We start from the raw sequence: 57671 nt of genomic DNA, 5'->3' as shown, positions 1-57671 counted from the left end.
AAAAGGTAAATTCGGTTGGGACTTCGTCAACTCTGAAGAACGTATTACAAAACCTTTAATTCGTAAAAATGATGAATTTGTTGAATCATCTTGGGACGAAGCACTTGACTTGATTGCTACTAAACTTGGTGGTATTCAAAAAGAATATGGCTCAGGTTCTGTTGGTTTTATCTCTTCTTCCAAGATTACGAATGAAGAAAGCTACTTAATTCAAAAAATGGCACGTCAATTGTTCGAAACAAACGACATCGATAACTGTTCTCGTTATTGTCAATCTCCAGCTACAGACGGTTTATTACGTACAGTTGGTTTGGGTGGTGATGCAGGAACAATCAAAGATATAGCAAAAGCTGGTCTTGTCATTATTGTTGGTGCAAATCCTACAGAAGGTCACCCTGTTTTAGCTACTCGAGTAAAACGTGCTCATAAATTACATGGTCAAAAATTAATCGTCTCCGATGTACGTAAACATGAAATGGCTGAACGTTCTGATATCTTCATGCATCCAAAACAAGGTACAGACCAAGTATGGTTAATGGCCGTTACAAAATTCTTGATTGATCAAGGTTGGCATGATGAAGCCTTCATCAAAGAGAACGTGCATTTCTTCGATGATTACAAAGCTGTGCTTGAAAAATACACACTTGAATATGCAGAAGAAAAAACGGGTATTTCAAAAGAAACTCTGATTAACGTTGCTGAAATGATTCGTGATGCAGACGGTACTTGTATTCTTTGGGGTATGGGTGTTACACAAAATACAGGTGGTTCAGATACATCAGCTGCTATTTCAAATCTTCTTTTAGCTACTGGTAACTATCGTCGTCCAGGTGCAGGCGCCTACCCTCTTCGTGGTCATAACAACGTGCAAGGCGCTTGTGACATGGGTACACTTCCAAACCTATTACCAGGATACCAAAAAGTAACAAACGATATAGAACGTACAAAATTTGAAGAAGCATATGGTGTGAAAATCCAACTACAGCCAGGTCGTAATAATATGGAAATGTTAGAAGCGATTATGGAAGGTAAAATGAAAGCTATGTATTTAGTTGGAGAAGATATGGCGCTTGTAGACTGTAATGCAAACCATATAGATGAAGTTCTTTCACAATTAGATTTTTTTGTTGTACAAGATTGTTTCCTATCACGTACAGCACAATACGCAGATGTAATTTTACCTGCAGCACCTTCTCTAGAAAAAGAAGGTACATTCACAAATACAGAACGTCGTGTTCAACGTCTATATCAAGTCTTACCAACGCTCGGTGAATCAAAAGCAGATTGGGAAATTCTCCAAGCAGTAGCTCGTCGCTTAGGTGCAGATTGGAATTACAGCCACCCAAGTGAAATCTTTGCTGAAATGGCTAGTCTTTCTCCAATCTTTGCTCAAGCAAACTACGATGTTTTAGAAAATTGGGGTAGCTTCTGTTGGGGTAGCCTTGATGGTAAAGATACACCTTTACTATATGAAGATGGTTTTAACTTCCCTGACAAAAAAGCTCGTTTTGCTTTATATGATTGGGTAAAACCTGTTGAATTCGAAGCACAATATGACTGCCATATTAACAACGGTCGGGTGCTTGAACACTTCCACGAAGGAAACATGACAAATAAATCAAAAGGTATTCAATCGAAAGTACCTGAGGTTTTCGTTGAAGTATCACCAGAATTAGCAAAAGAACGCGGCATTGAAGATGGAGCACTTCTTCGTTTAGTTTCTCCATATGGCGCATTAAAATTAAATGCCCTAGTAACAGATCGCGTTCAAGGTAATGAACTATTTATACCAATGAACTCTGTTAGCAAAGATTCAGCAATCAACTTCTTAACAGGTCCGGCTGCAGACATTCGTACATCTACACCGGCTTATAAACAAACAAAAGTACGTGTTGAAGTGTTGAAACGAAAAGGAAAAAATCCACTTCCTAGAACTAACCCACGTTATAAAAAACGTCATCCACAAAATGGTGTTGAAGTACAACGTAAATGGAATCGCCCTGACTACGTTCACTTAACAACAAATAACGAAGGGGAGTGATAAAATGGCTAAACCAATTACAACTATAAATAAACAACAATTAACAGAAGAACAACTTAAAGAACAAAAGCTAGAGAATTTAAAACAACTACTTTCTGAGAATGAAGAAACTGTTAATCAAGTCTTTACTATCATGGCAGAATTAAATGATATCGGAGCACTTGAAGCAGCTACAAAACTAATTGAAGCAAAAGAAGAAGTAGCTCATATTGCACTTGGTCAAATGACTCGGAAGCCCGTTACGAATATAATCAACAACTTAATGGGAGTTGCTGGAGTATTATCTGAAATGAATCCAGAAACGACAACAAAACTTGTTGAGAGTTTAAATACTGGCTTAGATGAAGCAAACAAAGCGGTAGAGTCTGATGAAAAAGTTAGTGTCTTCAAATTGGTAAAACTGTTAAAAGATCCTGATATCAATCGCGCTCTAAACTTTGGCATTCATTTCTTAAAAGGGCTTGGCAAAGGCTTAGAATAGTAAGGAGATTTCTTATATGCTAACAAACGAGAACATTTTAAATGTACTAAAGAAAATTGATGACCCGGAACTTCATAAAAGCATCGTCGACTTGAATATGGTTCGCAATATTCAAGTTGACGGTACGCATATCTCACTTGACGTTATCTTAACCATTCAAGGTTGTCCACTAAAAGCAAAAATTCAACAAGATATTGAACAAGCTTTAAAAGAAATTGGCGCTTCAAGTGTCTCGATCAAATTTGGTTCAATGACAGATAACGAACGTCGCAGTTTAACAGCTTCTTTAAAATCACAAAGTGTGTCAGAAAAAGGTATGCCTAAGATGCTTCTACCCAATTCGGGTGTTAAATTTATTGCAGTAACCAGTGGTAAAGGCGGTGTCGGAAAGTCAACTGTTACGATTAATTTAGCGGTTGCCCTTGCCCGTCTAGGAAAAAAAGTAGGTATTTTAGATGCAGACATTTATGGATTTAGTATTCCTGCTATGATGAAGACTGATCAAAAACCAACAATGCTTGACCAAACAGCTATTCCTGTTGTGAGTGATGGTGTGAAAATCATGTCGATGGGCTTTTTTACAAATGATAACCAACCCGTCATGTGGCGTGGCCCAATGCTCAACAAATGGATTCGCAATTTCCTTGTCAACACAGTTTGGGGCGAATTAGATTATCTCCTACTAGATTTACCACCTGGTACAGGAGATGTTGCCATTGATGTGGCGGCAATGATTCCACAAGCTCAAGAAATAATTGTGACAACACCTCACAATGCCGCTTCTCATGTAGCTTCTCGTGCAGGTTTAATGGCTCAACATACCAAACATACCATTATTGGTGTTGTTGAAAATATGGCTTACTTTGAAAATTCAACTGGTGAAAAGAACTATCTATTCGGTCAAGGTGGTGCCGAAAAATTAGCAGATGAACTTCAAACAAATATCATTGCTCAAATTCCATTTGCTCAACCTGAGGAAAATACAGGTTCTTCTGTTTATGACGAAGACTCAATTATCGGTGAAGTATTTACCCATCTAGCAGAAGATATTATTTATCAATAACATACAAAAACCCTGACTCGTTCTTAAACAAGCCAGGGTTTTGTATGTTTAGTGTTTCACTAACACAACCCTACTATCTATTTAAATACCCTGCCTTTTTTAAAACCTGCATAAAATAAAAGCGATACGTATTGCTGACAAAAGTGTCTAAAGGCAAGCCAACATTCAATTGATACTTTGTAAAAATAAAATAAAATCTCTTATCCCATTTTAAACGTAATAACTCTCCCGCATCTTCACCATATTTCTCCGTAAATTCCGCGATTAAAGGTTCAATCATATCGTAACAATAGTCTTTTAAACTTGCTAGAGCCTCGATATCTTTCTCCTTTTGAAAACGCGTAATCCAATCTGCTAATTGCTCGTCCATTATTGAAATCCAACCTTCTATCTTTTGAGTTTCTTCCTATTTAATTATAACTCTTTTTAGGTTCTATTAAAATTCGAAAACTATTTCCCCCTTCTCCAACTTCAGTTTTGCAGAAAAACTTGATTCTTTTTTTGATTTAAACCCTTTTATTTTAAGCTATTACGATTCCCTTCAAACTTATGAATTATAGCAAGAGTCTTTAAATTATTTAATAAAAGACATTACTTCTTCAAAAATTGATTCTTTATCTCTTCCTAAAGTCATTAAATGTGTAGAGTTTGGAAAAGACTTTATTTGCTTCTCATTTGAAGTTACATTTTCATATATCAAACTTGCACTTTCTACATACAAAGAATCGTCCTTGTTTCCATAATAGATTGCCATTGGGGCTGTAATTTGCGAGACATTATCTATTGTCTGATGAATAAAATGCTGGAACGTTTCAAATGTATGTAGTGACATTTCCTGAAAAGGCAACAATTCTTTTGCAATCTCTTCAGATGTTTTCCCTTCTAACTGCTTAAATGCTTTTGAATAATCAATTAATCGTTGTTTTAATCGTTTAGGCGTCCGATCTTTTGGGACTGACATTACAATAAGTCGTTCAATTTGCACTTCCTGCGCTAATTTCAATGATAAGATACCACCTACAGATAATCCAATAAGATAAATCTTTTTATAACCTTTTTGTTGTAGAAAATAATATGCCTCTAGTGAATCTTTCCACCAATCATTGATATTAGTAGTTAGCAAGGCTTCTGGTTTTCCACCATGTCCCTTGTATAACGGTACATAACAAGTACAACCAATATGTTCGTTTAGGTATTCAGCTAATTTTTTCATATCTCGTGTATGACTAGTGTAAGAATGCAAGAGTAATATCGCCTTATCATTCCCATCTAGAAAAAGTTCTTTTGCTGGTCGAATAATCATCCCATCACCCCAATATTTGTATTATTATTTATCTTACATTTTTTTTATCATTAAATTTATAAAATAATAACCACCATAAACGGAGGAAATTGTAGCCCCTTTAAGTAATTTGAAAATTCTTACTAAAAACAAAAATTATTTAGTATAATTAATAATATTAGTATGCTATCAGAAATAGGAGGGTTATTATGCCATTATCAAATATTAATTTATACATTTGGAAGCCGTTTTCAACCTCACCGCCACCACCATTTACTCCAACTAATTATTCAGCTATAAACAAGCTTATATTAAAAACAGATTAAGAATCTGCGAAATATAAGCTGTTTCGCAGATTCGAAGGAGTAAACGATGAAATCTAAAATACAGTTTATATTATCAATGATCATTTTCGGTACAATTGGTTTAGTTAACCGACACATTGATCTTTCTTCGAGCGAAAGAGCTTTACTAAGTAGTTTTATAGGATGGTTATTTTTATTATTAATTTTCTTCATGTTGAAGAAGAAAATATCTTGGGATATTGTTAAACTTAATGCTTTATTGTTGTTACTTTCTAGTATTGCATTGGGGGGCAATTGGATTTTTCTTTATCAGTCATATGACCATACGACAATTGCAAATGCAACACTTGGATATTATTTTGCACCTGTATTTGTGATGTTGCTTTCTCCCTTTATACTTAAAGAAAAATTATCGATTCAAAAATGTATTTATGTTATTGTTGCAATCCTTGGTCTAATTTTGATTGTAGGAGAAGGGATAAGTGCATCTAAAATAAATGATATCATTGGACTTTCTTTTGGTTTAATTGCAGCTGCATTTTACGCTACATTATTGCTGATAAATAAATTTATTAAAAATATGGAAAAGTTAGAGTTGACAATTATTCAGCTTGGACTAACCGCACTACTTCTTGTGCCATATGTTTTCTTTACATCTGGCTTCGGCATTTTTGAAGTGCCTAGTTCTTCCATTCCCTTCATTTTCATTTTAGGGGTCATTAACACCGGTATTGGATTTTGGCTTTTCTTCTCGGGTATGGAAAATTTAAAGGGGCAAAGTATTGCAATGCTTAGTTATGTAGATCCATTTGTTGCGATACTAATTTCAGCAGTTATTCTACAAGAGCAAATGACATTTATTCAAATCCTTGGTGGAGTATTGCTTTTAGGCTCAACTTTCATTAGTGAAATAAATTCAATTAAATTTTCAAAACGATTCATAAAAACACCAGTCGATTAACACGAAAACAATGGGAAACATTCGTTTCCCATTGTTTTTTTATAGTTATTAAACTAAATCCCTCCCCTCTTGTTTAATAAGAAGAATGCATATTGATCATTGGATCTTCGTTTCGGAGAATATTTACCGAGTTTGAGAGCAAAATAATAAATAATCATGACAACGTGTCATATATTTTCATTGACATATGACATGTTGTCATTTATTATTATTATCTCATATTCAATTATGACAAAGTGTCATTTATGAGATGGGAGGAAAATAATGCCTAAACAAACCTTTTTTAATTTACCAGAAGATAAAAAAGAAACCTTAATAAATGCAGCTATGAAGGAATTTTCAAGAGTTCCATTATTCGAAGCATCAATTTCCAATATTATTAAGGACGCAGGAATACCTAGGGGTAGTTTTTATCAATACTTTGAGGATAAAGAGGATGTTTTCTTCTATTTATTAAATGAGAACTCCAAAAGGGATAATGAGAAGTTTACCTCGATTTTAAGAGAAAAGAATGGCGATTTATTTGATTCATTTATTGATTTTTTTCATTATATGTTAATTAAATTTCGGAGTATGGAAAATTGCAACTTTTTTAGGAATACCTTTTTGAATATGAATTATAAAGTTGAAAATACATTAACTCAAAATGTGAACGCGGATGAAAATCCATTATCAGAAATTATGGGTCTAATAAATACAGAAAAACTTAACATAACTGATAAAAAAGAATTATTCCATGTTCTGAAGATTTTCATGGCTGTGACATTCCAAAATCTTATTCATAATTTCGCAAAGGACCTACCCTTGAATGAAGCGATAAATAATTATACTTTAGAACTTTCATTCCTTAAAAAAGGTGTTTATAAAGACATGTATAAATAGGCATTTTAGAACTCCAAAAACGAGAAAATTCCTAATGGAAGATATAAAAAATTGGCGTCACATCTTTTTGCCCTATATATTCGCATTAGATGAACTGACAACGAAAATCACTATTATGGCTAAAGAAGTAAAATAATTGATTTCACAAGGATAATATATGAGAAAAAAGTTGATTATGAAAAATAAATATCAAATAACCTCTTTGATAAGGGATTTCTCACCTATTGAGTAGGTGAGAAAAAACTTTAACAACAAGGTGTATATGCAAAGTTTTGTAAGAGATTAAAGGAGTTGGTTTAAATGGATACTCAGAAAGCAGTAGCTTTTGAAGATGAGAGTACTAAACATCGGGGTCTATTGATCGTCGGTTTATTAGTTGCTATGCTTTTCGCTGCACTTGATAATACAATTGTTGGAACTGCTATGCCAAGAATTGTAGGGGAACTTGGAGGATTAGGTGTCATGACATGGCTTACAACAGCCTACATGCTAACATCCACTACCGTTGTACCTGTTACAGGTAAATTGGCAGATTTGATTGGGCGCAAATCCGTGTATGTTACGGGGATTATTATATTCTTGATTGGCTCTGCTCTTTGTGGAATGGCACAATCAATGACCCAATTAATCATTTTCCGTGGAATTCAAGGTTTAGGCGGAGGCGTAATGATGCCAATGGCAATGATTATTATTGGTGATATTTTTACGGGTGCCCAAAGAGCAAAATGGCAAGGTGTTTTCGGTGCTATTTTCGGTCTCTCATCCGTTATAGGTCCCCAGATTGGCGGGTGGATTGTAGATGCGGCCAACTGGAGATGGGTATTTTACATTAATATGCCAGTTGGTATTCTTGCAGCCATTTTAATTAGTTTAGGGCTTAAAAATAAAAAACTAGAAGGACCAATTAAAATAGACTTCGCTGGAATCTTTACGATGATTGTTGGCGTTGTTAGTTTACTTCTTGCTTTGACATTTGGAGGTAAGGATTATCCATGGGGCTCATGGCAGATTGTCTCTCTTTTTGTAATATCTGCTGTGTTTCTCATTAGTTTTGTTATCATTGAATCTAAAACAAGCGATGCGATTTTACCTATGCATTTATTTAAAAATAAGACTTTTTCCATTTTAAACGGTATTGGATTCCTTATGTCTGTGGGAATGTTTGGTGCCATTATGTTTGTTCCTCTATTTATGCAAGGGATAATAGGAATGAGTCCATCACAATCTGGAACGACGATGATTCCAATGATGGTATCCATGATGGTTGCAAGTATTTTTGGAGGTCAGTTAGTTAGAAAGATTGGCGTTAAAACGCAAATTATCATTGGTATGATTATCATGGGAGTAGGTTTTTGGTTATTATCGACAATGCAGATTGACACTACAAAATTAGTGGCAATGAGCTTTATGGCAACACTTGGCTTAGGTATGGGATTAGTAATGCCAATTCTAACCCTTGCCTTACAAGAAAGTTTTCCAAAGTCAGAATTAGGTGTTGTTACATCATCCAGTCAATTTTTCCGTCAAATCGGTGGAACATTTGGAATGACAATTTTGGGAGCTGTTATGAATTACCGTTCAACAAATTTACTCACAGACCAATTAGTTCCTACGCTAGAGAAGCTTCCACCAGAAGCAGGTCCGTTAGTACAACAATTTGAAGGTATGATTAAAGAGTCGCCTCAAGGGGTCTATAATATGTTGCTAAGTCCAGAAACATTAGAAAAAATTCCTACTTCGATTCAAAATATGATGGTTCCTATTCTAAAATCTACATTAGTTGATGCATTGCATAGCGTATTTCTTATTGGCTTAATATTTGTAATATTGGGTGCCATTTTATCATTCTTTATGAAGAAAATTAAGCTGTCTGATCCTAAAAAAGAAGCAAAAGGTGACAATTAAATTCCGATAAATCTACTGACAATAAATAATTAGAAGAACATTCCCCAACGATACGTAAAAAAGCATGGCATTCGCCATGCTTTTTTCTTACTATGTCAGTTCTCGATTTTTTTGTCTTTCAACACAAATTGTTGTATGTTTGCTCGATCCTTCGATTAGGTATGAACAATTTTCCTTGTAATGAGACTAGTTGTTATCCCAACTACTAATAAAGTAATAATTGATAGTAAGAGCGTATGTGCTGATATTAAAACTCCCCCTAATAAAATAACAATGATATCAATCATGAAAATAACAATTCCAACGTTTACACCTGTTTTAACACTTACGAATTGAGCAACTAGATCAGTCCCTCCAGTACTTGTACGGTATCGTAACATTAATCCAATGCCAATACCAACAAAGATTCCTCCTAAAATCGAACTAAAAACTGCACTAATATCAATTAAGGAGCGGAAGGGTTTTAATAAATCAATGGTAAAAGAGGATAAAAGTAAACCATGCAAACTATTGTAAAAATAAGTTCTATATCTAAACCAAGCAACAATAAAAATCGGCATACTCAAAATAATAATCATTAGGCCAACTTTCAAATTGTATAAATAGTTTAAAATTAATGCTAATCCTACAATTCCCCCATCTAGTATTTTATAAGGTGTTAAAAATAAGTTTATTCCAAGTGATAAAAAAACACTTCCAATAATTATAATTGAGGCTTTCTTTAGGAAATACATATAAACCCCCTCTAAGGACAACACATATTCCATGTTATGAAATAATAGAACAGAACATGTTTTAATTGAAATACAAAGTTGAATTGTTAATGTTTTATTTTTTACATTAATGAGTCAATTTCATAAATGCTTTTCTAGTTAAAAAATGCGAATAGTTTCTAAATAAACTACTCAATAATTCGGATATTTTTTCATTTCCAGTATTAACATAGTATGCCGCTCCAGATGGCGCTTTCGTGCTAAGCGATCGTTGAGCCTCCTCGGAAGCCTCCTCTGTTAGTGCAATAATTTCAACAGAAAAAGCGTTAATCCTTTGGATCAACGCCCTCCTTATTATGGTTACAAGAAAATTCAACTTGTTAATTCTCAATTAATGAATTTATCATATGACTTATGGTTAATTTCATTGAATTCAATTACTCTCCTATTTTCTTTTGAGCTTTTATCTGCGTTTAGCTTAATACGTATTAGTTTACCAATCTTAATTACGCCCAGAATAATTAGGGATATTGAAATGATAAATAAAGCATGCCCAATGCCTGGAACAAATAATGTTACCGTTGATAATGGTGCAACTATAGTAAAATCATACAATATTAATAATGGTAGTAAGAAGTTAAAAACAAGCAAAGACACTACATTAACTATTACCCTGAAATGCTTTACTTTACGTTTTTGCTGTTTGAACATTTTATAAATTGAAAAAGTTATAAATACCATTGCCACAACAATAATTAAATCAAATATGATATAAATCAAAAAAGGATTCTCTTCGCTTTTCAGAGGTTCATTATGTTTAACAAAATTGTATAGATTCGTCACCATCTGATCATATCGATTACTATTTAAATAATCGAATGAATTGATTAGTAATGTAATTCCATACTCATTATCTAAAAGAACCCTTGTATATGTATTTTCCGTCCAACCATTATGCGATATCACATCATTATTTACTTCCCATCCCATCGCATAATAAGTATGATTATCAATAAAAGATGATGGTTGATGCATTTCAGCCATACTTTGTTTTGTCAAAACTCTTTCACCTTTAAATTGACCATTATTTAATATAGCAATCATATAATTTGCCATATCTTCAGCACTTGAAATGAGATAACCATGAGGAACGTTTGCTTCATGATTTAATTGTTCTGTTGGTAGTTTAAATCCAAACATCGTTCTATAGCCAGTTGCTATCGTATTGTTTTTATCTTCTTTTGGATCTGTATAACTATTTACCATTTGAAGCGGTTTATAAATATTTCTTCTTATATATTCATCATAGGGAGTCTTTGTGACTTCTTCAATGACTAAACCTAAAATAGCGTAATTCAGATTGGAATATTGGTATGATTCACCGACTTTTTTTTCTAGGCGTAGTCCTTTTAAACTCTCTACAAGTTTTTTTAACGATTGATCACCTTCAGATATAGCACGTTGCCCATCATATTCAGATATTCCACTGGTATGATTTAATAAATGCCGGATGGTAATTTCTTTTGATGCTTCCTCATCTGATACTCTAAACCAAGGTATATATTGTTGAACCGGATTATCCAATTGAATCATTCCTTGGTCTACTAATTGCATGATGGCTAGTGCAGTAAAAGATTTACTTACAGATCCAAGGACAACTGGCGTCTGTGGTGTCATTTTATTTCCATTAGGTTCTGAAATTCCATAACCTTTGATATATTGTACTTTATCACCTTTTACTATCGCTATAGAAGCACCGGGGATTTTTTGTCTCTTAAGTTCATTGTTCATGTATTCATCAATTTTAGAAACGTCTAAATCATTATGATTTTCAGCTGCCAAAGCCTTCTCATTTAATGATGTAATAATAAACATAAGAAGGATTAGTATTAATTTTCCGATTTTTGTTACTGTTAAACTTTTCATGGTGTCCCCCAATTCTATAAAATGAACTTTATTCTAACTTAGTGTATCTTTATTCACGTCTTTTCCATCTTCATTAAAATAAACAGTTTGCAAGTTGTACTGGATTTGAGCATGCACTTTTTTACCTCCTTTTTAAATTTCATTTCATACTTTTACTATACAAATAAAAAGTAATATAATGTAGTGCCGGTAAGTCATTAAAAAGTAATAACTATTTTAAAAAAACGACAACTTATGACCATTGGCTAATTACTTCTTTAAAAAAGTGGCTATTGAAAAGTAATTGATGCTCTCTAAAGACGATCCACGGTCAGACTGTAAATGATGGAATTGCCCATGGTAAACAAATTCAAGATAACGTTCCAGTTCATCACAATTAAAAAAGAATGTAGACAAAGTCGATTTAACTTTGTCTACATTCTTTTACTTCAATGTTTCTTATCTTCTACTAGACTCTCTTCCATTGCTTTAATTATAGCAGCAGACCTGTTTTTTACATTTAACTTCGAATAAATGTTGGAAATATAATTTTTCACAGTTCCAATTGAAAGATACATCTTTTCTGAAATGTCTTTATTGGACAATCCTTGAGTTATACATTTTAAAACTTTTAATTCTTGATTATTTAAATCATATGGATGATTCATAGAGTTATAGTCAAATTGTTCCGTGTGTTCGTTATTATTGGATTGTATCTGACCAAACACCTCTTTTGCTAATTGTTGAGGAATGAGGGAACCTCCGTGAAACACCATTTTAATTCCCTGAACTAAAAATTCAGGATCAACAGCTTTTAATATATAACCTTCCGCACCAGCATTTAAGGCATTCAAAACGTGTGTAACATCTTGAAAAGTAGTAAGGATGATAACTTTTATATTGGGCCAACGTTTTTTAATTTCATCTGTTGCCTGTACACCATCCATCACCGGCATTTGAATATCCATTAAAACAATATCAAGGTTTTCCTTTTCGCATAAAGCAATTGCCTGTTCTCCATTTTCCGCAGTTCCAACTATCTCGATGTCAGAAATACTTTCAATCACAATTTTTAAGCTTTTTCTTAAAATCTCTTGATCTTCAACTATTGCCGCTTTAATCATTATAATTAAACATCCTTTGCCATAGGTATGTTACACGTTATCCTCATACCGTTATTCAATTTAGAATAAAAGTTAACTGTACCCGCTAATGCCGATATTCGATCTTTCATTGAGCGTAAGCCAAACCCTAAAATTAAATCATTACAACCATTTCCATTATCTTCAATAAGAACAATCAATTCTTCTTGGTTAAATGAAATATTTATTTTAATTAAAGTTGCCTGACCATGTTTTTTCGCATTTGTAAGTCCTTCTTGTATACAACGAATAATGGCAAACTTTATTCTTTCACCGACTTCGGTCACATCCCCTTCGACATTCAGTTTTATATCTGTTGATGTATGTTTGGTAAAATCAGCAATCAATTCTTTCATCGATTCAACAAGCGTTTGATGATTCGTTGGCGACATATGGTGAATTGTTTTTCTCACATCATTCAATCCATTTCGCGCTAAATCTGAAATCTCTTTTATACTTTTTTCTGCTTCTTTTTTATCTGCCTGATATAGAAAAGGAAGGGCATCTAAACTTGTTATGACCGATGTGAAAATATGGCCAACTGTATCATGCAAATCTTGTGAAACTCTATTTCGTTCTTCCTTAATCGTCAGTTCCTCAATCTTTTTTGAGTAATATTCCAGATCTTTGTTTTTCTCCTCAATAGAGGAAATTAACTCTTTATTAGCGTTATTGACAATCGTCATTCTCCCTAAACAAAAGCCAATACCATAAAAAATAGTTGTGTCAATAAAGAGTGCAAAGAAATCATAATTAGTAAAGAGAATACTGGCCCATGTACCAGCTAATAAAAAAGGTCCTAACCAAATTAATGGCTTAACTTGACAAGCATAAGCAACAGTCATGATAGGTAAGAGTAGAAAACTGTAAGTCACTGATATTTCATACTGACTCGATAAGTAAATAAACAATGAACCCGTTAACAGCACCTCGGCGATTAAATAATATTGGAATTTAATACGCCCGGGCCGATAAAATTGATAAGGGATTATGTATGAACAACTAGCCCATAATAGTAACATCCACTTTACTGAACCAATCGAACCAACCAATATCGCGTAGCCATTATAAGTAAACCATACCGTACGCATGAGAAATAGAAAATAGTCCAACCAATGCCATTTCCTCTGATCCATTACTGCTCTCATACTTTTATCCCCCCATCCTCACTGTCTATATCATCGTTCCTAAAACTTCTCATTTTCAAATCAAGACGGGAGAAAATAAAATGAACTGCACTGCAGTTTGTGACGGAAACAACCCATTCATTTCATTTTTTGCATTTACAAGGTTATATCTAAACTCTAAGCTACTATCCTCTTTTAAATTTCGATTAGTATCCCTTGTATAATTTCTCCATCACTATATGATTTAGAAATGATATTTCCTTCTTATCTATAATCAAATAAAGTCTGTATAGAAACTTCTTCATTCTCTGTATTTTCAATTAAAATAAATTTACGACCGTTATATTTTATCATATTAAGCTACTACCCTTTTACATTTTTATCAATCTTTATCATAAACAATCAATCTTTTTTACAAAGCTACAGCTACTTGATATGACTAAGAAGTAATGAAGTAATAACTCAATAGGAGATTCTATAGTGGTTGATTCCAACGTTCACTATAATGAACCTACTAACGATAAGATGATGATATATCGAGTATATCATCAAATACTAAACCAACATTATAATGAGCGGATCCAAATCTGAGTAGTAGCGATTAGAACATTATCATTATCTATGAAGCGGAAGATGGCGACTCCTGCGGGAAAGCGAGACAGTTGAGACCCCGCAGTGAAGCACGGTACGGACTTCCGAGGAGGCTCAACGCTCGCCCGCGGAAAGCGCCATCTGGAGCGGCGTACTAGTTAAATACTAGGAATGAAATGTTATCCGAAATATTGAGTTGTTTATTATTTATGAAATTGATTCAAATACATAAAAATAAAAATACTTCTATTTTTTTAATAAAATAGCTATCATTGTGTAACAGAGTTATTTTTAAAGGAGCATGAAGAATGACGACTATATTAATCGTAGACGATGATATGAATATTTTAGAACTAGTGGCAACGCATTTACGTGAAGAAGGATACAATGTTACACAAGCAAAAGATGGTACGATGGCCTTACAAACGCTAAAACAGCAATCCTGTGATTTAGCCATTGTCGATGTCATGATGCCATTTATGGATGGATTTTCACTTACAAAAGAAATTCGTAAAAACTATGATATTCCTATCATTTTATTAACGGCAAAAAGCCAAATATCTGATAAGAAACAAGGGTACGAAGCTGGTACTGATGATTATCTGGTTAAACCGTTTGAACCTGATGAGCTACTATTCAGGGTTCAAGCATTACTTCGCCGTTATGATGTTGTAGAAGATGATAATGTATTAAAAGCTGGCAACATTATTATTCATAAGGATCGTTATGAGGTCCAAGTTGAGGATCGGTCACTATTCCTACCACCAAAGGAATTCGAGTTATTATGCTTCTTAATGACACATCAAAAACAGACATTTAGTCGAGAACAACTCATTGAGCAAGTATGGGGAATGGATTTTATTGGAGATGATCGTACGGTTGATGTTCATATCAAACGATTACGCGAACATTTTAAAGGCATTGCCGAACATGTACATATAAAAACAATACGTGGTGTCGGCTATATGTTGGAGGAATTTTAATGAAATCTCTTTACTCAAAATTTGTAATCATCTCGATCGCCATCATGTTTATGAGTGGTGTTATTGCTTTTCTGATTTCAAATACGTATTATCAACAAAAGCTTAAGCCATACAACGATGAAAAAAATACGAAAATTGCTCTTGATATTGCAAAGTTCACCGATTCACATCCAGATGTTAACCTAAAAGATTATTTAAACAACATAGCTTCAGTTGGCTATCAACTCTATTTAGTTGATGACTCTGGTAATGAGCAATTCTTTGGAGCAGATTATCGAGTAAAAGATTTACCTAAACAATCGATTGCATATGTATTACATGGACAAGTTTATCACGGGATTTTGAATTTCCCACAAGAAACTTTTGTTACAGGCTTTTTTGCCAACGAATTACGAAATACAATTGGGGTTCCACTAAAACATAATGGCCATGAATACGCTCTGTTTTTACGACCAGATATTAAGCTATTATTTAATGAAATGCATATACTTTTCGGAATTCTTTTCTCGTTAACCTTTGTATTAATCATAGTGTTTATCTTGATAAGTACCAAATATTTAGTAAAGCCTATTACTCATTTAACAAATGCAACTCATGATCTAGCAGCTGGAAACTTTAATGTACAGCTTGATATCGATCGAAAAGATGAAATCGGAAGGCTCGCTAACAGCTTCTCTCATATGGCACATCAACTTGAACAAACCGAAGATATAAGGAAAGAGTTTATCTCCAACGTCTCACATGATATTCAATCACCATTATCAAATATTAAAGGCTATACCAATCTATTGGAAAAAGAAAATTTAAGTTCTTCACAAAAATCACAGTATATTAATGTGATTAATGGTGAAATTAATCGTTTATCATCATTAACACAGCAACTATTATTATTAACTTCATTGGATCAAACAAATAATCTAGTCAAACCTGAACACTTTGAATTATCAGGCTTGATCAAAGAATTAGCTCGCCAATATCAGTGGGCTATTGGAGAAAAAGGGATTATGCTTAGTTATAATTTGCCTGAAGTTAGCATTGAAGGTGATCCAGTTTTGCTGAACAATGTGTTCGATAATTTACTAACAAATGCGATGAAATATAATCGTGATGGTGGTCGAATGGATATTTCGTTAGAGGACCATGCAGATCATATTATTATTTCATTTAGTGATACGGGTATCGGAATGACTAAAGAACAACAACTGCGAATTTTTGACCGTTTCTATCGAGCTGATACTTCTCGTACAAAGTCAACTCCAGGAACAGGACTTGGATTATCCATCGTGAAGTCCATAATTACAATGCATCACGGTAGTATTTCAGTTGATAGCGAAATAGATAAGGGCACTACTTTTACAATTACTTTACCGAAACAATATTCAAAATCCAGTAGCTAATTTAGTTACTGGATTTTTTTTACATTTTTTATTCATATTCCATTCATAATCCCCTTGTATAGTAAGGGTATCAACAAAACAGGAGGATGATGAAAGATGTTTTCATTATCATTAAAAGAAATTCAATTTTTTAAACTACGTTATATATTAATTGGCTTTATCTTATTTTTCATATCGTCTCTAGTCTTTATCATTAGCGGACTGGCAAATGGGTTGGCAAATGATAACGCATCGTCTATGAAAAATATGGATGCTACTAGCTACTATTTAGCTAAAGATTCGGAAAATCGTTTGGATCGTTCTCATTTTTCAGCAAATGATGTTGCAAAATTGGACAATGATCACGCACAAGCTTTTGGATTACAAATGATGTCACTTAAAGATACAAACTCAAAGAAAAAAGTTGACGTAACATTAATGGGGCTAAACCCAGAGAAGTTTATTATGCCTACTGTAACAGAGGGTAAAGACTTAAATACAACTACAAAAAACACAGTTGTCGCAGACAAAACACTCCAAAAGCAAGGTGTTAAAATTGGGGACAAACTTTATGAAGAAAATACAAAAACAACATTTACAGTAGTTGGTTTTACAGAAAATCAAACGTACAGTCATACACCTGTTGTCTTTATGAATAACAAAACATGGAATGCATTTTTTGGAGGGAAAGAACGCGCTTCTTATAACGCTATTGCAGTACAGAACTCCTCTAGCAATACAAAAGCAGATGTTGAAAAACACGTCGCTGATGGTAAATGGGTTTCTAAAGACGATGTTGTGAAAAAGATGCCAGGATATGATGCTGAACAAAGCTCATTATTTATGATGCTTGCATTTTTAATCGTAATTGCAGTGTTCGTACTAGCAGCATTCTTCTACATTATGACGATTCAAAAAGTAAACCAATTTGGTATTTTAAAAGCAATCGGTGCAAAGAACGGCTTCTTAATTGGCTCTACTATGCTCCAAGTACTTGTACTTTCAATTATTAGTATTAGTTTAGCAATTGGCTTTGCATATATTTTGCAAAAGATTATGCCAAATGGGATTCCATTTGTCTTTGACTTTGCGTTAATCATGAAATTCGGTGGCGTATTATTAGCCGTTTCATTACTTGGTGCACTTTTCTCAAGCACAAGTATTGTGAAAGCCGATCCACTACAAGCAATGGGGAGAGTTGAATAATGACTACAATACCTTTACAACTAAAATCAATTACAAAGAATTTCAAAGATGGAGATAAAGAGATTGAAATCTTACACAATGTAGATTTCACAGTTGAGCGTGGTGAATTCGTTGCCGTTGTTGGTCCATCGGGTTCTGGTAAAAGTACAGTTTTATCAATTGCAGGTGCACTTCAAAGTCCAGACGGTGGAGAAGTATTGATCAATGGTGAAAATATAGCTAACTATAATGAAAAGCAAAAGGCAGATGTACGTTTACGCTCTATCGGATACATTTTCCAAGCTTCCAATTTAGTACCTTACTTAAAGGTAAAAGATCAATTAAAACTTGTAACAGAATTAGCTGGCAATTGGAATGATGAAGCAAAAAAACGTGCAGATGATCTTTTAGAATCAGTTGGTTTATCAAATCGTGCCAACAAATTCGTACAGCATTTATCTGGTGGTGAAAAACAACGTGTAGCCATCGCCCGAGCTTTTATGAATGAACCAGATATTATTTTAGCCGACGAGCCAACCGCTGCCCTCGATTCTTCAAGAAGTAGCGAAATTGTTGAACTTATTGCTAAAGAAGTTCATGACAAAAATAAAGCTGCAGTAATGGTAACTCATGATGAATCAGTTCTTCACTACTGCGATAAAATCTATGAAATGCAGGATGGACATCTTGTATTACGTAAAAATGATTTTGTCTTACCTCAAGAAAACGATGCTTTTGTTGAAGTAAGAGGTATCTAAACTTCAACTTACCATGTTGATTTGGATAAAAGATAAATAAAAATGAATGTATAAATGAAATTACAGACAGATAAAAACCATTTTGAGTTGATCAAAATGGTTTTTATTTTTCTTAGATCGGATTTTTCTACTAAATTGTGCATGAAAAAATCGGGTGTGGGTAGAAGCCTCTCCCTTTCCTTGTTCAAGCAAGTAAGCCTCCTCACTCACTGCGTTCGCTCAGGGTCTTTCTTGCTTGTCCGCAGGAGTCTTGAGGTTTCTACCCACTTCACTACTAATTGTCCACAAAAGATCCTTTTTAGACAGAAATCCATTTCTATTTTTTCTTTAGGCTCTGTTAAATTTTAATGTTGATAATTGTGTAAAACTACGGGAAACCCAATTTTCTAAGGGTTTCCCATTTTTATTCAACTAGCTTCCCCCTTTTAGTTGAAGAGACGTAATTTAAGCAAAATAAAAAACAGACCCTACAAGTAGGGTCTGTTAAAAGCTATTACTAAGCTTTTTGAACGTTTGTAGCTTGTGGGCCACGTTGTCCGTTTTCAATTTCAAATGTTACACTTTGACCTTCGTCTAAAGATTTGAAACCTTCGCTTTGGATTGCTGAGAAATGTACGAATACGTCTTCTCCTGCTTCACGTTCGATAAATCCAAAACCTTTTTCTGCATTAAACCACTTAACTTTACCTTGTTCCATAATTGTTGCCTCCTAGTGTGGATATCCACACAATGTGTTACTATCCTTGCTCAAATACCTTAGACGAAAAACAAAATGCTATTCTCTATCTGAGATATAACAAAAATAATTCTACTTAAGAATAACAGCTTATAAGGAAAAAAGCTACCATAAAGGTAGCACCGTATTCTTTTAGTTTGATAAGGATCCATTCAGCTTAATTTATTCAACAGATGTGCATATTTCAATATAATGTCCATCTGGGTCTGCTGCATATGCAACTGTTTGTCCCCATGGCTTTGTAACAGGTTCTTTTATAATTGGTACACCTTGTCCTCGAAGCTTGTCGATAGTAGCTGGCACATCTTCAACAACAAATCCGATTTCAAAAGTTTGAGTTGAAACAGATGCTTCTGGTACGTTTAATCCGATTTCCTCTTTGACAGATTGGCGCGTATTAATCGAAAGTGTTGTTGTACCTGTATCATATTCAACATATGTATCTTGCTGCATTTTGACAGGTAAGTCCAGAATATCTTTGTAGAAATGCATTGTCTTTTCAAAATCATTTACGTAAAGAATGACATATTTCATAGCTAGTTTCATTTGATTCACCCTCTACATTGGCAAATATGTTCCTTTATTTTAGTTCATATCTGTGTACTCATCACCTACTCCAGTACCGAAAGTTCCTTTGAATTAACTTCTTTAAAAAAGTTTTATTATTTTTGAAATCCTTGTTTCACTAAACACCCGTTAGATTAAATAGAACCTACTCAACTCTATGGCTTTAAATCTTTTTTTAAATAGTAATGTTGATGATCTCTACCTACATTGTCTATACTTCCAAACACTTGATATCCATTCTTTTCGTAAAAACCTAATGCTTGAAAACTTAATGTATCTACTTTAATGAAATCACATTCTTTTTCTATAGCTATCTTCTCAATTTCTAGCAATAATTTAGTTCCAAATCCCGATTTTCTTAGATCCTCATCTATCATAAAAGTATGAATCTCTAACCAATTCCAACAAATTTCACTAAGTATTCCACCTCGAACGGTGTCTTTTTCATCTTTAAGAAATAAACAGATTTCTTCGTATCTCCCCGCCAAATCTTTTGGGAAGTGCTTTAAATTATACTTATAAAGTTCATCGTCAATATATTGTTTACTATTTTTATTCGATTCTTTTGTAATATGAAGATTCATGTACATCCCCTACTCTGTGATATTTTCAAACTAGAAATCTAGTTTTCTTCTACTTTCTGAGTCATCAAATCCACAACATTCTCTTTTTTATTTCGAATAGCTACATCCAGAGCTGTTTCCCCATCATCCTTCTTAAGCGTGGCATCCGCCCCATAATTAATTAATAATTGAAGCATTTCTAGTTGTCCGTTCATCGCCGCTTCATGCAGTGGAGTCCAACCTGAATCTTGCTTTGCATTTACTTGAGCCCCATTCTTTAAGAGCAATTCCGCAATGTCCACTTTTTTTGTAGCAACTGCAGAATGTATCGGCATCACTTTCATACTATTTTTAGATACGCTATTGATATCTGCTCCATTTTCTATTAGATACTCTGCTATATCTTTATGTCCTAAGTAGGAAGCTAGACCAAGAGCAGTAAAGCCATCATTTGCGTATTCTAAAGCGAGTGAAGGGTTTAATTTTACCAGCTCCTTTACTCGAGAAAGTTCACCAGTTGCAGCAGCTTCAAATAAATCTAGAGGAATCTTATTTTCTAACAAAAATTCTAAAGAATGACTAGAACCATGATAAATAGCAGTTAGAACTGGAGATTGACCTGTTTGGCTACGTAAATTCAGTAATTCCGGATTTTCACGAATTATCTCTTTCACTTCTTCTAGGCTATCTTTCTGGATTGCTTCTAACAATTGTTCAGCCATAATATTCAACTCCTAATGGGATATTTGTAACTTTCTGTATTATATGAAAAATTATAAGTAATTTCAAAAGTTAGTATATATAGTAAAATCCATTTCTATTATCACAAGCTTCATTTGGTTACTAAAAATTTCAATATTTCAATAATTCCTGTCGTTATTTGAGTAATTTTGACAATATTCCATGCATATGTTAATACCAACAAATAAAAAGGAGCTGATTCGTATGGGTGCAAAATGGATTAAGATTTCTGTCGTTTATTTTGCTTTGGGAATCGCCTATGGCCTTTTTATGCATTACACAATTGAGTTAAAATGGGCAGCCACACATGCTCATATTAATTTGATGGGTTGGGTGACGAGCGCTGTTATTGGATTAATTTATTCTTATTATAAGGATGCTGGAGAAACTTCTTTAGCAAAAGCACAGTTTTGGTTCTATCAAATTGGCTTACCATTCTTTCTTCTTGGAATTATATTGATTTATTTAGATGTACCACGTTATATGATGGAGATCTGTGTTTCTGGCGGTGGGATTGCGGTTGCACTTTCAGTTGTACTGTTCATTGTGAATGTATTTAAGAATATAAAATCGTAAAGTATGTAATTGGATTTTATAAAAAAATCTTATTCATTAAGATATATTAATTGTTGAAAAGAGTTGACCTTCCCTTGAAAGGTTAACTCTTTTTATATTTGGTGATTGAAATAATTCCATATTTCAATGTTTAATATAAATATAAACTTATTTCATTTGATTGGACTCTGTTTCTCCATCCTTTCTTATGATTCTACAGAAAAGATAGCGTTTTTTTCATTTTAATAGTAAAAAAACCGTAGCTTAGGCTACGATTTTTTATTTATTTCTCAAGCAACTCAATCATTTCTTCAAACCCTTTTTCCTTCGCATAATCAAGTGCTGTTTTTCCTGAGTTATCACACTAATTAAAATGAAGATGACTAGCTTTTTTTTAAATAAAGGCATCCCTTAAGGATTACATGTTGAATCGATATCCGCTTCCCCAAATTGTTTCAATTGGAAGCTCTGATAGCCTTCCCTTTTTCAATTTTTCTCTGATGCGCCCTACATGAACAACGACTGTGAAAACATCGCCATCTAAATCATCCATATCCCACACCTGTCTGAATAGCTGCTCCTTTGTCCAGACACGATTCGGGTGCTCCATGAAAAAAATAAGAAGGTCGAGCTCCTTCGTTGGAAAGAATAGTTCATTTCCTAAAACGAATACTTTTCGCGCTCCTTTATCGACAAGGATATCTTTGGCTTCTAGAATATCCTTAATCTGCCCCATACCCGTGAGCATATAATAGCGCTTGATATGCGCCTGCACTCTTGCTACAAGCTCACTTGGACTAAATGGTTTCGTCATATAGTCATCAGCGCCTAAACCAAGACCCCGAATTTTATCAATATCTTCTTTTTTGGCCGAAACAATCATCAGCGGAATATTTTTTTTCTCACGAATTCTTCGACAAACTTCAAAGCCATCCAATGAAGGCAGCATAATATCGATGACGATTAAATCGAAGGACTCGTTCAGTGCGCGACTCACACCCTCTAACCCATCCCTCGCAATCTCTGCATCAATTTGGTTAATTTCTAAGTAGTCTTTTTGTAATTCTGCAATGCTAATATCATCTTCAATTAATAATACGCGCGAGCCACCCATTTATAACGCCTCCTATACCTTCTCCAGCATAATGCTTACAACTGTTCCTACGTGTAGTTCGCTTTGAATTTGCAGCTTGCCATGATGCTTCTCAACAATTTGCTTCACAATAGCCAAGCCTAGACCGCTTCCACCAGTATCTGTTGTACGTGCCTCTTCCCCACGATAAAAATGATCAAATACATAAGGTAGCTGCTGAGAGGGAATACCTTGCCCGTTATCCTTCACACGTAGCACAATCGTTGAGTTCACTTCCGATACATCTAATATAATTGCAAGCGACTCATTCTTCCTTTTAAACTTAATACTATTTTCTAATAAATTCATGATAGCACGGTTCATTTGCATGCGATCTATCGAAACATATAAAGGCACTTCCTCATTAGCATTTAAGCGAATATTGACTTGGTTATGATTTAGCTGAAACTCTTCAACGATATGCTTCAAGAAAAGAAGTATATCAATCCGTTCATAGTGAAAAGGAATCGCTTCTGCATCCAGCTTAGAGTATAAAAATAACTCTTCAATTAAATGATTTAGGGCTAATGATTTCGTATGAATGGTTCGCAAATACTTCTCCTGTTTCTCTGGAGAATCTGCTACACCTTCTAATAAACCCTCCACATATCCAATTATAGATGTGATAGGTGTTTTCAAATCATGTGAGATGCTCGCAATAAGCTCCTTACGATTATTTTCTAAATTATGCTGTTCCTCTGTCGACGTTATTAGTGCTTCTCGCATTTTTTCAAAATTGGAGGTTAGTTGCTTCACCTCTTTAGCAGTGTGTCCCTCTGTTTTAATCGGTGTAGTAACCAGTTCTCCCTCTTTAATTTCAGACATCACTCGTCCTAAGTTTTCGAGTGGCGAAATGATTGTTTTCTTTAACAAATGATTAATAAATAGTACCCCCGCCACTGAAATGCAAAGGATGACTAAAATAATAGCAATGCCCCATTTAGTCATGAAATCTAAAAAGTTATTTTCTTTCTTTAACACAAGAATACTACCCTTTGTCTTATCACTAAAATAGAAGTCATATTTAATGTAGCGATAAAGACGTCCAACATTATCAATCGTTCCCTTTGTCTCAATATTGTTTGCATCAAATTGAGGGAAATGGAAAATCAGCGATTTTTCCACTAAGCCTTTTGAATAGTACAAAATGTGGTCATCTTTTCGAATGACCACACCTAATGATTCTGCCTCAAATTGTCGAATATTTTTCGTCAATTCTTCCTCAGTGCTAAGTAGTTTATCTGGATTCGTCTTTGCTACATTGCGTAGCTCCACATACGCCAGCTCCTCCTCAGGACTCAGCGAACGCTGCTTCGTAATCGTTTGGTACAATGTGTTGGGAGTTGGAATCGCGCCGGTCGTCACATAAAATAGAATGCAAATAATTGCCAATAGCGAAAATCCCGCAATCAAAATGCCCCCAATATATGAAATTAAAAATCTTTGTTTGATTGTCATTATTACCTTTCTCCTTTTCTCAATTTATAAAGGAGATGCTGGCATTTTTCAAGCAATATTTAAAAGCTGAAATTCGGCTTAAAAACACCTTTATATGGTTTATGCTCTACGAAGATTGTTATATCCTGCCCCTCAGCATTTTTACCAATACGCTTATATGTGAACTTCTTCATATTCAGCTCTGTAAGCTCTAAAGCTGCACCATATTTATTTTCACCAATCGATACATGTGCACGTACTTTGTTATTATTAAGTACATCAAAATAGCCATAGTCTCCGCGACTCTCACCTGTGTTTATATTGAAGAATTCATACTTATTCTTACTCTTATCGAATTTGGCTAGACTAATAAAATTCGTATTGTATTTTGTTACATCATTACCCTTTTGATCGAGCACCTTTGTTCCTGTCCACAATGTGGCACTTAAAATAGCATCGCCGTCTTTTGCTTTATCAATTTTACCTGTTGATGTCTTTAGCTTTTCCGCTTTTTTAGTAAACTTCAAATTATTTTTCTCATATGGTTTATGCTCCACAAAGACTTCGATATCTTTACCATCCTTGTCCTTACCCATACGTTTATAAGTGAAAATATCCTTCGATAGCTTCGTCATATCAACAACAGCTTGATACTTCATTGTTTCGGAAATTAAAATACGCTTCTTACCATCATTTGTCACAAAGAATGTTCCTTGGTCACCACGTGTCTTACCCGTTTTGGCGTCAAAGAATTCATATTTCCCTGTTTTCGCATCATATTTTGCAAGACCGATGAAATTTATATTCTCTTTCGTTAAATCATTACCCTTTTGATCGTAAACACGCGTGCCTTTCCAGTTTTTGCTCCCCAGTAGCTTCGTCATTTCTTGGCCCTTTGTCATAACCACTTTCTTACTGATTGCATGTGCATCATATTCTTGTACCAGAGAGATTTTGCTTCCCGTTTGCCCTGCTTCTACACTCCCATACCCCACTGTTAATAATGTAATCGAACCAACAAATGCAGCTGACATCATCTTTACTTTGTTATTCATATTGCTCATCTCCTATTCATTTTGTTCTTACCTCACTTCTAATCATAATGTTAATTTCTAAACTGCCTATATCATGAAAATAAATAAAATATAAATTAATTAAAATTTTGAGATTTTAGTTTTGAACAAAAAAATCGCCTCTAATAAAGAGAGCGAATTTAGAAATGATATTTATAAAAATAATCTTATTCATAAAGATATATTAATTGTTGAAAAGAGTTGTACCTTCCTTGAAAGGTCAACTCTTTTTATATTTGGTGATTGAAATTGCACTCTGTTTTTATCGATTTCCAACATCTTATTTTTATGCTCGAAAGCTTTCTGCATATTTTAATGCAAGTTGCGTTCGGGAAGTTACTTGAAATTTTCGATACAAATTTTGCAGATGCTTCTTTACTGTATTTTCACTGACATATAAATAATTAGCAATTTCTGCATTTTTAAATCCCTTCAATAAATACAATAACAGCTCTTTTTCACGTTGTGTAATTTGCAATGACTCTCCTGGTTGAACATATTGATGTAATAAATAAACATTTTCAATCATCCGCTTTACATACAATAGCTTTTGACTATCCTGCTCTGTAAATGGTATTTCCCCTTCTTTTCGCAAAAAGCCAATAGCCGCTATTGGCTTTTGCTGATTGTACATATACATACCCATTTCATCAATAAAATCATTTAATTGTAAAAAGCGCTCAACATAATACCGCTTTTTCTTAATCGATATTACTTCATTTTGTTGCATTAATTGAATATCGGGTTGGCTTTGCATATTCACTGGGTGTAAAGGATCATAATATTTATATTCATGTAGATAATTTTGTAACGTATTTGTCTCTACATTGAAACAGACAGGCTGTTCATTTAACTCCCCATCTGCCACTTCCCAAAATACCGTATGCTTATATTGAAAACATTCACTCAATACTTGCAACATATTCAATTTAAAGTCTTCACTTGTTTGTTGCATATTCATATTCGAAATCCTAAACGTTGCTTCTAATAAATACCCCACCTCTTTATGCTCATACAATATTAATTCCTCCTTTTTTCTATTAAATTCATATTCTCGTTCAAAACAAATTATCCTTTTGGGTAATATCAATTTTTTTCATCTCAATTTATTATGAATTTGTAAGGCAAAACTATATTGAGGTGATCAGATGAATTTACAAGAATATGCATCATATGACGGTCTTGGATTAGCGGAGTTAGTAAAAACAAAGCAAGTGACACCACAAGAACTTACAAAATTAGCGCTACAAGGTATTAAAAAGGTAAATCCTTCGATTAATGCCGTTGTCAGCGTGTTACAGGAACAGGCTGACAACGCGATTTCAACTTTAAATGATTCTCAACCATTTGCAGGTATCCCATTTTTAATTAAAGAAGTTGTACTCCATGCGGAAGGTGTGCCACATAGTATGGGCAGTCGTGTTGCAGAAAATGCTGTAATGCCTGTCGATAGTGAATTAATGAAACGTTTTAAAAATGCTGGTTTTGTGTTAAGCGGTACAACCACAACACCAGAGTTCGGCTATAATGCCGCAACGGAAGCTGTCATTTATGGTCCAACACGTAACCCATGGAATCTAGAACATAGCCCTGGTGGTTCAAGTGGCGGTGCAGCTGCTTCTGTGTCAAGTGGTATCGTCCCAATCGCGCATGCTAATGATGGAGGCGGATCCATTCGTATTCCTGCATCATGCAGTGGTCTCGTCGGCTTAAAGCCTTCACGTGGTCGAGTGCCAATGGGACCTTATAATAGTGAGGCATTAAATGGGCTAGCAATTGAATTTGCGCTAACAAAAACCATTCGTGATACCGCTACATTACTGGACCAAGTAGCTGGGCCAGACTTAGGATGCTATTCGATTATTCAAAGCCCGGAAATGCCTTACAGTAAAGCAATTCAGCAAAAGGTACGTCCACTGAAAATCGCCTGGACAACAGAAACAAATTCAGGTGCAATCGTTGATCCGGAATGTATCGAGGCCGTACATAAGGCCGTAAAATTATTAGAAGAGTTAGGGCATGAAGTAGTCGAAGCTCGACCAGTTTACGACGAAGCACCATTTTCACGCGCTACGGTAAATATTTGGACTGCAAATATTTATAAAATGATTGTGGGTGCAGCAGAATTAACAGGTAAAACACCTTCACGCGATAATATTGAAGCAGCCATTTGGCAATGCTATGAATATGGTAAAAACCTAAAAGCTAGCGCACTTTTAGAAGCCATTAATACGAATGCACTTGTATCACGTCAAGTAGCGACATTCTTTGAAGATTATGATGTGCTTTTAAGTCCAACAATCGGCACATTACCAGCGAAAATTGGTGAGCTAAATGCGGATAATCCAAATATCTCGGCGATTGAATGGACAGAGCAAATTTTCACATACGCTCCGTTTACCAATTTGTTTAACGCAACAGGTCAACCATCGATATCATTGCCGCTTGCGATGAGTGCGTCTGGCTTACCAATCGGGCTGCAATTTACAGGACGCTCCGCAGATGAGTTAACCCTTCTACAGCTTGGGAAACAATTAGAAGAATCTGCTCCATGGAAAGACCGTAAACCACCTGTACATGTAGGTGCAGAAGTTACGGAAAATGCAACAATATAAAAAAGTAGGTGCAAGATTTTTTCTTGCACCTACTTTTTGCTAGTTTACGGACATGTACGACATTCTATTAAAACGTTGCTATAACAAAGTCTTAATAGTTCTTGAACTAACTTCATTTATTTATGATACGGTTCACCATAACTATCTTAACAATCAACTGACTCATCATTTTCTATAAGCATTTGAATTTGACAACTATAAGATTCTGTATTAAAGAAATCGTTAAATAATTCCACTTCAATGAAGCTTTTAATTTTTAAATTTTTTTCTTTTACATATTTAATTATTTTATTTCTACGCTCCTCCTCATTCTCTTTACTATAGGCTAAAGTTAAATACTTACCCTTTGGTAATATTTTTATATTTTTTTCAACTTCTATATTAGAATTCCCTTGAACTCCACTAAAAACATATTTTGGTTCTGCATTACCCTCTGAATTAAAGTTATATAGGATTCCTCTTTCCAGTGACATTTTTCCACCTTTATCTTGAATGATTTTCTCTAAGTCTGAATAGTAAAGTAACTCCTGTAAACTTCCCACCTCTTTACATGGTGCTACAACTACGTAACGCTCTTCAAAGAACTTAATAGATATCTCATCATGAATTAATATTTCTTTAGAAGTCTCAACCTTCCTATTTAAGCTATCAATGGTGTTGATTACATCCTGCATTTTCTTTATTTTTTCTTCAGCTTCATATTTTTTTAATTGTAAAAATGTTAGTAATTCATCAGTATCACAGTTCTTAAAAATTTCTTGAAGTTCTACTATACTTGTATTTAACTCTCTACAGCTTTTTATGATATCTATATGAATAAATTGATCTATAGAATAATATCTATAACCTGTTGTTTCATCAATTTTTCTTGGTATGAGAATCCCCATTTTGTGATAATATCTTAACGCTTTTATTGTAATGTCTTTCATTCTCGCAACTTCCCCAATAGAAAATAAGTTTTTCACCCAGATCACTTCCTTTATTTTTTTCTTACACTCTCGTTGACTCTCCTCTTAGGGGAGACCTTATTATCATAATAAGGCATTTACAAGAAAATACGAAATGAAAATATATAAAAGGGAGATTATAAACATATGGATCAAGTAATATACAGAAGTCTAGTCAAAGAAGATTACGAAGCAGTTAAAACATTGATTGGTGAAGCATTTGGCTTCGATGAATTTATTAAGGATAAGAAATTCTTAGATACAGTATTAAATATTTATCTACAAAGTTGTATTTTAGAAAGTTCATTTAGCAAAGTTGCAGAAAAAGACAATAAGATTATTGGTGTTATTTTGGGAGATGCAAAAAAAGACAAAAGTCATTTAAAGAAAGCTCATAATACTTTAAGTATTGCCTATTCCATGCTTAAAGTACTCATGGCTAATAAGGAAAATAAAAAATTCATGAAAGAATTTGCAAAAGTTCAAGATGCATACAAAGAACTTATAAAAGGAAAAGAGGATGATTTTCAAGGTTGTATACAATTATTCATTGTATCGGGGGAATCCAGAGGTCTTGGAGTTGGGAAGGCTCTAATGAATCATTTGTTTAATTATATGATAAGTATGGATGTGCAATCTTTATATCTATATACAGATAATAAATGTAACTATGGATTTTATGACAGTCAAAACTTTGAACGTATAAATGCAAAAGAAGTTTATTTTGATTCGATGAAAGATAAACTGAATGTATTTTTATACTGTTATGATTTTAACTTATAGTAAAAACTGCATCCATTATTTGTGATGCGGTTCTCCACTCTTTACTATTGCACTTCTCAACTTCTGAACCGTTGTCTGATTTGATTTTTTACATGCTGAAACAAGCATTTGTTCGACCTGTTTTTCAAAGGATAAATGCTTGTCTATTTCAAGCCATACAAACCAATATAAGTAGTTATCAAGATATTTGGTTGCTACACCTTGAAAACGCCTATTACATGACCTTAAATTAATAATTGAAGCCACTTATGTTCTGGTTCGTGTATTTCTAAGGCATATCGAAGCCATCTTTTCTTCTCATTATCTAGATAATCCTTTGTGGCAATAAAGTCTTGATGGTCTTTTTCTCTTGTGTTTTTTGCCTTATATAAAAGTACAATTTCTGGATTAAGATATGGAATACCTTTTTTAGTAATACTCCAAATAGAGTTGAGTGGATAAGAAATCCTCCAATCCCTTCTGAATATCCAATCATTATCTTTTGTTTCATTAAGAAGAATTTCTATTTTATCCTCGTTTTAGATACTAGAAGCGTGTATTTCGTGAACTGGTAATTCTAAGAACTCATTACCCCAAGTATGAAAATTTCCTTTAGTAACCTTTTTAAACTCCCATTCACTAAGATAATCTTTCAGAAATAATTGGTCTTTCCGGAATACTGCAATCTCTATATCTTTATGCTCCCTAGTTTCTTTACCGATATAAAGGTCAATTGCCCATCCACCAGCAATAAACCACTTTTTATCAAAGTTTAACATTAATGAATTAATAATCTGGCACTGTTCAAATGACAAATAAATCCCCCGCAGTTTCCTAATATCTATTTTCTAATTCCATTTCTTTTTTACCAAAAGCCTCGTTTTTATAATTTAAGAAGGAAACCAACTCATTTATTAATCTAGAGCAAATGGTATAATTCCTCTGGGACTAATCTAAATTTATTATTTGTAAAATCGCTAATTGGCTTCCAAAGCAATTTAAAGGTTGCACCATTATCTTCTTGCCCAAGAAAAGAAGTTTTGTCATAAAAGGACTTATCAATAAATTCAGCATCATATACAAAAACTACTTCGTGTCCAAGATCACCGTTATATGTAAATATGTTTTCAATTGTACCTAAGTAGTTTAAGTTAGTTATATTGGCCTCGATTTCTTCAAGTACTTCTCTCTTTATTGCTTTAGAACTTGTTTCTCCATACTCAATCCCTCCTCCAATTGGTCGATAGTAATGTTCTCTCTTTACTTCGTCAAAGCCTTCAGAGACAAGTATTGAGTCGCCTTTCCTAAAAACACAAATAGCTATTGCTCGAATATGTCCTTTTCTCATCCTATTCCTCCAATCTATTCTTCAGCAACTCTGCTCGATAGCTGTTCAAATTAAACCAATAGATGTTATTTATCTAATCTGCCCACTTTGTGGAATAAAAAAAGAGCTAATCACAGCGCTTGATATATACGTAAAGAACCTTTAGTTTAATAACTGATATATTTACCTATGCCCCTCTTTACGTGCTTGTATATAACCGTAAAAGGCACAAGTACCATTTTCAGATAAATCTTTTACTTCAAAACCGCATCTTTCATAAAACTTGAAATTGTTAGCCGAAGTGTGTGCAAACCAATCACCGTGAGGAAGTTTTTGAACACAGAGTTCCACAAGTTTTTTACCTATACCTTTTCCACGATATTCCGATAAAACGACTAAATCCATTATGTTAGCAGCCATTATTTGATCTGATATAACCCTTACCATACCAATCATTTTGTTATTATCCCAAACTGTAAATGCCCACGTTGAATTTTTAAATATTAATGTGAACTTTTCTTTCTGGCAAAATGGAGTATTTCTCGCCCATCCAGCATCTTCAAAAAGTGCTTCAACGCAGTCTGCTGGAACCCCCTCAGTACCTTCCCTAATTACTAAGCCATTGAAATAATGATACATTTTTATCCCCCTTTTTTAATACACCCTAATTCTATATCACAAGGGTTACTTCCTTTAAATTTTTACAATTCTTATGCAACTAAACTGCCCCAAGTGTAACATTTCACAATGGATTTCTAAGATCTAATTGATGTTTCGGATTTAGAACATTGAAATGATGGACTTATTTAACTAAAACACCCGTTAGTTGAATAAAGAAAAGAGACATCTCTTCAACAAACGCACCCGATTATGGGACAAAGAAGGATTAGGTGTTTAGTTCTTTTTTTAATGCCTTTATTCCATGAATTACTTTTTTTGCATTTTCATCATTATTCAATTTATTTCTTGCATGGAGTAAAACTGGTCTAATGGATTCTACTGAACGTCCAAAATCGTACATCCATTCATACCGAGGAACCATCCAAGTATGAAAATGGTGAGTAGTATCTTCATTGTAAAAGTAATAAACATGTTCTATTCCTAATACTTCCCTTTGAGCTTTTCTAATCTTAGATAATACGTTTATGTAATCTACCTTTTCCTCTTCATTTAATTCATCAAAACACTTAATATGGCGTTTCGATGCTAAAATAACTAACCCTTCAATGGGATATGCAACGTCTTGATGAGCATGAAAATATTTAGTTTCAACTATTACACCACCATCCGGTTCTATTACCCCGGTTGTTAATGCACAACTTAAACATTCAACCTCAACAGTTTTTCCATTCGACAAAGTGATTTTTCTCATAATTCCCTCCTAAAAACAAAACTTCTTAGAAGTTCGATTTACTTTCGAATAATTCCTTGTTTTACTCCACAATCTGGTCGGATTGTTGAACTCAAGTTAAACAAAACTCTTCAACTAATCTGCCTCGTTAGTTGAATAAAAAATGAGCCGTCTGAACAGCTCAAAGAACTTCTACTAAAACACCCGTTAGTTCAATAGGAAACCCTTGATGGAAACAAAGAATATAAATAATGAAACGATTATACACATATAGCCTTCAAATCTTTTTCTGTCTTTTTGAAGTTCGACTAATCCCGTTGCCAACATAAACGCCCCTAAGAATAACATCATAAACGGCATTAACTCAAAGTTTTCACTTATTAGACCATAACTTGAAAATGCAATAACAATTATTCCTAATAAAACTCTAATTATTTTCACCAATATCCCCCTAAAATTATCTAATCTTATTATTTAACGCCTTTAAAGCCTATTCATTTAGGTAAAAACCCTTCTTATACTAACCTTCTCCGTTATCTATATATGAAGCTCTACTTCACCACAAAATATGTAAAAAACTATCTATTACTTTAGCTCTTGACTTTTAAAATTCGTAAGTGGTGTTTTTAATCTTCTTATTGCTTGAGCACAGCATCATTATTTCACTTTCACTTTTGTTCTATTCTTGATCAGCATCCACAAACTACACCCGCATAACAACCATCCAAATAATGTAATTATTGCAACTGGAGAAATGATTTTTACAAAGGAAAGAGATATCATAACCAACCCTACTATGACATAGTGATTCACAGCATGGAGATGGTAGGTATCCTGTTCAACATGCCATGCTCGAAAATAACCCTGAAGAAACCCTAATAGAATTTGTAAGAGTAGAGCTAAGTATGGTAGAAGTTCAAACTCTGATTTAATCTGTCCTACGAACAAATATGTACATCCCATTCCTAAGTAAATAAGTGTGATGTACGATTTTTTCTTGTTCTTTTTTACTTGGAATACTCGATAACCCCATGCAGCAGCAAAGGAATGTATAGCAAAAAACCAAGCAAATAGCGTAAATGTAAGTGATATACCTTTTAGCCATATTATATAGTATGGGAAAACGGCTACCTGTCCAACTGTAATCACCAATGGAATTATTCGGTTACTTTTACTGATCATACATTCCCTCTTTACTTCAAATAGTTTTCATAAAAATTGTTAACGAACACTTCATTTGGATCTTGCTTATGTTTCTCTTCTTTAAATTCTTTCCACTTTGGATATGATTCTTTAAATTGTTTCTTAGTTTGATAAGGATAATAAGGAAGATAATATGTACCACCATGTTTTAGCGTGATATCTGTCCACTTTTGAATCATTTCTTTAGCATTTTCAATATCCTTTTCTTGAAGACCATGCTGAATTAGAATCACTAAACCTAGCATATCTTCTTTTGCATAGTTTAAAGATGTCGTTTTGTCTTCTGCTGCATAGCGAATTGTAATATTATGAATTTTAAAATCTTCATCAGAATCATTCGCTGGAAGTAGTTTCTTTAATTCTTCGATATACTCATCAAATTCATGAATTGGAACAAAAAACTCCTGTAACACTTCTACTTTTTCTGGTTTCGTAAATTCCATAAAGGTAGATTCAGAACGCATGACATTATTACGTGTAATTTTTGTATTATCAAGCTGATTCAAATAGAGATTTTGTGTTCTCCAAAAAACATCCTCTAAAAAGCCACCATGTCTCCCTAATTCAAGTGTATATTTTGTTAGATGTACAAATTCTTCACCTTTCAATTTCGTTACATGATCCGATTTGCCTGTCTTGTGATAATCAATTACATACATGTTATCTAAAAATGAACTCGGTGCAACACTTACCCTAGCATAATGCATGGCAATATCAGGATTATTAAGTACTTTCGAAAAATACGATTCATATTCGTTTGTTTTTATTTTTTTCGTATGAATGGTATACACTTCGTTATCAGTTAACTCGAGTGTCACATCCAATATCACACCAAATAGCCCATATCCACCAAGCACATATTGCATCATATTATCTGTATCTTCTTTTGTTATGGTTTTAATTTCACCTGTTGGTGTCAGCAATGTGATTTTCTTTACCATATCTGCCATGGGTCCAAACCGAATGTCTCTACCATGTGCATTGACTGAAAGAGAACCACCAATCGTGAAAATCGATTGTGATTGTGTCACCTTAAGAGCTAATCCATATGGTTGAATGGCTTCTTGAACATCCTCCCAGGTAGCCCCCGCTTCAACACGCACAGTTTTTGCTTCTTTATCTACCTCTAATACTTTGTTGAATGTTTTCATATCTAATACGATGCCATCTTTATAATATGTATGTCCCCCTTGAGAATGTTGGAGACCTGCTATCGATATATGTTTACCTTCTACATTAGCTTGCTTCACAATTTTTTGTAAATCGCTACGATTGGTCGTTTTTATCACTTGATCAACATGCTCTGGTAATAGCCCTGTATAATCTGTCGTCAGTCCAGATTGAGTTAGTCCATATTTTCGTTTCTCGATGGGAATATTGAACGCAATTAGACACGCTATGATTAAAACTAGAAAAAATAGAATCCATGGACTCCTAATTATTCGCTTCATTTTTCTCTCCTCATATATTTATACAATTATGAAAAAACGTCTATGCAAATATTAACACAAAGTGAACTCGCACAATCACATAATTGGGAAATAATCATTTAGCATGTTTTGTTTCAAACAATATATTTATTCTTTAGGCTCTGTTAAAGAATTGTGTTGATATCCTACTGTTCACAGCACATTAAGGAATTTTCATTAACATCATTTGTATTTGAATATGACTGACACGTATGACAGTTTACGATTGTCAAAGTTTAACGTGTAATCTTTTAACGATAATTGATTATTTATAGTAAAATAATATTAAGGGAGTGATGGTATTGAAAATTAACTCGTATCTTTTTCAATTAGCAATTGCAATAATAGTCATTTTTGGTGGTACTTTTACTATTAGCTATTTCAGAACAGGCGAACTTTTATTAGACCAAATTATCGGAGCTACTGTAGGTGTTATTCTACTGGTTGCAACATTAATTTGGAGAAAAGTAAACAAATAATATTGATAGTCAACGTAGTATGTTAGTTTAATCTAAGCAGGAAACTCAATAGAAAAAAGGGTTTCCTTTTATTTTGTTCAATTATGGGGTAGGTAATTTACTCGGATAATTATAATAAGTTTATTTGTTGATTTTCAAAATAATTCTTTCAACATCAAATCAGATGGTACAGGCTTCTTGCCAATTTCTCTAGCCCAAACCGAAAGTTGTCCCATATGATGAATTTCATGAGTTATGAGGTGATGAAGGATTTTCTCATACGAAAAATACAGTTCTTCTCCATTTTTCTTTTGATATACAAGTATGTTCTTATCATTTTTTGCAATATAATCTAGAATAAAATGTTCAGTAATAGTTTTTGTTAAAGTTGAAAGTTCTTTTATTTCATTCAAACTTGCAATTGTGCTAATGTCTTTTTGAATAACAGGCGTTCCTTTCATTTTATTAATCCAAAGTTGTTCACAATCGATAACGTGAAATATATTACGGAGAATACTGCCCATTCCTCCAGTTCGTATCTTAATAAGTTCATCAATTGAAAGATCCTCACACCACTTAAACCAATCTTCTCTCATTTGCCAATTATACTTAAATAATTCGTACATACCATGCCTTCTTTCTATGTATCCTTAAATAAGTTGAAGCTTCTGTAACGCAAATTCAATTCCATCTTCACTTGACTTTTTGGTTACAAAATCTGCGACATTTTTTAATGTCTCATGAGCATTTCCCATTGCAATACCATAGCCAACTTGTTCTATCATATCTATATCATTTTCCCCGTCTCCAAATGCAATCGCTTCAGATGGTTTTATGTTGAAGTATTCTAAAACCTTTTTAACCGCAATAGATTTCGATACATCTTGTTGCAACACATTCAATATCCATGGGTGCCATCTTTTAAAAATTAATTCTGGAAATTTTATAGTATATTTTTCTGCTGTTTGTTCATCTGCATATAAACACATTAGGTATATTTCCTGGTTCACTATTTTTTCAATAGTTGCTGGAAATTCTCGTAAAGAAAGTGTTTCAATTAGTGCTTGGAGAGTAGTCATATTTTGTACCCCGTTCATGAAAAGTTCCTCTGTAAAAAATGATAGACTTTGTTCATTTTCATCAGCAAAATTCTTTACAGCTTGTACTACATCTTTGGTCACTGGAATTTTGTGTATAACACGATTTTTATGTTTAACATAAGCGCCATTTGCAGTAATAAATGTATCTATACCTAATTCTTTTAGTTCTTGACACATCGATAACGGTCTACCTGTAGCTGCTACTAATCTTATTCCATTATTTTTTAAAGTTTGTATAGCTTTTTTTGTACTTGGAGAAATACTTCCATCTTCATAATTTATAAGAGTTCCATCTACATCAAAAAATATTATTTTAACATTCATCGTTATCTCCTTTTATATATCCGCAATAAATTTATCTGATAATTATTAATAGTAAAACAATTTACATCGAAATTCCATGAATAGATAAAATTGTATTTTCACATTATAAAAGCTGAACTCGTTAAAATACTGAGTTCAGCTTCAAATAACCTATTTTGGGGCTCATAGGACATTTAATATCACTCGAGTACCTATAGTAACTGGTTTAAAGGGATGAATTCATTTGATTTTAAAATTAAATATTGTGTCTTTAGGCTTTACTATGAGTAATGGCAGGGGTATCAATTTATCAATATTGTTTCACTCACATTGTTACAATTTATTGTCTATATTTGTACCTTTATACTACACCATTCATGTAAACAATCATATTTTACAGTGAGCAAGAAATGGGAGGTGATTGGTATGTCAACTTATTGGCTCAAAGTATCTGCATTATATCTAGCTGTTGGAGTTGCTTTAGGTATTTATATGTATGCCACATGCAACTATGAATGGGTAGCATATATTCATATTCTCATATTCGGATGGTTGACTAACGCTGTAATTGGTACACTGTATATGTGTCATAAATGTTTGGGAAAATCAGATTTAGCTAAAGCACAATTCTGGTTATACAATATTGGTTTAATCGTTTTCTTAGTGGCAATACTGTTTATCAGTCCTGCATATTGTGGAACTTGGATCTATATTGGTGCTATTTCTGTAGCGCTCTCAGTATTCTTGTTTGTTATAAATATATTCAATAATTTAAGAACATAATTAGAAAAAAGCAGATTCCATGTAAATTTGGAATCTGCTTTTTTCTATTTATTAATAGTTTCAATTATATCTACTTCCACTGGAATATGTTTAAAGTTTGTAACATCAAACAAACCCGTATCTGTCAGTTTGATGCTTGGAATAACGGGCAGTGCAATAAATGATAATGTTAAGAAAAGATGGAAGTTTAGATCCGGATTTAGTTGTAACAAAGCACAATGTAAATCATGTAACTGTTTAGCAGCTTCTTCCGCTTCTACATTTGTCATAAGTCCTGCAATGGTTAGAGGTAATGCACTTAGTACTTCCCCATCCGCGACTACTACATAGCCACCTTGCATCTTTTGTAAAGCATCAAGAGCTAGGAGCATATCCTCGTCATTTGTTCCGCAAACTAGAGCATTATGAGAATCATGTGCTACAGTTGTAGCGACTGCACCTTTTTGTAGACCAAAGCCATGTACAATTCCGAGTCCTATATTGCCGAGATTGTGATGTCGTTCGATGACAGCTAATTTTAAATAATCATCATTTATTGAAGGAACAAACATTTCATTTTCTACTTGGACTTTTGCTATCTTTTTATGAGTAATTAGTTGATTTGGTTCGATTTCGATGATATTTGCTAGATTACCTTTTTTAAATGCAATGCCCAAATCCTGTGATGTCAACTTTGGAATATGAACTGATTGTAAAATAGCTGAAGGTACTGGCTCATGTTTTATTTTTCCTGAAAGCAATTGTCCGTTCTCTACAACTTTGTTTCCATTCTTCCATACATCCTGTGGTTTACAAGTTGTTAAATCATCTAGTAGGATAAAATCTGCTTTAAACCCTTCAGCAAGTACTCCTTTTTTCTTTAATTTATAGCATTCTGCAGCATTAAGGGTAGCAAGTTGAATCGCTTGAAGTGGTTCCATTCCCTCTTCTATCGCTAAGGCAATTGCATGATTGATACTTCCCTCTTCGATTAATTCATCTAAATGTTTGTCATCTGTGCAAAACAAAAATCGTCTTGCATTGGCAGAATTAACTGCTGGTAATACGTCACGTAAATTTTTTGCAGCTGAACCTTCCCTAATGAGAACATTCATCCCCTGCTGTATCCGAATTCTTGCTTCGTCAGCTGTGACACATTCATGATCTGTTTGAATTCCTGCAACTCTATAACCACGAATTTGTTTTGCGTTTAATCCAGCACCATGTCCATCAATGACAAGATTATTTGCTTCGGTTTGAGCAATCTTCAAAAGCATATCCTCATCACCGTTTAAAACAGAAGGAAAGTCCATTACTTCAGCCAACCCTAATACATCTAATTGTGTTAAAAATGGTGCTAAATCTTTTGCTCTCAGCGTGGCACCAGCATTCTCGAAAGATGTGGCAGGTACACTTGAAGGCAACATAACATGAATATCCATATCAGCATTTTTTGCATCATTTAGCATAAATTGAATACCTTCTGCCCCTGCCACGTTCGCTATTTCATGTGGGTCTGTAATGACGGTTGTAATACCATGTGGCAGTAAAATTTTACTGAATTCAGATGGAGGTAGCATAGAAGATTCTATATGAATATGACCATCGATTAGTCCAGGAATGACATATTTATCGTTCGCATCTTCTTCGTTTTCAGCCTCAAAAATTCCTTCCGTATCGATTGCGACAATCATGCCGTTTGTTACTACTATATCTGCTTTTCTCCATTCTAGATTAAACACATCAGCAACTTGTGCATTACGCAAAATAAAATCCGCTTTTTTATTATTTTGGGAACATAAAATAATTTCTTTTTTTCTTAATAAGTCCTCTTTCAAATATATTACCTCCTTCTCCTCGTTTATGCTTTCTACAGTTATACCACAGAATTCATGGAATAAACAAAGACAATTTATATGCGAAGAGGGCAAGCATTACTTGATTTAATAAGAAAAAAGACCAACGAATTTTTTTCGTTGGTCTTTAAGTCAGCACTATCTTAAACCCCAGTACTTTCTACATAACTCTTTCTCAAATGTACTTTTTGAATTTTACCTGAGGCAGTTTTTGGGAGTTCATCTATAATTGTAACACCTGTGATGGCTTTAAAATGAGCTAATTTAGAGCGTGAGAAATCGATAATTTCCTGTTCTGTTAATGCTGCATTTTCACGTAATACAACATATGCATGAGGTGTCTCTCCCCATTTTTCGTGTGGGACGGCAATGACTGCAGCTTCTAAGATATCTGGATGATCATAAAGTACTCCTTCTACTTCAATAGATGAGATATTTTCTCCACCACTTATAATGATATCTTTTTTACGGTCAGTAATCGCAACATACCCTTTTTCATCAATATGGCCAACATCACCTGTGTGTAGCCAACCATCTTTTATAGAGTTGATCGTTGCTTGTTCATTTTTCCAATAGCCTTTCATCACACCATTGCCTCGAACAATGACTTCCCCAACTGTTACACCGTCATGCGGTACTTCATCACCTAACTCATCAACAACTTTTACTTTTGTCCCAATCATTGGCGTTCCTGCTTTTGCTTTCAAGTGATATTTTGCTTGATCTGATAAATCGTTATATTGTGGAAGAATACGCGAAATTGTGCTTAAAGGTGTTGATTCTGTCATGCCATATACTTGAATAAACTCCCAACCAATCTCTTTTTCTACCTTTTCAACAAATGCAACTGGTGGTGCAGATCCTGCGATGACCACACGAAGTTTATCAGATAATGCAGGTTTATTTTCATCATAATATTGAATCAATGCATTTAAAACTGTAGGTGCCATATGAACAATTGAAATATTATGTTTATTAATCGCATTAAATATGGCTTCTGGTGTGGCTTTTCTTAGGAACACTTGAGTTGACCCATTTGCTGTATAGTAAAATGGTGATCCCCAACCGTTGACATGGAACATTGGCAAAACGTGTAAAAGCGCATCTTCATCTGTTACACGTAAGTGATGCATGGTTGAAAGCGCATGTATATAGTTATTCCGATGTGTCAGCATTACACCTTTCGGGTCCCCAGTTGTACCACTTGTATAAAGTAAGCTAGCAATATCGTCTTCAGACAATTCCACACGATTAAACTGGCTATTCTCAAATGTAGCAAGCCATTCATCATAGCCTAGTTCTGGTGTAGTATCATCTTTATAATGGACAATAATTTGTTCAACTGTTTCTAATTTTTCTTTAATAGGTACAATTAAATGATATAAATCTTGATCTACTAGTAAAATTTTAGATTCACTATGATTTAGGATAAACAAGTAATCTTCTGGCTTTAAGCGAATATTAAGAGGAACCATAATAGCACCTAATTGATAAATACCATAAAAGCCTTCATACATCTCAATAGTATTTGAAGCCAAGTAAGCTACTTTGTCCTCTTTTTTCACGCCAAAGGATTGAAGACCTCGAGATAACTGATTTACACGGCCGTTTATGTCACCATATGTAAATGCTCTCTTTTCATCAAATATAGCTTCTTTGTCTCCATATAATTCTACCGCTCTATCTAAAAAATCTGATAGTATTAATGGTACATTCATCCCTATACACCCCTTTAGTATAATGAAGTTAATTTAATTTTATTTTACAATATTCAGATAATTTTGTCATTTAAAAGTTATTTTTCAATTTAAAGGGAAAATATTTACTTTTTATTATAAGTTATTAGAATAAAAGCAATAAAAAAGGAACACTTTTGTTCAATAATCGAACCGTTTATTTAAGTATATTGCCCCACAATTTTTATTCCAAAATTAAGTTTTATAGTAATTATAAGAGCAAAAAATATTACCGATTTATATTTTTTGTCATGCCAATGGAAAATTTCTTAAAACCTAATTCTTTATAATAGGACTCCAAACTTTCTACACACATAAGTTGAGGGATTACTTTATTTTGCTCACAATGTACGATTATTCGGTTCATTATTTCTTTACCAATTCCTTTGGACTGATAACTTGGCATTACACATACTCCACATATTAATGCCGTAATGACACCATCAGAAATCACACGTCCCATTCCTACTAATTGTTGTTCATCAAAAGCATATACTGAATACCAACTCTGTTTACACATTTGCTCTAAATCACTAACAGTTAATTTAAGTGTGTTCCATCCTAATGATTCATAGATTTTCAATAATCCCTCAAAATTCCCAGGTGGCTCTATTGTATAATCAAAGTGTTTTGTCACATTAACTCCTCCACAATTTAAATCTGAATAAGGTTTAACACTAACCCTACTTAACTCCATACCCTTTCAATAGATAACGATATTTGTGGTCATATAAAAAGTCGGACTGGGACCGACTTCTAAAAATACTCCTCAGTATATGCTGTAGCTATACTGTATATGCCGCCTTGATTTGCATACTTATAAGGTCATGTAAAACACAAAAAGTACACCACTTAATATAAGTAATGTACTAATTTTACAATATACTATCTATATGAATGTGCTAGATTCTGTTACCACTCAATACACATATTACTCATTGTGCCAAATTCATATGTTTGATTGATCTTTTTAGCATTTGTTGTGTAGCTTGCGCTACCCATCGCGATAAATAATGGAACAAAATGTTCTGCTCTTGGTACTGCAAGAGTTGCATTTGGTGCTAACAAACGATATTGATCTAATGTATCAATATCCCCTTTTTGCACTTGTTCAAAGATCCAATCATCAAAATCTACTGCTTCTTTTACTGGGCTTGTTGCATTTGGAAAGAACCAACTGAAGTTGTGTACAGTAGTACCACTACCAATTACTAAAATATCTTCCTCGCCAAGTCCCTTTAATGCTTCTCCAATGTTAAACTGCTCTTTAGGTGACAAGAATGGATTCACTGATAATGCCACTACTGGTATATCTGCTTCTGGATACATATGTTTTAGTGCAACCCATACCCCATGATCTAAACCACGAACTTCTTCACGTTGAGTTTGAATGTCAGCCTTTTTAAAACGTTCTTCCAAAATTCCTGCTACGATTTTAGAGCCTTTTGCAGGATATTTAATTTGATACATTTCTTCTGGGAAACCATAGTAATCATACACCGTATCTAAAATATCATCCGTATAAGTTAAAGATAATGTTTGACTTTCCCAGTGTGCACTAAAAATGACAATTGCTTTCGGTTTAATACGCTTACCTAATTCTTTCAGAAAATCTGAATAATCGTTTTGAGTAACTGCTAAGTATGGTGAACCGTGTCCGATGAATAATGATGGAACCATTTCAAAACTTCCCTTCGTATTGCCTGCATGCTTACTAATAAATATCTCGAATTCTAAATTAATGATAAACTTTTTAACATAAAAAAAGAAGTAAGTAGTCTTTTGAATGGAAACCCTTTGTAGATCTAATGCTTTCTTTTAATTCAATAAGAATTCGCTTTATGGCTTGTTAAAAATACTTTTCCTTCGTTTACTTTAGACGATTCTATAACATCAATCGCTTTTTTTACATTTAATAAATCGTATTGAAAATCGGGCATCATCAAACTTAATTTATTATCATTTATCAACTTTATGAGACACTTAAAAGTCTCTTTCCATTTATCAGCTGAAACATTTTTGTTCCAATGCCGTAAATGAAACATATTAGCATTCACTTTTGCGTTTGTTACAATATCCTTCCAATTCACTTGTATCCCAGATAAAAGACCAATCGTTAGAAAATTGCCATTAGGATGTAAACAAAAAGCTAATTCATTACCATCAGAACCCCCAACAGAATCAATAGCAGCATCAGCACCAATTCCATTCGTTAATTCCATAACCGTTTCATTTAAACGACTTTTAGATGTATCAATTACATAAGAAGCACCAAGACGAAGTAAATCCTCGGTATACTTATTATTTCTAGTAACTGCAATCAATCGAAACCCTAAAACTTTCGATAATTGAGCAAAAATGCGCCCAATAGAAGAACCACATGCATTAACCAATAAAACATCATTTGGTTTTAATTTTAAAACTTCCGTACAAACCACCCATGCTGTAATTGGATTGATATACATTTGTGAGGCTGTAAAATTATCAATAGAATCAGGTATAGGAACTGCAAATTCTGCTGATGTCTTTACAAACTCTTGCCATGTCCCTTCCCCGCGCAAAGGTAAAACACGCTTTCCGATAAGCTGTTGAGAAACTAACGGACCCACATCTTCGACTATACCAACACCTTCATAACCAGGAATATTCGGTAAGGATATCCGATGAGAATATGATCCTCTAATAGGTATTAAGTCAGAAGGATTAATAGGACGAGCTAGCATTCGAACAAGGACTTCATTACCTTTTGGTAGCTCAATGCTTTTCGATTCAACTCTTAACACATCTTTAGGGCTACCGAATTCGTAGAATTTAATACATTTTGCATTCAAAACTATAAGTCTCCTTCGTAAAAATTAGATTTATTTTAGTATGATCCTTCACAATGGTATATCATGCTGACTGACGTTTTTAAACAACTTTATTATATTTTAAACAATTTTATTGTAATTTAAAGGACTTTATTTTCACCTAACATCCATCAGATTCCTTTCTTTTTGCTCTGTACTATGTAATACCTGTAATACCATACAAAAAGCCACCTCTTAAAATAGAGAAGTGGCTGTGAATCTTGTACATCATTTAAGTTCCCGAACCAGGTTAGACGCTTCAATCTCAACAACAGAATCAGATGCTTCAATCTTACCAAAAAGACTAGATTTTTCAATTTCCTCAACAATAAAATTCTCTTCTGGAGCATTACCATCAATTTGATGTCTAGCCCATACAAAATAATATATACTTGCCACTGAAAAAATAGCGATACAAACATAGAAGAATGTAAGATTGGCAAAAAAGCTTGCAAAAATGGCAACGACACACAATATCAATGAAACTATTGGATTAATTGGATATAAAGGTATTTTAAAGGATCTTACTAAATTAGGTTCTTTTATACGCAAAATAATTACTGACAAATTCATAGCTATATACGAAACAAGAGCCCCAAATGTAGAAATTAAAATTAAATTATTCGGATTAAAGAAAAATACCAAAAGAATACCAAAAACGCCTGGCAATATAATCGCAACATACGGAGTTTGCCTCTTTTTGTTCATTAATGATAAAAATTTAGGTAAATAGCCAGCACGTGATAACGAGTATACTTGTCTTGAATACGCTAAAATTACACCTGAACAACTGGAGACTAATCCCACCAAACCTACAGTTGCTAATACTTTGGATAACCAATATGTTGCTCCCAAAACTGAGGCAATAGAAGCTGGTAATGGATCTGAGGCAACTGAAATTTTATCAATTCCCCCTAATCCAATAGATACCGTTATGGTGAAAATTGATATAATTAATAGCGTAGTCACTCCTGAAATAAGACCTCTTGGCATATCTTTCTTTACATCTCTAGTTTCTTCAGATAACATAGGCAACATTTCGATAGCTAAAAATAACCACATTGCATATGGGAGTGCTGACCAAATACCTTTAAAACCGCCAGGAATATAATTCCCACTACTTGGGAATAAATTTTCTACATTAATATGTGGTAAACCTACAATAAAGAAAAGTACCAATAATCCAACAGCCACAGAACATAGAACCATTTCTATGGTTGCATACTCCTTAATACCGATAATATGCACTATCATAAAAATACCAAAAATTATAGCTGCAGGAACAAGTGCTGGAATTTCAGGGAATAAGAAATTCACATATCCTCCTATACCAATCGCTACTACTGGTCCTGCTATTATATATTGTAGAAGTACTCCGATTCCCGTAATAAAACCTACATACCTTCCCATAGCTCTCCTTGCAAAAGAATAAGGTCCACCTGCATGTGGTAATATTGTAGAAAGTTCAGAAATTCCTAAAGTCATAGTAAAATACATTGTCGCCATCAGTAATGTTGCTATTAACATACCTAAATAACCAGATTCACCTAGTCCAAAATTCCAGCCAAAATAAGAACCAGAAATGACAATCCCCACTCCAATAGCCCATAAATTTATTGCTGTGAGAGATTTCTTAAGAGTTACATTTTCATTATTTGAAGCCATAATATAACCTCCTCTATTTGACACAACAACCTCATTATTTTATGTTAGGCCACGCCTCTACATAAAATTTTTCCGTAAAGTTAGAGTAGCGAATCGTTAAATGTAGTTAATCTAACTGATATATTTTTTTCTGGAAGAAAGTATACTGTTCATGAATAAATAAAAAACATACTAACATTAGTATGTTTTTTATAAGTAAGAGTGAAAGCTTTGAGGGCTAATAAGATAGAAACTTTCGTTTTATATTTTTCCAACCTAAAAATTCTTTTATATATTCAGCAGGTGTTATTACAAGTAAGCTTTTAAATTCTTTGTAATAATGTGAAGGATCATAGTAACCATATTGGTCAATGTTTACAGGTGTCTCTTCAAAAGAAAAATGTTGAAGTAAGAGTTGAATACGTATGAATTTACTGAGTTTTTTTGGTCCAAAACCTGTTTTTTTGTAGAAAAGTTCTCGGATATATCGCTCAGAATAACCTGTTTTTTGCTGAATTACATCTGGTAAGAACAGCCCATTATTTTCAATAATAGAATCAAAACAAGTAGCGAATATTTCATCACCCAAGCTTTTTTCCTTTTTTTGAGAACAAAAATATTCATTACAAATCTGCACTCTTTGTTCGAAATCTCCTGCTTCAAAAACAGCTTGTGTAAAATTAGAGTCTAGTGTGCAGCCTAATTCAACATTAACAAACGGTTGTTGAACAATTTGTTTTAATGCGCAATTATATTGAATAACTGTTTGTTTTGGATTTAGACGAACACCAAAATATTTACCTTTTGGGGTAAATGAATAAATTTCACGTGTAGTCGGAGTATTTCCTAAGACAACCTTTTGATCTTTGCCCATGTAAAACATTAAATCTTGGCAAGCATCAGGAATGACATGAATATCACTATTAATACCTATTGGTTCAAACTCATAGTAAAATAGGATATCCTGCTTTAAATTGCTGTTTGGAGTCATTTCTCTATAAGAATACGATTTTTGGACCATTTCAGGTTGGATTGGATAATAGCTACTCAATAAGCCTCCCCCTCACTTCACTCTTAGGAAAAATTAAAAGAAACCTTGCGCCTGTTCATTGTAACTAACTAATACACATTTAGTTGATTGATACGATTCTAAAGCTTTTAAATGATTTTCTCGACCGACACCTGACTTTTTGTAGCCGCCAAATGCTGCACCAGCAGGGTATTGGTGATACGTATTTACCCAAACACGTCCTGCTTGGATTTCTCGACTTGCTTTATAGGTAACGTTTGTATTACGTGACCATACAGCTGCCCCTAAACCATACATAGTATCATTTGCAATTTCAATCGCTTCCTCAAAGGTTTTAAAAGTAGTCACCGCCAATACAGGACCGAAAATTTCTTCTTGGAAAATACGCATTTTGTTATTGCCTTTAAAAATAGTTGGTTTAATAAAATAACCATCTAAATTATCAAGTTGATTTTCGGCGCCACCGATTAAACATTCCGCGCCATCTTGTTTGGCAATTTCAAAATAAGAAAGAATTTTTTTATGTTGTTCTTCTGAAGCCTGTGCACCCATCATTGTTTCAAGTTCGAATGGATTACCTACTTTAATTTGCTTAACTCGTTCAATGGCTTTTTCCATGAAACGATCATAAATAGACTCGTGGATCAATGCTCTAGATGGACAAGTGCAGACCTCACCTTGATTTAATGCAAACATAACTAAACCTTCAATCGCCTTATCTAGATATCCGTCATCAGCATCCATGACATCTTCAAAGAAGATATTAGGAGATTTGCCACCTAACTCTAGCGTAACCGGAATTAGATTCTCAGATGCATATTTCATAATCAGTTTGCCGACAGCTGTAGAACCTGTAAATGCCACTTTGGCAATACGAGGGCTTGAAGCTAACTCTTTCCCTGCCTCCGTACCAAAACCATTAATGACGTTTAATACACCTTTTGGTAATAGGTCTTGAATAAGTTCAACTACGAATAAGAATGATACCGGCGTTTGTTCTGCTAATTTTAAAACAACACTATTTCCTGCAGCAAGTGCTGGTGCCAATTTCCAAGCTGCCATTAAAATAGGAAAATTCCATGGAATGATTTGGCCAACAACACCAATAGGTTCTTGGTAATGATAAGCTACTGTATCCTCATCAAAAGGTGTCACTTGCCCTTGTTGTGTGCGAATAGCACTTGCAAAATAGCGGAAATTATCAATTGCCAATGGAATATCAGCGTACATAGTTTCACGAATCGCTTTCCCATTATCCCAAGTTTCTACCCTAGCAATTTTTTCAAGGTTTTCTTCCATACGATCAGCAATGGCTAGTAAGATACGTGCCCGTTCTGTAACGGGTGTTTTCCCCCAAGTTTTTTGGGCTTCATGAGCGGCATCTAATGCTAACTCTACATCTTCTCTTGTTGAACGAGCTACACGTGTAAATACTTCTTTCGTAATAGGCGTAATATTATCGAAATACTCTCCATTTACAGGCGCTACCCATTCACCACCAATAAAATTATCATATTTCTTTTTGAATTGAATGCCCGATTGTTCAATATTCTCTTTAACATTTACCATAATTATCGACCCCTTTAATGATGATGATGATGCTGTTGTTCTTCTTTTACAGGTACCTCATGTTGAATCTCAAAAGTACTTAATACTAGTACACAAATCATTACACCAGCCACAATGAAAATATGCCTTGGAATGGCTTTTATAAAGATAGGAAACATCTCACGATTCCATACTCCGATAGAAATGATAGCACTTACAATAAACATCATTGTAAAAAAGATAATGCTTACCGTTAAATATTGGGTGGTCATTAATGTTAGCATCACACCCATCATTGCTCCCATAAAACTAGATCCTACACTTTCCATGAATAGGTACATTGGTAAGCCTGTTGACAGTAAATAGCCTAATGCAATAGAAATAAGAATAGATGCTATTGCACCTAGTACCATATCGGGAAGCCAGGTAGCCATATTCATCCCAACAGCCGTACTCATTGTCATAGAAATCAGCATTATACAGCACTTGGCCATACCATGATTAGCAAAACGTTGTTTTAATAAACGGTTGGTGATTACCGTAAAAGTAACAATCACCAACATGCTTAGGAATGGTAGCATATAATCACTCCTTTAAGAGTTTTATTGTATATGACAAGACGAAGTTGTGTGACACTTCTTGTCCGGTCTAGGAACGTCTATTGCTGGGTTTCTATCAAAGAATCCAACTGGTTTTAATTGGAAACTGATGTATGCAGTTGGCATTACAGGCCAATCTTCAGGGCGCGGGATATGATGATGGCCCATTGTATACCAAACGACGATATCTTCATCATCAATTGAACGGTTATTCTCAACGTATTTTGGAAGTCCATCTCCTCCAGCATGTTGATTTGGATACATACCTGTTGCATATTTTTCATTTTCATCAAATTGCGTAACGTGTAAATGGTGTTTAAGGAAACCAGCACGTTTCATAACGCTTGCTTCTTCATGAGCAAATGGGAAGCAATTTTCGCCAGGCAAAATTTTATATCCTACTGGTTGATTCACTCGGTTAAGTGAGTTTTTATTGATAATTTTCCAAGTACGTTGCGTTTTTAAATCTAAATTACGTAACGCTTCCTTCTCCGTTTTAAAGATACGTGAAATAGGATAGAAACCATTGCCATTCGGATTGTGTTCTCCCAATGTTTCTGATACAGTTTCTGTTTCAACTACTGAGTTATTTTCACCGTCTAACATCGTATCAAGTCGGAAATTAAAGAAGTGTTGATGATGTGATGCGTTTAATCCTGGAGAAATCTCAGATCCATATTTTGTTTGGATGCCATCTTCACATGTACCAGTGTTTAGAATACCTGTTAATTTGACTTCAGCTTCAATCGTACCGTCTTGGTAGAAACTCCAATAGAAGCCGTAATCATAATTTCCAACTGTACAGAAGAATGAAATCACTAGTCGACGTGAGCGCCTTACTTCTACATGGCCTGTACGCCAATCTGTATGTTTCCAACCAATCCCGTAGTCTTCTTCGTGTAAGCAAATCGCATTTTTGATCGTACGCGCATTTCCTTTAATATCAGCTACAACACCATCAAAGTATTGAATTTCGCCTAAGCAGTCGCAACCTAGTTCTAAGGAATTGGCTAATTGACCCATTCCATATTCACCAGCATCAAAGGCATTTTGTGTGTTATGCGAAAATGTTGGCTCACCATAAGGGACAACCATTTCTGATAATGCTGCACGATAAAGAACTGGACGATCCTTGCCTTTGTCATGGTAATTAATTGTGTATAATACAAGGCCCTCACGTGGTGTAAATCCATAGCGGAAACTCCACTTTTGCCATTTGATCAAATTACCTTCGATTGTAAAGCTTGGACCTTCAGGTTGTATGATTTCCAATGGTTTTAAGTCATTTCTAAACACAATTGATTCATCAACTTCAGGATGATAATTACCTGATGTTGTTGGGATTGGACGTACCCCGTGATCTTCAACTTTGTAAACTTCCATTTTGTTTAGGTCTACATACGTTACGATACCTGTTAAAGGGTAAGCATATCCGTTATCTTCTAGTGATTGTTTTTGCCAACAAATCGCACGAAGTAAACGTTTACCTTCATGCTCCTGAACACCAAAATTCCCTGCTGACCATGGATCCACCATGATTAAATCAGGATTGTCAATTCCACGTTTCTGTAAAGCTGCTACAAAATCAGGATGGCTCTTTACTAATTCTTCACATTGCTCAAATTCCTCTAAGGCTACATTTGGTTGTACGCCAGGAATATGTTTGTAGGAATCAACTTTTTCTGAAGTTAAATTTACAACTGCTTCAAATGTTTTCAATTCTTTATCATCTAAAATCACTAAAAATACTTGGCGATCTACAGTATTACCTGGTTTGTAATTTAGTACTTCTGATTTTTTAGGTTCATGTAACATCACCGACATAAATCTTACGTGTTCAGGCAACTGCTGCTGTTCCTTAACTATTTGAACAGCTTTTTCAATTTCTACTTCAGATAATGGTGATAATGGGTGGCTTAGCTCAACGTTTGGATTAACCTTTACTGACATTCTATCAACCCCTTATAATTTGTTCTCTCTAATTATAATCAGAAAATTCAGTAAAGTGATTGTAAATAACGGCATTTTTAACAGATAAGTTATTTTTAGCTAAAAAAATATGATATTTTCTACCTTAAGTGTTCTTTATTTTCATAATAACTACTAAATAAGCTGTTTATAGTTCATTTCATTTTTTTCCAAAATTACCCTTCATTCTTCAAAATGATAGGTAAGGGTTTAAAGATATCGCTCAGCTTAGTGACTATATTCTAAGTTAAAACAACAAATCCTTCCTATAATAAATAGAAAGGTTTTATATTAAACGCTTTTATGCAAGAAAAGAAGTACAAAAAGTCAATAAAAAAGAACTTTTGTACTTCTCTGTCTCAATTATTATGCTTCTTTCGCAACAAGGGACTTTACCTTTGAACGTTTTACATTGATCCCCCATGCAATCACGATTGAAATCATCAAAATAAATCCTAAATAGCCCATTGCAGGATAAACGGTTCCTACTAGTTTGATAAAACCAACAAAGCTTAAGCCGAAACCAATTGCACCAATTACCCATACGACCCAATTGAAGTGTTTACTTCTTGCTGGTACGATGCGAACCGAAAATGCATAAAGCATACCTACAGCAGTGTTGTAAATCATTCCAAGTAAAGCAATCGACATGAGAACACCAAGAATTGGAGAGATTTTAGTTGCTAGTACAAGCATCGGCATATCGGTACCACCTACTTGATCTAATTTTGTGAATATTGCGACATTTATTAGCAGAATAAGAAGACCTAAACCTATACCTCCTAGAATGCCTCCTCTTCTAGCAATTTTTTCATCTTTTTCTTGTCCTCCCATTACAGTAAGCATTGATGCACCTGCTGCAATATTATAAGAAACATATAATAGTGCCCCTAAAATCCAATTGGATGCTCCTGAATTTTGTTGTTTTGCCAATTTATCCATCTGAACTGCAGTTAAATCAGTCGTAAAAATAGAATAACCTGCGATAATCACTACTAATACCATTAGGAAAGGTGTAATGGCACTAATTATTGCAATAATCTTTTGAACATTGAACATTAATGTCAAAATCGTTACGATTAACATGGCTAAACTACCGTACATTGCAGAAATACCAAATTGGTTTTCAAAAATGGAACCAGCTCCTGCGAACATCACAACTGCTACACCAAATAAGAAGAATGTAATCACAAAATCAACAACAGCGCCTAAATACTTCCCACATATTTTATAGACAACTTCTTTATGGGAAGTCGCATTTAAACGACTCCCTAATGTTGTTAAATTCATCCCTAAAAAGGCAAACAAAACAGTTGCTATGGCAGTACCTACAACTCCCCACCAGCCGAAGCCAGTGAAAAATTGCAATATTTCTTGTCCTGAAGCAAAACCTGCTCCAACAATGACACCGATAAATGCACCGGCTATTTCTATACTTTTTTTCATTGAGCTACCTCTTCTTCTACTAGGTTATATACTTTTTTCTCCATAGTAAATTTTTCAATTAACTCAAGATTTGGTTCATAACCTATGCCAGCTTTATCTGGTACCGTAATATAGCCATTTTCTACAGTTACTTCTGGACTGATAATATCTTGATCCCAGTAACGATCTGAACCTGCTGTATCTCCTGGTAACACAAAGTTTGATAAAGTTGTTAATGCTACATTATGTGCTCGGCCAATACCTGACTCTAACATACCTCCACACCAAACAGGGATACCTTTTGATTTACAGTAGTCATGGATTTTCTTCGATTCTGTTAATCCACCTACTCGCCCAATTTTAATATTAATAATTTCGCAACTTCCTATTTCAATTGCTTTTCGTGCATCTTCTAATGAGTGAATGCTTTCATCTAAGCAAATAGGTGTTTTCAACTGTTTTTGTAATGTTGCATGATCGATAATATCATCTGAAGCAAGCGGTTGTTCAATCATTGTTAAATTAAATTCATCCAATTGTTTCAATAATTCAGCATCCTCTAAACGGTACGCTGAGTTTGCATCGGCCATTAATGGCACATCCGGGAAGCGTTCACGAATAGCACGGATGACATCCACATCCCAACCCGGTTTAATCTTCACTTTAATGCGTTTATAGCCTTCGTTAACATGTCCTTCAATTAAAGTCAGTAATTCATCTATAGAATTTTGAATGCCAATACTAATGCCAACTTCAATTTGTTTTATATCTCCACCGAGTGCTGAAGCTAGTGTTTGGTTTGTACGTTTAGCATATAAATCCCATACAGCACCTTCAATAGTGGATTTTGCCATATTATTTTTTCGAATTGGAGCAAATAGTTCATTCAATTCATCAGGATGTTCAATTTGTTTACCTTTTACTAGTGGAATAAGGAAATCCTCTAACATAATCCAATTTGTTTTATACGTTTCTTCATTGTACCAAGGGGAATCAAAAGCAACGGATTCTCCCCACCCTTTATTGCCAAGTTCGTCCGTTACTTCTAATAGAAGAAACTCTTTATCGAAAAACGTACCGAAGCTTGTTGAAAACGGTGCTTTCATTTTCATTTTTAAATGACGGATCGTAATCTCTTGTAATTTCATATTTATTAGTCCTCTCTATTGTGGAATATTAACCGTATTCTTTTTAACGGCTAAGTAATGATGAACCGGTTGGTTAGCGGATTTTACCAATTCAATAGCTGTATAACCTTCTTGAAACAGCAACTTAAACATATGGCGTGTTTTTAAACGCCAATCAATCGCTAAATCCAAATCTTGGTCTTTCAATTCTGTAATATCAGCGGGTACGGGAACTAGATATGCAACATCTTTAAGCGCAGTTGAGTCATTAGAATCACAATCTGAGCAAATTGGTAAATGCTGCTTATTGTATGACCATGTGGCAAGTACAGTTGGGTTGTCGTATTCTTTTTTTTCAAATTGATTTACATAATCACTAGTAATCCACCAATCTATTTGAAAGCGATCAGATGGGAGACCACCATTTAGACCGTCTTCCATCTTGCCATAGCAATTTTCAATATACGTATCACAAACTCCATGTAATTTCGTTAAATTCAAATATGCATTACGTGTTTGCAAAGGATCGTATGTCCAAGTCATTTTTTCGTAGCCAATTTGAGTAGCAAGTTGTTTTTGTTGTAGTTTTAGCTCTGCTCCAATCCCACTTTCTCTATATTCCGGTAATATACCAAGCATATGAGAGCAAAGAGAAACTTGACCATTTTCAAATCCTGCAAAACCATAGCAGAACCCTACTATTTTCTCTCCATCAAAGGCACCAATTACTGTGCCACCATGTTTTACTGCTGTTAACGTTTGATGTGTCGGAATAGGATTTGTACCCCAAACGGCTAGTTCAACTTGTTGGACGAGCTCCATTTCTTTATTTGTTTTTAATACTTTATAGGTAATCATTACATGTCACTTCTTTCTTTGCATATGAAACTGCTTTTATTACAGTTCGTGTTAAAATCTCTACACCTGTGATTAGCGTGTTTCGATTAAAAGTCATTTGAGGATGGTGTAAACCTGGTTGTAAGCCACAACCTAATCCAAGCATGGTTGCTTTAATATTCGGACAATTCAAGGTGTAAAAATGGAAATCTTCTCCTCCGGGTGTGATAACAGGCGGTTTTGTATTTACTTCTCCTGCTGTTTCAACAATTGCTTGACGCATTAATTCCATCGCTTCTTCATCAACCTCTGCTGCAGCAATATTCGTTTCAATTTGGTATTCTATTTGAATATCATATTGAGATTCAACACCACGGATCGCACTTTGAAATCCACTCATCAATGCATCAATACCTTCATTCTTTTGAGAACGGGCATCAATACAAAATTCTGCTTTTCCTGGAATAACATTTGCCGCTGCACCTGCTTGGAATTTTGTCAATTTTATGGATGATGGGATTAATGGATCTATATGAATACTTTGTATGGCATTCACTAAAGATGCGCCAATTTCAATTGCATTCTTTCCTAGATGTGGACGGGCACCATGCGCTTCCCTACCATGAATTGTTCCTGTTATTAATCTTGCTGCACCGTGGTAGATTGCTGGACTAAATGTTCCATCTTGAAGCTCTTGAATAGGTCGGACATGAACTCCAAACAAATAATCCATATCATTCACTAATCCTTTATCGATGAAATGTAGTGCACCTTGACCTTTTTCTTCAGCAGGTTGAAATAATACTCGAATTGTCCCATCTTCTGGATTATGCAATTTTTGGAGTAATAACAGAGTTCCAATAGCCATCGTCATGTGTCCATCGTGTCCACATGAATGATTTGCTTGAAATTTTCCATTTACTTCTTGCCATAGTGCATCAATATCTGTTCGAAGACCAATCACAGGCATACCGGATCCGATTTCTACGTATAATCCTGTAGTATCCTCGATTAAATGAGGTGTAAATCCGTAAGATTCTAACAACTGTTGAATATAGGTAGTCGTATTATATTCGTACCAACTAATCTCAGGGTGATTATGCAAGTGTGTAAATACTTCCTTTAATGTTGGAGTAATCTCCTCTAGTAATTGTTTCATTTAAAATCATCTCCATCCAAAAATAAAAAGCTACTATCTACGCTATCGTATTGCGCTTTATAATCCTCGTACTGTTTCGGTGCTTTGGCTGTCATACCAGAAACTAGGGTATTCAAAAACGATATGACTGTTGGCATAATACCTATTGTCGAAGTTTCCGAAGTTGCTAGCGAAAAATAATAATCAGAATATCGATAAAGAGGTGCAGTCTGTACATCTGAAATCCCTATAATCGTTACACCTTTTTTCTGGATCAAATGTGATAATTCAATGGTTTCCTTATAATATCGGTGGAAGGATAAAGCAACTAATACTTCCCCTTCTTCCATATGACTTAAAAGTTGAATAATATCCTGAGAATGTGGTTCAATCATATGAATATCCGAGCGTAGTAGATTTAAAGTAAAACCGAGCCATTGTGCTGCTGCAAAAGAAGATCGTAAACCGAGCACATATATTTTCTTTGCTTCATGCAAAGATTTACAACTCATTTGAAAATCATATGGATTTAACCTTTGAGATATACTTTGAATTTTTTTTGCGTCATTTTTCATTATTTTTTCGTGAAAAATATCATCTGCTTCAATTTCGTCTTTCGATGCTAAATAATTTCCAAGAGAGCTTTTCTTTTGCATCAATGAACTACGAATAATCAATTGTAATTCGCTATATCCTGACATTTTAATAGCATAGCAGAAACGAATGACAGTAGTTTCACTTACACCAACTAATTCGCCAATTTCTTGTGCAGATTTTAACGCTACATCTTGTGGAGATTCTAAGATGTAACTAGCTACCTTTTTTTGTCCTTTCGATAGCTCTTGAAAATGTTCTTGTATGATTTTTTGATACAAACGATCACACCCTAATGAAGTATATGCTTTATTTTTTGATTTCCATGAAGTTTAAACTTCTTTTTTGATGTATATAACAATATCACTTTTATTTTTCAAATTCAACGATTTTTCAGAATATTTTATTTTCTTATGTAAATAGATTTATGAAAATAATAATGTTTCTTATATGGATATTTAGGAACTAGAAAAATAATAAAATTTGGTATACATAAATAGTTTTTTAATATAATATTATTAAGTGGAAAGCTTTTATCTAAATATAATTACTTATTTAGAAAGCTTTAAATATATTACGAAAGGAGATTAATTGTGAAAATTTCTGAAATTAAGAGACAATCTTTACAATCTTTAAAAGGAAATTGGGGACTAGTTGTATTACTTTCTTTCATCTTGTTTATCATGTATTTTATTTTCCCAATCATTGTCGAAATTCTTTTAAGTGGTGGGTTTAATGAATGGTTTAACCAAGAAGATACAACAACTACACAAGATATTGTAAATATTTTCATTACTATTTTACAAATTCCTTTATCAATTGGAGTATGTTGGTTCTATTTATCCTTAGTTCGGGATAACAATCCAAAGATTTCTAATATATTTTCAATCTATTCAAATGGTAAAACTTCAATAAAAGTAATTGGAGCAACTATATTACAAGGGATTTTCGTATTTTTATGGTCATTGTTATTAATTATTCCAGGAATAATAAAAAGCATATCTTACTCACAAACATTTTATATATTACGTGATCATCCTGAATATACAATTCTTGAAGCCATATCAGAGAGTAGAAGAAAAATGGTTGGTTTAAAATGGAAATATTTTTTACTAGGACTTAGCTTTATTGGTTGGGGTATTCTATGTTTATTGACTTTAGGAATAGGCTTTTTATGGCTAACTCCTTATATTTCAACATCAATGGCTACTTTCTATAAACAAGTAATTAATAGCCAAGACGCCGATACAATTTAAGTAATACAATAAATATAAAATCATGTTTTGAACATTTCTTTCAAAACATGATTTTTCTTTTCTTATGAATTAATGAATTTCGAATATTTAATTGTATTTCGCTATACCCTGACATTTCGGTTACATTAATTCGGTAAATACTTCATTTCTAGTAATTACTTAGAATGCCGCTCCAGATGGCGCTTTCGTGCTAAGCGAGCGTTGGGCCTCCTCGGAAGCTAAAACATTGGTGCTCCTGCGGTTACTCGTCGCAGAAAATTCTT

At 34.0% G+C, this 57671-nt stretch carries 55 protein-coding genes and 2 pseudogenes (1 of these 57 running past the window's edge); 16 read left to right on the top strand and 41 right to left on the bottom strand.

Annotated features, from left to right (window positions below; all coding sequences use genetic code 11):
• The 3 genes in view from fdhF to ABE048_RS00385 are tightly spaced (at most 16 nt apart) and all read left to right on the top strand, a layout consistent with a single transcriptional unit that may run on beyond the window.
• On the top strand, positions 1-2041 hold the 3' portion of the coding sequence (fdhF, locus tag ABE048_RS00395; protein ID WP_430308501.1) for a formate dehydrogenase subunit alpha. It extends 896 nt beyond the left edge of the window; 2041 of the gene's 2937 nt are visible here — the last part of the coding sequence; the start codon falls outside the window, past its left edge; the stop codon is at positions 2039-2041.
• A 4-nt stretch (positions 2042-2045) separates the two neighbouring features.
• Positions 2046-2522: a DUF1641 domain-containing protein gene (locus tag ABE048_RS00390; protein WP_430308500.1), complete on the top strand. Its 477-nt coding sequence runs from the start codon at positions 2046-2048 to the stop codon at positions 2520-2522.
• Positions 2523-2538: 16 nt separating this feature from the next.
• Positions 2539-3585, top strand: coding sequence for a P-loop NTPase (locus ABE048_RS00385; protein ID WP_430308499.1), 1047 nt, complete (start codon positions 2539-2541; stop codon positions 3583-3585).
• Between the two features lie 73 nt (positions 3586-3658).
• On the opposite strand, the gene ABE048_RS00380 is transcribed toward ABE048_RS00385, so the two are convergent.
• The 3 genes from ABE048_RS00380 to ABE048_RS00370 form a co-directional block, all read right to left on the bottom strand.
• Positions 3659-3955 carry a hypothetical protein gene (locus ABE048_RS00380; protein ID WP_430308498.1) on the bottom strand — a complete coding sequence of 99 codons (297 nt, stop codon included), beginning with the start codon at positions 3953-3955 and terminating at the stop codon, positions 3659-3661.
• Positions 3956-4021: 66 nt separating this feature from the next.
• Complete coding sequence (locus tag ABE048_RS00375) at positions 4022-4105, bottom strand: topoisomerase C-terminal repeat-containing protein (protein ID WP_430308532.1); 84 nt, start codon at positions 4103-4105, stop codon at positions 4022-4024.
• A 54-nt stretch (positions 4106-4159) separates the two neighbouring features.
• Positions 4160-4888, bottom strand: coding sequence for an alpha/beta hydrolase (locus ABE048_RS00370; protein WP_430308497.1), 729 nt, complete (start codon positions 4886-4888; stop codon positions 4160-4162).
• Positions 4889-5239: 351 nt separating this feature from the next.
• Here ABE048_RS00370 and ABE048_RS00365 point away from each other — a divergent pair, with 351 nt between their 5' ends.
• From ABE048_RS00365 to ABE048_RS00355, 3 genes are all read left to right on the top strand, one after another.
• Entirely contained in the window at positions 5240-6133 is an 894-nt protein-coding gene (locus ABE048_RS00365; protein ID WP_430308496.1) for a DMT family transporter, read from the top strand.
• Positions 6134-6397: 264 nt separating this feature from the next.
• Complete coding sequence (locus tag ABE048_RS00360) at positions 6398-7015, top strand: TetR/AcrR family transcriptional regulator (protein WP_430308495.1); 618 nt, start codon at positions 6398-6400, stop codon at positions 7013-7015.
• A gap of 300 nt (positions 7016-7315) precedes the next feature.
• Entirely contained in the window at positions 7316-8920 is a 1605-nt protein-coding gene (locus tag ABE048_RS00355; RefSeq protein WP_430308494.1) for an MDR family MFS transporter, read from the top strand.
• Between the two features lie 155 nt (positions 8921-9075).
• Here the strand turns inward: ABE048_RS00355 and ABE048_RS00350 are convergent, their stop codons facing one another.
• The 4 genes from ABE048_RS00350 to ABE048_RS00335 all read right to left on the bottom strand — a co-directional run bounded on the left by ABE048_RS00350 (position 9076) and on the right by ABE048_RS00335 (position 13828).
• A complete protein-coding gene (locus tag ABE048_RS00350) occupies positions 9076-9654 on the bottom strand; it encodes a YitT family protein (protein WP_430308493.1) in 579 nt (192 codons plus the stop codon).
• 366 nt (positions 9655-10020) lie between these two features.
• A complete protein-coding gene (locus ABE048_RS00345; protein WP_430308492.1) occupies positions 10021-11559 on the bottom strand; it encodes a serine hydrolase domain-containing protein in 1539 nt (512 codons plus the stop codon).
• Positions 11560-11987: 428 nt separating this feature from the next.
• On the bottom strand, positions 11988-12662 hold the full coding sequence (locus ABE048_RS00340; RefSeq protein WP_430308491.1) for a response regulator: 675 nt from the start codon (positions 12660-12662) through the stop codon (positions 11988-11990).
• A gap of 5 nt (positions 12663-12667) precedes the next feature.
• On the bottom strand, positions 12668-13828 hold the full coding sequence (locus ABE048_RS00335) for a sensor histidine kinase (RefSeq protein WP_430308490.1): 1161 nt from the start codon (positions 13826-13828) through the stop codon (positions 12668-12670).
• A gap of 878 nt (positions 13829-14706) precedes the next feature.
• On the opposite strand from ABE048_RS00335, the gene ABE048_RS00330 reads away from it, so the two are divergent.
• The 4 genes from ABE048_RS00330 (at position 14707) to ABE048_RS00315 (ending at position 18700) form a co-directional block, all read left to right on the top strand.
• Complete coding sequence (locus ABE048_RS00330) at positions 14707-15381, top strand: response regulator transcription factor (protein ID WP_430308489.1); 675 nt, start codon at positions 14707-14709, stop codon at positions 15379-15381.
• A complete protein-coding gene (locus tag ABE048_RS00325; protein ID WP_430308488.1) occupies positions 15381-16778 on the top strand; it encodes a sensor histidine kinase in 1398 nt (465 codons plus the stop codon). Before ABE048_RS00330 ends, ABE048_RS00325 begins: the two co-directional genes overlap by 1 nt.
• Before the next feature lie 96 nt (positions 16779-16874).
• The gene (locus tag ABE048_RS00320; RefSeq protein ID WP_430308487.1) at positions 16875-17963 is read left to right on the top strand and encodes an ABC transporter permease; all 1089 of its coding nucleotides are present in this window, start codon (positions 16875-16877) and stop codon (positions 17961-17963) included.
• A gap of 8 nt (positions 17964-17971) precedes the next feature.
• Positions 17972-18700, top strand: a complete 729-nt coding sequence (locus ABE048_RS00315) for an ABC transporter ATP-binding protein (RefSeq protein WP_430308531.1) — start codon at positions 17972-17974, stop codon at positions 18698-18700.
• Between the two features lie 496 nt (positions 18701-19196).
• Here the strand turns inward: ABE048_RS00315 and ABE048_RS00310 are convergent, their stop codons facing one another.
• The 4 genes from ABE048_RS00310 to ABE048_RS00295 all read right to left on the bottom strand — a co-directional run bounded on the left by ABE048_RS00310 (position 19197) and on the right by ABE048_RS00295 (position 21288).
• Positions 19197-19397 (bottom strand): cold-shock protein, encoded by a 201-nt coding sequence (locus ABE048_RS00310; protein WP_430308486.1) that lies wholly within the window; start codon positions 19395-19397, stop codon positions 19197-19199.
• 201 nt (positions 19398-19598) lie between these two features.
• Complete coding sequence (locus tag ABE048_RS00305; protein WP_430308485.1) at positions 19599-19982, bottom strand: VOC family protein; 384 nt, start codon at positions 19980-19982, stop codon at positions 19599-19601.
• A 176-nt stretch (positions 19983-20158) separates the two neighbouring features.
• On the bottom strand, positions 20159-20587 hold the full coding sequence (locus ABE048_RS00300) for a GNAT family N-acetyltransferase (RefSeq protein WP_430308484.1): 429 nt from the start codon (positions 20585-20587) through the stop codon (positions 20159-20161).
• Between the two features lie 38 nt (positions 20588-20625).
• Positions 20626-21288, bottom strand: coding sequence for an ankyrin repeat domain-containing protein (locus tag ABE048_RS00295; RefSeq protein ID WP_430308483.1), 663 nt, complete (start codon positions 21286-21288; stop codon positions 20626-20628).
• 223 nt (positions 21289-21511) lie between these two features.
• Between ABE048_RS00295 and ABE048_RS00290 the strand changes: the two genes are divergently transcribed.
• Positions 21512-21883, top strand: coding sequence for a hypothetical protein (locus ABE048_RS00290; RefSeq protein ID WP_430308482.1), 372 nt, complete (start codon positions 21512-21514; stop codon positions 21881-21883).
• Positions 21884-22280: 397 nt separating this feature from the next.
• Here ABE048_RS00290 and ABE048_RS00285 read toward each other — a convergent pair whose 3' ends face one another.
• The 4 genes from ABE048_RS00285 to ABE048_RS00270 form a co-directional block, all read right to left on the bottom strand.
• A complete protein-coding gene (locus tag ABE048_RS00285) occupies positions 22281-22976 on the bottom strand; it encodes a response regulator transcription factor (RefSeq protein WP_430308481.1) in 696 nt (231 codons plus the stop codon).
• Positions 22977-22988: 12 nt separating this feature from the next.
• On the bottom strand, positions 22989-24452 hold the full coding sequence (locus ABE048_RS00280; RefSeq protein ID WP_430308480.1) for a sensor histidine kinase: 1464 nt from the start codon (positions 24450-24452) through the stop codon (positions 22989-22991).
• A 59-nt stretch (positions 24453-24511) separates the two neighbouring features.
• On the bottom strand, positions 24512-25486 hold the full coding sequence (locus tag ABE048_RS00275) for a DUF4822 domain-containing protein (protein ID WP_430308479.1): 975 nt from the start codon (positions 25484-25486) through the stop codon (positions 24512-24514).
• A 304-nt stretch (positions 25487-25790) separates the two neighbouring features.
• Positions 25791-26522: a response regulator transcription factor gene (locus ABE048_RS00270; protein WP_430308478.1), complete on the bottom strand. Its 732-nt coding sequence runs from the start codon at positions 26520-26522 to the stop codon at positions 25791-25793.
• 130 nt (positions 26523-26652) lie between these two features.
• On the opposite strand from ABE048_RS00270, the gene ABE048_RS00265 reads away from it, so the two are divergent.
• Positions 26653-28119, top strand: coding sequence for an amidase (locus ABE048_RS00265; protein WP_430308477.1), 1467 nt, complete (start codon positions 26653-26655; stop codon positions 28117-28119).
• A gap of 146 nt (positions 28120-28265) precedes the next feature.
• Here the strand turns inward: ABE048_RS00265 and ABE048_RS00260 are convergent, their stop codons facing one another.
• Positions 28266-29084: a MerR family transcriptional regulator gene (locus ABE048_RS00260; protein WP_430308476.1), complete on the bottom strand. Its 819-nt coding sequence runs from the start codon at positions 29082-29084 to the stop codon at positions 28266-28268.
• Between the two features lie 129 nt (positions 29085-29213).
• On the opposite strand from ABE048_RS00260, the gene ABE048_RS00255 reads away from it, so the two are divergent.
• The gene (locus ABE048_RS00255; RefSeq protein WP_430308475.1) at positions 29214-29849 is read left to right on the top strand and encodes a GNAT family N-acetyltransferase; all 636 of its coding nucleotides are present in this window, start codon (positions 29214-29216) and stop codon (positions 29847-29849) included.
• A 15-nt stretch (positions 29850-29864) separates the two neighbouring features.
• Here the strand turns inward: ABE048_RS00255 and ABE048_RS00250 are convergent.
• The 8 genes and pseudogenes from ABE048_RS00250 to ABE048_RS00215 form a co-directional block, all read right to left on the bottom strand.
• Positions 29865-30059, bottom strand: a pseudogene (locus ABE048_RS00250) (hypothetical protein); the annotation flags it as partial.
• A gap of 14 nt (positions 30060-30073) precedes the next feature.
• Positions 30074-30643 (bottom strand): annotated as a pseudogene (locus ABE048_RS00245) (nucleotidyltransferase domain-containing protein).
• Positions 30644-30747: 104 nt separating this feature from the next.
• On the bottom strand, positions 30748-31176 hold the full coding sequence (locus ABE048_RS00240; protein WP_430308474.1) for an NUDIX hydrolase: 429 nt from the start codon (positions 31174-31176) through the stop codon (positions 30748-30750).
• A gap of 162 nt (positions 31177-31338) precedes the next feature.
• Positions 31339-31794 carry a GNAT family N-acetyltransferase gene (locus tag ABE048_RS00235; protein WP_430308473.1) on the bottom strand — a complete coding sequence of 152 codons (456 nt, stop codon included), beginning with the start codon at positions 31792-31794 and terminating at the stop codon, positions 31339-31341.
• A gap of 247 nt (positions 31795-32041) precedes the next feature.
• The gene (locus ABE048_RS00230) at positions 32042-32527 is read right to left on the bottom strand and encodes an HIT family protein (RefSeq protein ID WP_430308472.1); all 486 of its coding nucleotides are present in this window, start codon (positions 32525-32527) and stop codon (positions 32042-32044) included.
• A 186-nt stretch (positions 32528-32713) separates the two neighbouring features.
• The gene (locus ABE048_RS00225; protein WP_430308471.1) at positions 32714-32947 is read right to left on the bottom strand and encodes a DUF3953 domain-containing protein; all 234 of its coding nucleotides are present in this window, start codon (positions 32945-32947) and stop codon (positions 32714-32716) included.
• Between the two features lie 216 nt (positions 32948-33163).
• The gene (locus ABE048_RS00220) at positions 33164-33688 is read right to left on the bottom strand and encodes a hypothetical protein (RefSeq protein WP_430308470.1); all 525 of its coding nucleotides are present in this window, start codon (positions 33686-33688) and stop codon (positions 33164-33166) included.
• Positions 33689-33699: 11 nt separating this feature from the next.
• Complete coding sequence (locus ABE048_RS00215; protein ID WP_430308469.1) at positions 33700-35160, bottom strand: FAD-binding protein; 1461 nt, start codon at positions 35158-35160, stop codon at positions 33700-33702.
• Positions 35161-35474: 314 nt separating this feature from the next.
• Here ABE048_RS00215 and ABE048_RS00210 point away from each other — a divergent pair, with 314 nt between their 5' ends.
• A complete protein-coding gene (locus ABE048_RS00210; RefSeq protein WP_430308468.1) occupies positions 35475-35657 on the top strand; it encodes a hypothetical protein in 183 nt (60 codons plus the stop codon).
• Positions 35658-35791: 134 nt separating this feature from the next.
• Here ABE048_RS00210 and ABE048_RS00205 read toward each other — a convergent pair whose 3' ends face one another.
• Both ABE048_RS00205 and ABE048_RS00200 read right to left on the bottom strand, forming a co-directional pair.
• Complete coding sequence (locus tag ABE048_RS00205) at positions 35792-36262, bottom strand: DinB family protein (protein WP_430308467.1); 471 nt, start codon at positions 36260-36262, stop codon at positions 35792-35794.
• 24 nt (positions 36263-36286) lie between these two features.
• Positions 36287-37060: a Cof-type HAD-IIB family hydrolase gene (locus ABE048_RS00200; RefSeq protein ID WP_430308466.1), complete on the bottom strand. Its 774-nt coding sequence runs from the start codon at positions 37058-37060 to the stop codon at positions 36287-36289.
• A 405-nt stretch (positions 37061-37465) separates the two neighbouring features.
• Here ABE048_RS00200 and ABE048_RS00195 point away from each other — a divergent pair, with 405 nt between their 5' ends.
• Positions 37466-37822, top strand: coding sequence for a hypothetical protein (locus ABE048_RS00195; protein WP_430308465.1), 357 nt, complete (start codon positions 37466-37468; stop codon positions 37820-37822).
• Positions 37823-37866: 44 nt separating this feature from the next.
• Here ABE048_RS00195 and ade read toward each other — a convergent pair whose 3' ends face one another.
• The 15 genes from ade to ABE048_RS00120 form a co-directional block, all read right to left on the bottom strand.
• The gene (gene ade, locus ABE048_RS00190; RefSeq protein ID WP_430308464.1) at positions 37867-39639 is read right to left on the bottom strand and encodes an adenine deaminase; all 1773 of its coding nucleotides are present in this window, start codon (positions 39637-39639) and stop codon (positions 37867-37869) included.
• A 161-nt stretch (positions 39640-39800) separates the two neighbouring features.
• A complete protein-coding gene (locus ABE048_RS00185) occupies positions 39801-41375 on the bottom strand; it encodes a long-chain-fatty-acid--CoA ligase (RefSeq protein WP_430308463.1) in 1575 nt (524 codons plus the stop codon).
• A 247-nt stretch (positions 41376-41622) separates the two neighbouring features.
• Positions 41623-42030 (bottom strand): GNAT family N-acetyltransferase, encoded by a 408-nt coding sequence (locus ABE048_RS00180; protein WP_430308462.1) that lies wholly within the window; start codon positions 42028-42030, stop codon positions 41623-41625.
• Positions 42031-42305: 275 nt separating this feature from the next.
• On the bottom strand, positions 42306-43073 hold the full coding sequence (locus ABE048_RS00175) for a DODA-type extradiol aromatic ring-opening family dioxygenase (protein ID WP_430308461.1): 768 nt from the start codon (positions 43071-43073) through the stop codon (positions 42306-42308).
• A gap of 143 nt (positions 43074-43216) precedes the next feature.
• Positions 43217-44224, bottom strand: coding sequence for a zinc-dependent alcohol dehydrogenase family protein (locus ABE048_RS00170; protein WP_430308460.1), 1008 nt, complete (start codon positions 44222-44224; stop codon positions 43217-43219).
• 246 nt (positions 44225-44470) lie between these two features.
• Entirely contained in the window at positions 44471-45907 is a 1437-nt protein-coding gene (gene eat, locus ABE048_RS00165) for an ethanolamine permease (protein WP_430308459.1), read from the bottom strand.
• A gap of 217 nt (positions 45908-46124) precedes the next feature.
• Complete coding sequence (locus ABE048_RS00160; RefSeq protein WP_430308458.1) at positions 46125-46937, bottom strand: hypothetical protein; 813 nt, start codon at positions 46935-46937, stop codon at positions 46125-46127.
• Between the two features lie 33 nt (positions 46938-46970).
• Positions 46971-48485, bottom strand: a complete 1515-nt coding sequence (locus tag ABE048_RS00155) for an aldehyde dehydrogenase family protein (RefSeq protein WP_430308457.1) — start codon at positions 48483-48485, stop codon at positions 46971-46973.
• A gap of 14 nt (positions 48486-48499) precedes the next feature.
• A complete protein-coding gene (locus ABE048_RS00150; protein WP_430308456.1) occupies positions 48500-49045 on the bottom strand; it encodes a hypothetical protein in 546 nt (181 codons plus the stop codon).
• Positions 49046-49066: 21 nt separating this feature from the next.
• On the bottom strand, positions 49067-51013 hold the full coding sequence (locus ABE048_RS00145) for a primary-amine oxidase (RefSeq protein ID WP_430308455.1): 1947 nt from the start codon (positions 51011-51013) through the stop codon (positions 49067-49069).
• Between the two features lie 384 nt (positions 51014-51397).
• Positions 51398-52477 (bottom strand): YkvI family membrane protein, encoded by a 1080-nt coding sequence (locus tag ABE048_RS00140; RefSeq protein WP_430308454.1) that lies wholly within the window; start codon positions 52475-52477, stop codon positions 51398-51400.
• Positions 52474-53604 (bottom strand): o-succinylbenzoate synthase, encoded by a 1131-nt coding sequence (gene menC, locus ABE048_RS00135; protein WP_430308453.1) that lies wholly within the window; start codon positions 53602-53604, stop codon positions 52474-52476. Before menC ends, ABE048_RS00140 begins: the two co-directional genes overlap by 4 nt.
• Positions 53605-53619: 15 nt before the next feature.
• On the bottom strand, positions 53620-54441 hold the full coding sequence (locus ABE048_RS00130) for a GNAT family N-acetyltransferase (protein ID WP_430308452.1): 822 nt from the start codon (positions 54439-54441) through the stop codon (positions 53620-53622).
• The gene (locus ABE048_RS00125; RefSeq protein ID WP_430308451.1) at positions 54428-55579 is read right to left on the bottom strand and encodes a M20 peptidase aminoacylase family protein; all 1152 of its coding nucleotides are present in this window, start codon (positions 55577-55579) and stop codon (positions 54428-54430) included. Before ABE048_RS00125 ends, ABE048_RS00130 begins: the two co-directional genes overlap by 14 nt.
• The gene (locus ABE048_RS00120; RefSeq protein ID WP_430308450.1) at positions 55576-56433 is read right to left on the bottom strand and encodes a MurR/RpiR family transcriptional regulator; all 858 of its coding nucleotides are present in this window, start codon (positions 56431-56433) and stop codon (positions 55576-55578) included. Before ABE048_RS00120 ends, ABE048_RS00125 begins: the two co-directional genes overlap by 4 nt.
• A gap of 312 nt (positions 56434-56745) precedes the next feature.
• Between ABE048_RS00120 and ABE048_RS00115 the strand changes: the two genes are divergently transcribed.
• A complete protein-coding gene (locus ABE048_RS00115) occupies positions 56746-57408 on the top strand; it encodes a DUF975 family protein (RefSeq protein WP_430308449.1) in 663 nt (220 codons plus the stop codon).
• Positions 57409-57671 lie beyond the last annotated feature (263 nt).

It is taken from the genome of Rummeliibacillus pycnus, assembly GCF_050459865.1.
Taxonomy (GTDB): Bacteria; Bacillota; Bacilli; order Bacillales_A; family Planococcaceae; genus Rummeliibacillus; species Rummeliibacillus pycnus_B.
The sequence above is the reverse complement of the archived record's forward strand: the minus strand, read 5'-3'. Positions and strand labels throughout refer to the sequence as shown.

What these genes read in the sequence shown, in the direction of transcription:
- ABE048_RS00390 (WP_430308500.1), top strand. Translation starts at nt 2,046, where the DNA reads ATGGCTAAACCAATTACAACTATAAATAAACAACAATTAACAGAAGAA.
- ABE048_RS00385 (WP_430308499.1), top strand. Translation starts at nt 2,539, where the DNA reads ATGCTAACAAACGAGAACATTTTAAATGTACTAAAGAAAATTGATGAC.
- ABE048_RS00380 (WP_430308498.1), bottom strand. Translation starts at nt 3,955, where the DNA reads ATGGACGAGCAATTAGCAGATTGGATTACGCGTTTTCAAAAGGAGAAA.
- ABE048_RS00370 (WP_430308497.1), bottom strand. Translation starts at nt 4,888, where the DNA reads ATGATTATTCGACCAGCAAAAGAACTTTTTCTAGATGGGAATGATAAG.
- ABE048_RS00365 (WP_430308496.1), top strand. Translation starts at nt 5,240, where the DNA reads ATGAAATCTAAAATACAGTTTATATTATCAATGATCATTTTCGGTACA.
- ABE048_RS00360 (WP_430308495.1), top strand. Translation starts at nt 6,398, where the DNA reads ATGCCTAAACAAACCTTTTTTAATTTACCAGAAGATAAAAAAGAAACC.
- ABE048_RS00355 (WP_430308494.1), top strand. Translation starts at nt 7,316, where the DNA reads ATGGATACTCAGAAAGCAGTAGCTTTTGAAGATGAGAGTACTAAACAT.
- ABE048_RS00350 (WP_430308493.1), bottom strand. Translation starts at nt 9,654, where the DNA reads ATGTATTTCCTAAAGAAAGCCTCAATTATAATTATTGGAAGTGTTTTT.
- ABE048_RS00345 (WP_430308492.1), bottom strand. Translation starts at nt 11,559, where the DNA reads ATGAAAAGTTTAACAGTAACAAAAATCGGAAAATTAATACTAATCCTT.
- ABE048_RS00340 (WP_430308491.1), bottom strand. Translation starts at nt 12,662, where the DNA reads ATGATTAAAGCGGCAATAGTTGAAGATCAAGAGATTTTAAGAAAAAGC.
- ABE048_RS00335 (WP_430308490.1), bottom strand. Translation starts at nt 13,828, where the DNA reads ATGAGAGCAGTAATGGATCAGAGGAAATGGCATTGGTTGGACTATTTT.
- ABE048_RS00330 (WP_430308489.1), top strand. Translation starts at nt 14,707, where the DNA reads ATGACGACTATATTAATCGTAGACGATGATATGAATATTTTAGAACTA.
- ABE048_RS00325 (WP_430308488.1), top strand. Translation starts at nt 15,381, where the DNA reads ATGAAATCTCTTTACTCAAAATTTGTAATCATCTCGATCGCCATCATG.
- ABE048_RS00320 (WP_430308487.1), top strand. Translation starts at nt 16,875, where the DNA reads ATGTTTTCATTATCATTAAAAGAAATTCAATTTTTTAAACTACGTTAT.
- ABE048_RS00310 (WP_430308486.1), bottom strand. Translation starts at nt 19,397, where the DNA reads ATGGAACAAGGTAAAGTTAAGTGGTTTAATGCAGAAAAAGGTTTTGGA.
- ABE048_RS00305 (WP_430308485.1), bottom strand. Translation starts at nt 19,982, where the DNA reads ATGAAACTAGCTATGAAATATGTCATTCTTTACGTAAATGATTTTGAA.
- ABE048_RS00300 (WP_430308484.1), bottom strand. Translation starts at nt 20,587, where the DNA reads ATGAATCTTCATATTACAAAAGAATCGAATAAAAATAGTAAACAATAT.
- ABE048_RS00295 (WP_430308483.1), bottom strand. Translation starts at nt 21,288, where the DNA reads ATGGCTGAACAATTGTTAGAAGCAATCCAGAAAGATAGCCTAGAAGAA.
- ABE048_RS00290 (WP_430308482.1), top strand. Translation starts at nt 21,512, where the DNA reads ATGGGTGCAAAATGGATTAAGATTTCTGTCGTTTATTTTGCTTTGGGA.
- ABE048_RS00285 (WP_430308481.1), bottom strand. Translation starts at nt 22,976, where the DNA reads ATGGGTGGCTCGCGCGTATTATTAATTGAAGATGATATTAGCATTGCA.
- ABE048_RS00280 (WP_430308480.1), bottom strand. Translation starts at nt 24,452, where the DNA reads ATGACAATCAAACAAAGATTTTTAATTTCATATATTGGGGGCATTTTG.
- ABE048_RS00275 (WP_430308479.1), bottom strand. Translation starts at nt 25,486, where the DNA reads ATGAATAACAAAGTAAAGATGATGTCAGCTGCATTTGTTGGTTCGATT.
- ABE048_RS00265 (WP_430308477.1), top strand. Translation starts at nt 26,653, where the DNA reads ATGAATTTACAAGAATATGCATCATATGACGGTCTTGGATTAGCGGAG.
- ABE048_RS00255 (WP_430308475.1), top strand. Translation starts at nt 29,214, where the DNA reads ATGGATCAAGTAATATACAGAAGTCTAGTCAAAGAAGATTACGAAGCA.
- ABE048_RS00240 (WP_430308474.1), bottom strand. Translation starts at nt 31,176, where the DNA reads ATGAGAAAAGGACATATTCGAGCAATAGCTATTTGTGTTTTTAGGAAA.
- ABE048_RS00235 (WP_430308473.1), bottom strand. Translation starts at nt 31,794, where the DNA reads ATGTATCATTATTTCAATGGCTTAGTAATTAGGGAAGGTACTGAGGGG.
- ABE048_RS00230 (WP_430308472.1), bottom strand. Translation starts at nt 32,527, where the DNA reads ATGAGAAAAATCACTTTGTCGAATGGAAAAACTGTTGAGGTTGAATGT.
- ABE048_RS00220 (WP_430308470.1), bottom strand. Translation starts at nt 33,688, where the DNA reads ATGATCAGTAAAAGTAACCGAATAATTCCATTGGTGATTACAGTTGGA.
- ABE048_RS00215 (WP_430308469.1), bottom strand. Translation starts at nt 35,160, where the DNA reads ATGAAGCGAATAATTAGGAGTCCATGGATTCTATTTTTTCTAGTTTTA.
- ABE048_RS00210 (WP_430308468.1), top strand. Translation starts at nt 35,475, where the DNA reads ATGGTATTGAAAATTAACTCGTATCTTTTTCAATTAGCAATTGCAATA.
- ABE048_RS00205 (WP_430308467.1), bottom strand. Translation starts at nt 36,262, where the DNA reads ATGTACGAATTATTTAAGTATAATTGGCAAATGAGAGAAGATTGGTTT.
- ABE048_RS00200 (WP_430308466.1), bottom strand. Translation starts at nt 37,060, where the DNA reads ATGAATGTTAAAATAATATTTTTTGATGTAGATGGAACTCTTATAAAT.
- ABE048_RS00195 (WP_430308465.1), top strand. Translation starts at nt 37,466, where the DNA reads ATGTCAACTTATTGGCTCAAAGTATCTGCATTATATCTAGCTGTTGGA.
- ABE048_RS00185 (WP_430308463.1), bottom strand. Translation starts at nt 41,375, where the DNA reads ATGAATGTACCATTAATACTATCAGATTTTTTAGATAGAGCGGTAGAA.
- ABE048_RS00175 (WP_430308461.1), bottom strand. Translation starts at nt 43,073, where the DNA reads ATGGTTCCATCATTATTCATCGGACACGGTTCACCATACTTAGCAGTT.
- eat (WP_430308459.1), bottom strand. Translation starts at nt 45,907, where the DNA reads ATGGCTTCAAATAATGAAAATGTAACTCTTAAGAAATCTCTCACAGCA.
- ABE048_RS00155 (WP_430308457.1), bottom strand. Translation starts at nt 48,485, where the DNA reads ATGGTAAATGTTAAAGAGAATATTGAACAATCGGGCATTCAATTCAAA.
- ABE048_RS00150 (WP_430308456.1), bottom strand. Translation starts at nt 49,045, where the DNA reads ATGCTACCATTCCTAAGCATGTTGGTGATTGTTACTTTTACGGTAATC.
- ABE048_RS00145 (WP_430308455.1), bottom strand. Translation starts at nt 51,013, where the DNA reads ATGTCAGTAAAGGTTAATCCAAACGTTGAGCTAAGCCACCCATTATCA.
- ABE048_RS00140 (WP_430308454.1), bottom strand. Translation starts at nt 52,477, where the DNA reads ATGAAAAAAAGTATAGAAATAGCCGGTGCATTTATCGGTGTCATTGTT.
- menC (WP_430308453.1), bottom strand. Translation starts at nt 53,604, where the DNA reads ATGAAATTACAAGAGATTACGATCCGTCATTTAAAAATGAAAATGAAA.
- ABE048_RS00130 (WP_430308452.1), bottom strand. Translation starts at nt 54,441, where the DNA reads ATGATTACCTATAAAGTATTAAAAACAAATAAAGAAATGGAGCTCGTC.
- ABE048_RS00125 (WP_430308451.1), bottom strand. Translation starts at nt 55,579, where the DNA reads ATGAAACAATTACTAGAGGAGATTACTCCAACATTAAAGGAAGTATTT.